Here is a 57,671-nt window from a genome sequence, read left to right on the forward strand (position 1 = left end):
CGTGGTCGGAGCGGAACCCGGAGTCGATCAGCCGGTCGCCGTGCTCCCAGGTGACGACGAGCAGGCCGCCCTCGGTGAGCACCTTGCCGGCGATGCCCTTGTCGAGCCGGGCCTCGCGCAGCGCCGCGGCCGGGACGAAGAAGTCGTCCGCGCCGGGGCGTACGACGTCGAGGCCGGCGTCCGTCAGGGTCAGCTCGGCCCGGCTGCGGGTGCCCAGGCCGTGCGCGACGATGCGGTCGAGCCACTGCCCGGCGGTGGTGGAGCCGTGGTAGCGGCCGCTCATGCTGAGCTTTGCGGGGCCCGGGTCGTCCGGGGTGACGGGCAGCTCGGGCAGGTCGCCCTGGAGGGTGCCGCGCCACTTCCAGCCCTCGCGCATCAGCCAGTAGACGAGGGCGACGAACAGGGCGAGGCCGACGACCCAGCCGATGCGGGCGGCCCAGTCGGTCACTTGCGCCGATTCCTTCTCGGCGGCCAGCAGGAGTACAGGTGTCACGTGAGCTTCCCGTCGACGAGCGTGGCCTTGCCCCGCAGCCACGTGTGCGTGACACGGCCCGGCAGCTCACGCCCCTCATACGGGGTGTTGCGGCTGCGCGAGGCGAAGCCCGCGGGTTCCACGAGCCCACGGTATGCCGTGTCGACCAGGGTGAGGTTGGCGGGCTCACCTGCCGAGACGGGACGTCCGTGGCCCGTGGCCTGTCCGATCTGCGCGGGCTTGACGGACATCCGGTCGGCGACGCCCGCCCAGTCCAGCAGACCCGTGTCGACCATGGTCTCCTGCACCACCGACAGCGCGGTCTCCAGCCCGACCATGCCCATGGCGGCCGCGGCCCACTCGCAGTCCTTGTCCTCGTGCGGGTGCGGGGCGTGGTCGGTGGCGACGATGTCGATCGTGCCGTCGGCGAGCGCCTCGCGCAGGGCCATGACGTCGCGCTCGGTGCGCAGCGGCGGGTTGACCTTGTAGACGGGGTTGTAGGTGCGCACCAGCTCATCCGTGAGGAGGAGGTGGTGCGGGGTGACCTCGGCGGTGACCTGGATGCCGCGGGACTTGGCCCAGCGGACGATCTCGACGGAGCCGGCGGTCGACAGGTGGCAGATGTGGACGCGGGAGCCGACGTGGTCGGCGAGCAGGACATCCCGGGCGATGATCGATTCTTCGGCCACCGCGGGCCAGCCCCCGAGGCCGAGCTCGGCGGAGACGACGCCCTCGTTCATCTCGGCGCCCTCGGTCAGCCGCGGCTCCTGCGCGTGCTGGGCGACGACACCGCCGAAGGCCTTCACGTACTCCAGGGCCCGGCGCATGATCACGGCGTCGTGGACGCACTTGCCGTCGTCGGAGAAGACGGTGACGCCGGCGGCGGACTCGTGCATGGCACCCAGCTCGGCGAGCTTCTTGCCCTCCAGGCCGACGGTGACCGCGCCGATGGGCTGGACGTCGCAGTAGCCGTGCTCCTTGCCGAGCCGCCAGACCTGCTCGACGACACCGGCGGTGTCGGCGACCGGGAAGGTGTTGGCCATGGCGAAGACGGTGGTGAAGCCGCCGGAGGCGGCGGCGCGGGTGCCGGTGAGGACGGTCTCGGAGTCCTCGCGGCCCGGCTCACGCAGGTGGGTGTGCAGGTCGACCAGGCCCGGCAGCAGCACCTTGCCCTCGGCCTCGACGACCTCGGCGCCCTCGGCGCTCAGACCGGCACCCACCTCGGCGATGGTCCCGCCGTCGATCAGGACGTCCTGCGGCTCGCCGCCGAGCACCTTCGCACCACGGATCAGGATCTTGCTCATCTGTCTTACTTCTCCTCGGTGCGGGGGTGGGTGACGGCGGGTTCGTTCCCACCGAGCAGCAGGTACAGGACGGCCATCCGGATGGACACTCCGTTTGCGACCTGCTCGACGACGGTGCAGCGGTCGGAGTCGGCGACCTCGGCGGTGATCTCCATGCCGCGGACCATCGGGCCGGGGTGCATCACGATGGCGTGCTCGGGCATCCGCGCCATGCGGTCGCCGTCGAGGCCGTAGCGCCGGGAGTACTCGCGCTCGGTCGGGAAGAACGCGGCGTTCATGCGCTCGCGCTGGACACGCAGCATCATCACCGCGTCGGACTTCGGCAGCGTGCTGTCGAGGTCGTAGGAGACCTCGCAGGGCCAGGTCTCGATGCCGACCGGCAGGAGCGTCGGCGGGGCGACGAGGGTGACCTCGGCGCCGAGGGTGTGCAGCAGGTCGACGTTGGAGCGGGCGACCCGGCTGTGCAGGACGTCGCCGACGAGCGTGATGCGCTTGCCTTCGAGGTCGCGGCCGAGCCCGGCGTCCGGGCCGATCAGGCGGCGGCGCATGGTGAAGGCGTCCAGCAGGGCCTGGGTGGGGTGCTGGTGGGTGCCGTCCCCGGCGTTGACCACGGCCGCGTCGATCCAGCCGGAGTTGGCGAGGCGGTACGGGGCTCCGGAGGCGCCGTGCCGGATGACGACGGCGTCGACGCCCATCGCCTCCAGGGTCTGGGCGGTGTCTTTCAGGGACTCGCCCTTGGAGACGCTGGAGCCCTTGGCGGTGAAGTTGATGACGTCCGCGGACAGCCGCTTCTCGGCGGCCTCGAAGGAGATCCGGGTCCGGGTGGAGTCCTCGAAGAAGAGGTTGACGATCGTGCGGCCGCGCAGGGTCGGCAGCTTCTTGATCGGCCGGTCGGCGACCCGTGCCATCTCCTCGGCGGTGTCGAGGATCAGGACGGCGTCGTCGCGGGTGAGGTCGGCGGCCGAGATGAGATGACGCTGCATCTGTCAGGCTCCGTAAGGCAGTTCATTCGGGAGATTCGGGGCAGACGGGCGCGCGAGGGCGCACTGAGCGGGCGTACGACGGCGGCGTACGCCTGGAGCGCTACTGAGAGGTCGGCTTGGCACCGAGCAGCACGGTGTCGCGACCGTCCTCCTCGGCGAGCTGGACCTTGACCGTCTCCCGCAACGACGTGGGGAGGTTCTTGCCGACGTAGTCGGCGCGGATGGGCAGTTCGCGGTGTCCGCGGTCGACGAGGACGGCGAGCTGGACCGCGCGCGGGCGCCCGAGGTCGTTCAGGGCGTCGAGGGCGGCGCGGATGGTGCGGCCGGAGAAGAGCACGTCGTCGACGAGGACGACGAGCTTGCCGTCGAGGCCGTCACCGGGGATCTCGGTGCGGGCCAGCGCCCGCGGCGGGTGCATGCGCAGATCGTCGCGGTACATGGTGATGTCGAGCGAGCCGCACGGGACCTTGCGCTCGGTGATCTGCTCGAGCTTGTCGGCGATGCGCCGGGCGAGGAAGACGCCACGGGTCGGAATGCCGAGGAGCACCACGTCGTCGGCGCCCTTGGCGCGTTCGACGATCTCGTGGGCGATGCGGGTCAGCACCCGCGCGATGTCGGGCCCTTCGAGAACGGGCCGGGCATCGGACTGCGTGTCGCGCGTGTCGTGCGTGTCCATACGAAACGGACCTCCTTCTCCGCCTCACGGGACGGACCTTAAAGGACGTCGAGATTGCGCCATACACGGTAGCAGGTCCCGGTGATCGCCCGAACGGCCCCCTTGGATCACCCACTCGGCGCAACGGAACGCCGATACCACGGAAGAGTCGGTGCGGACCATTCGGCTTGACGCGGCAGAGTAACGCTGCGTAACCTCACAGTGAGTTACCAGCCGCGCGGCCTGGCACCCACGCCAGACGCGTCGACACAGTGCCGGGGAGCTATATGTCCAGCGAATACGCCAAACAGCTCGGGGCCAAGCTCCGGGCGATCCGCACCCAGCAGGGCCTTTCCCTCCACGGTGTCGAGGAGAAGTCCCAGGGACGCTGGAAGGCGGTCGTGGTCGGTTCGTACGAGCGCGGCGACCGTGCCGTGACCGTGCAGCGCCTTGCCGAGCTGGCGGATTTCTACGGCGTTCCGGTGCAGGAACTGCTTCCGGGCACGACCCCGGGCGGGGCCGCCGAGCCGCCGCCGAAGCTGGTCCTGGACCTGGAGCGGCTGGCCACGGTGCCGGCCGAGAAGGCGGGCCCCCTCCAGCGCTACGCGGCCACGATCCAGTCGCAGCGCGGTGACTACAACGGCAAGGTGCTGTCGATCCGCCAGGACGACCTGCGCACACTGGCCGTCATCTACGACCAGTCGCCGTCGGTCCTGACCGAGCAGCTGATCAGCTGGGGCGTCCTGGACGCGGACGCGCGCCGCGCGGTGGCGTCCCACGAGGACGCCTGACCGCTTGGCGGGTCCGGAGGACGGTCCAGCAGAAACGTGCCGCCGGGGTGGCCGAAACCGTATGGTTCTCGGCCGCCCCGGCGGCGTTGTGCGTCCCTGCCGGAGCCTCGGCTGCACCGGGACGCACGGAGACGTACGGAAACGCCGGAGGGCCCGCAGCGGTGACGCTGCGGGCCCTCCGGCATGTGGTCCGTGTCAGACCTCGTCGCGGCGGAGCGAGGGCTTGAGTTCCTTCAGCCGGCCCAGCAGGCCGTTCACGAACGAGGGCGACTCGTCCGTGGAGAACTCCTTCGCCAGCTGCACCATCTCGTCGAGGACGACGGCGTCCGGCGTCGCGTCGACCCAGATCAGCTCGTAGGCGCCGAGCCGCAGGATGTTGCGGTCGACGACGGGCATCCGGTCGAGGGTCCAGCCGACGGAGTACTGGGCGATCAGCTCGTCGATGCGCTTCGCGTGCTTCGCGTAGCCTTCGACCAGTTCCATCGTGTACTCGCTGACCGGCGGCTGCCGGGTGTCCGCCCGGGACAGCCGGACCCAGTCCGCGAGGACGGTCAGCACCTCGGCACCGCGCTGGTCCCCCTCGAAGAGGATCTGGAAGGCGCGCTTACGGGCCGTGTTGCGGGCAGCCACGGTTAGCTGTTCACCCGGCCGAGGTAGTCACTGGTGCGGGTGTCGACCTTGATCTTCTCACCGGTGGTGATGAAGAGCGGCACGTTGATCTGGTGGCCGGTCTCCAGGGTGGCGGGCTTGGTGCCGCCCGTGGAGCGGTCGCCCTGGACGCCCGGCTCGGTCTCCTGGATGACGAGCTCGACGGCGGCGGGCAGCTCCACGAAGAGCACCTCGCCCTCGTGCTGCGCGACGGTGGCGGTGAAGCCCTCGATCAGGAAGTTCGCGGCGTCGCCGACGGCCTTCTTGTCGACGTGCAGCTGGTCGTAGGTCTCCATGTCCATGAAGACGAAGTACTCGCCGTCCATGTAGGAGAACTGCATGTCGCGCTTGTCGACGGTGGCCGTTTCGACCTTGACGCCGGCGTTGAAGGTCTTGTCGACGACCTTGCCGGAGAGCACGTTCTTGAGCTTGGTGCGCACGAAGGCCGGGCCCTTGCCGGGCTTGACGTGCTGGAACTCGACGACGGACCAGAGCTGGCCGCCTTCGAGCTTGAGCACCATGCCGTTCTTGAGGTCGTTCGTGGAAGCCACGGTTGCGGAATCTCCTGGACTGACGTACGACCCCGGGGCACGCACCTGCCTGGCTACAGGGCGAGCAGCTCCTTGGTCGTGATGGTGAGTAGCTCGGGTCCGCCGTCCGCCTCGGGGCGGACGACGAGCGTGTCATCGATCCGGACACCGCCCCGGCCCGGGAGGTGGACCCCCGGTTCGACGGTGACTGGCACGCAAGCGTCCAGTTTACCCATGGCCGCGGGACTCAATTGAGGGTCCTCGTCGATTTCGAGCCCTACACCGTGTCCGGTCAGGATCGTGAGGCCCTCGGTGTACCCCGCGGAGTCCAGGACCTGGCGGGCGGCGCGGTCGACGTCCCGGCAGGCGGCGCCGGGTACCAGGCTCTCACGCCCGGCCCGCTGGGCGGCGAACACCAGGTCGTACAGCTCGATCTGCCAGTCCGCGGGAGCCGTGCCGATGACGAAGGTGCGGCCGATCTCGCAGCGGTAGCCGCGGTACGTCGCGCCGAGGCAGACGGAGAGGAAGTCGCCCTCTTCGACGCGGCGGTCGGTGGGCCGGTGCCCGGGCCGGCCGGAGTTCGGGCCGGTGGCGACGGAGGTCGGGAAGGCCGGCCCGTCCGCCCCGTGGTCCACGAGTCGCCGCTCGAGTTCGAGGGCGAGGTGGCGCTCGGTGCGGCCGACGAGGATCGACTCCAGCAACTCGCCCAGGGCCTGGTCGGCGATCTCGGCGCCGATGCGCAGGCAGGAGATCTCCTCCTCGTCCTTGACGACCCTGAGCTGCTCGACCGCGCTGCCGAGGCCCGCCAGGCGCAGCCCGGGGGCGACCGAGCCGAGGGCGCGGTGCCGGGCCACGGTGAGGTGGTGCTCCTCCACGGCGAGGGAGTCGGCGTCCTGGTCCTGGGCGAGGCGGGCCGCCGCGACGGCTGGGTCACCTCCGCCGACTCCGGGCAGGGTGTGGACGCGCAGAGCCTCGTCGGGGCGCTCCTGTGCGGGGCGGTCGGCCGTCGGCCCGGCACAGACGAGGAGGTCCTGCTCCTCGGTCCTGCCCAGCAGCAGAACGGCGTCGTGCGGGGCGGCGCCCGCGAGATAGCGCACGTTGGCGGGGCGGGAGACCAGCGCCGCCGCGCTGCCGCCCGCGTTGCAGTATTCCCTCAGACGCGTCCGGCGGGCCGCGTACACCTCTGACATGACCCGAGCGTATGAGCTTCGCCGGTTTTGCGCTGGTTGAGGGCGGCTGAGTGGGCGGTGCCTGGTGTGTCCGGGGGGGGTGGGGTGCTGTTTCGGGAGGGAGCCGTGCCGCGTGAGGCCGTGTGCCGTCCGCGGCTGTGTGGGGGCTGGTCGCGCAGTTCCCCGCGCCCCTATGGGGCGCTTACCACTGGGGTGGGCTGGCGATCGATCTGGCGAGGACGTCGTCCAGGACGCGTGCCGTCTCCGGGACGTCCAGCTGGGAGTTGTCGATGATCGGCAGGCCGGATCCGTACCAGCCCGCCATACGGCCGTGGATGCGGGCGACCTCCTCGTCCGACAGGCGTCGGTTGCCCGAGCGCTCCGCGTTGCGTTCGAGGACGATGTCCAGCCCGGGCAGGAGGACGACCGGCAGCAGGCCCGGTCCGACGTGGCGCTTCCAGCCGCCGAGGCCGACGACCGGGCGGTCGGGGAAGACCGCGTCGTCGAGGATGCACGAGATGCCGTTCGCCAGGAAGTTGCGCGCAGCGAAGCCGCAGGTGCGGCGGGCCAGGCGGTACTGCGCCTCGGAGTTGTCGTTCCACCCGGACTGGGGGTCGGCGAAGCCGGAGCGGACCCACTCGCGTACGTCGTCGAGGCTGATGTGGGCCGTGGGGACCCGGCGGTGGTCCGCCCAGTACTTGGCGACGCTGGTCTTGCCCGCGCCCGCGGGGCCGATGAGCAGCACCGCGAGTGTCGTACCGGCGGGGTCGGGAGCCGCCGCGGCGGGCGGGGTCATGGGCACGGCCACGGGACCGCCGGGCGGCAGCGGCACATGGCCGGTGGCCTCCGGCGCCGACGGGGCACAGGAGGAGGCCGGCCCGGGCGGGGGCGCCTGATATCCCGGCGCCGGGGGCGGCGGGGGCACGGGCACCGGGGGCGGCGGAGGCACGGGCACCTGGCCCTGGTGGGCGCCCGCGTTCTGCGGGCCGGGGTGATGTGCGGCCGGCGACCAGCCCGTGGCCGGTCCGTGCCCCGGCTGATGGGGCGGCGGCAGCGGAGAACCCACTGCGTGCTGCATCCGGTGCCACTCCGTCTCGTACAGGCGATGGGCGCTGACAGGGAGGTGTATCCCCCGTCCACCGAACGGTACCGCCCCTGGTCGTCGATGTGTGAACGGCCGGGGGCGGCCCGAAGTGCCCGGCTCCGTAGGTGAATTCGGGCGGAAGGCGCGCCGGAGGACTTACTGCCCGACTTCGCCGTACGCGGCGAGCAGCACGGCCGGGTCGGGTCCCTCCAGGACGGTGGGCTTGGCCAGACCGTCGAGGACGATGAAGCGCAGCAGGTTGCCGCGGGACTTCTTGTCGACCTTCATGGTCTCCAGCAGCTTGGGCCACTGGTCGTGCCGGTAGTGCAGGGGCAGTCCGACCGCTTCGAGGATCGTGCGGTGGCGGTCGGCCGTCGCGTCGTCCAGCCGGCCCGCCAGGCGCCCCAGTTCCGCCGCGAAGTGCATGCCGACGGAGACCGCCGCGCCGTGGCGCCACTTGTAGCGCTCGTTCTTCTCGATGGCGTGGCCGAGCGTGTGCCCGTAGTTGAGGATCTCGCGCAGGCCCGACTCCTTCAGGTCCGACGACACGACGTCGGCCTTGACCCGGATGGAGCGCTCGATGAGCTCGGCGGTGTGCGGGCCGGCCGGGGTGCGGGCCGCCTCGGTGTCGGACTCGATGAGGTCCAGGATCACCGGGTCGGCGATGAACCCGGCCTTGATGACCTCGGCGAGGCCGGAGACGTAGTCGTTGACCGGCAGGGAGTCCAGCGCGGACAGGTCGCAGAGGACACCGGCGGGCGGATGGAAGGCGCCGACGAGGTTCTTGCCCTCGGCGGTGTTGATGCCGGTCTTGCCGCCGACGGCCGCGTCCACCATGGCGAGCACGGTGGTGGGGATCGCGATCCAGCGCACGCCGCGCAGCCAGGTGGCCGCGACGAACCCGGCCAGATCGGTGGTCGCACCACCGCCGACGCCGACGATGACGTCGGTGCGCGTGAACCCGGACTGGCCGAGCGCCTTCCAGCAGTAGGCGGCGACCTCGGCGGTCTTGGCCTCCTCCGCGTTGGGCACCTGGATGGCGATGGCCTCGTAGCCCTGCTCGGCCAGGTCGGCGCGCAGCGCGTCACCGGTCTCGGCCAGTGCCTCGGGGTGGAGGATCGCGACCCGCTGGGCCTTCTCGCCGACCAGCCCGCCGAGTTCACCCAGCAGCTGCCGGCCCACCAGGACCTCGTACGGGTCGGTGCCCGCCGTGCCGCCGACCTGGATCCGGGTGACTGCCTCGCTCATGCTTCCTTCAACTCCAGTGCGTCCAGGGCGGCTTCGGTGACCTCTTCGGGCGTCCGGCCGTCGGTGGCGACCACGGCCGTGGCGACCTCTTCGTACAGGTGGCGGCGGGCCTCCATCAGCTCGCGCCACTGCTTGCGCGGGTTGACCGCGAGCAGCGGACGGGCCGCGTTGAGGCCGGTGCGCTTGACCGCCTCCTCGACGTCCATCGACAGGTACGCCACCCGCTGCGCGGCGAGCAGCGCGCGCGTGTCGGCATCGAGGATCGCTCCGCCGCCCAGGGCCAGGACGCCGTCGTGCTCGGCGAGCGCCCGGTGCACGGCCGCCTTCTCGATGGTGCGGAAGGCGGGCTCGCCCTCGTCGACGAAGATCTCGGCGACGGTCCGGCCCTGCTCGGCGGCGATGTCGTCGTCGGTGTCCCGGTAGGAGACGTCGAGGCGTGCGGCGAGCAGCTGCCCGACGGTGGACTTGCCCACACCCATCGGGCCGACCAGGACGACCAGCGGGCCGCTCATCGGATGGCGAGGTTGTCGAGGTACGACGTGACGTTGCGCCGGGTCTCGGCCACCGAGTCGCCGCCGAACTTCTCCGCGACCGCGTCCGCGAGCACCAGGGCCACCATGGCCTCGGCGACGATGCCCGCGGCCGGGACCGCGGACACGTCGGAACGCTGGTGGTGGGCCTGCGCCGCCTCACCCGTCGTGACGTCCACGGTCTGCAGGGCACGCGGCACGGTCGCGATCGGCTTCATCGCGGCGCGCACCCGCAGCAGCTCACCGGTGGTCAGACCGCCCTCGGTGCCGCCGGAGCGGCCGGTGGTGCGCCGGATGCCCTCGTCGGTCTTCACGATCTCGTCGTGTGCCTTGGAACCGGGGATCCGGGCCAGGTCGAAGCCGTCGCCGATCTCGACGCCCTTGATCGCCTGGATGCCCATCAGGGCACCGGCGAGCCGGGCGTCCAGCTTGCGGTCCCAGTGCACATGCGAACCAAGACCCACGGGCACGCCGTACGCCAGGATCTCGACCACACCGCCGAGGGTGTCGCCGTCCTTGTGGGCCTGGTCGATCTCCGCGACCATCGCCTTCGACGCGTCGGCGTCCAGGCAGCGCACGGGGTCCGCGTCCAGCTTCTCGACATCGGCCGGGGTCGGGTAGACGCCCTTCGGCGCCTTGGCCGCCGCCAGCTCCACGACGTGGCTGACGATCTCGACGCCGGTCGTCTCCTTCAGGTACGAGCGGGCCACCGCGCCCAGCGCCACGCGTGCGGCCGTCTCACGCGCGGACGCGCGCTCCAGGATCGGCCGGGCCTCGTCGAAGCCGTACTTCTGCATGCCCGCGAGGTCGGCGTGGCCGGGGCGCGGGCGGGTCAGCGGGGCGTTGCGGGCGAGCCCGTCGAGGATCTCCGGGTCGACCGGGTCGGCGGCCATGACCTGTTCCCACTTGGGCCACTCGGTGTTGCCCACCATGATCGCGACCGGGGAGCCGAGGGTGAGGCCGTGCCGGACGCCGCCGAGGAAGGTGACCTCGTCGCGCTCGAACTTCATCCGGGCACCGCGCCCATAGCCCAGGCGCCGCCTCGCGAGATGGTCCGCCACCATGTCCGTGGTGATCGGCACACCGGCGGGAAGACCCTCCAGCGTCGCCACGAGTGCGGGACCGTGGGACTCCCCCGCGGTCAGCCAGCGCAACCTGCTCAACGGTGCTCCTCAGTGCTCGCGCTCTGGTACTGCCCTGCGTACGCGCCTCGTCGCGTACGGCGACGGCGTGACCGGGTGCGCGGCCCGGTCCACCATCTCCGATCCTCCCACGCCGGGGCCCCCTTCCCGGCGGCCGGTCCATCAAGCGGACGCGTTCGCGGACGGACCCTCGCCCTGACGCTGCTGCGGCGCGTACGCGCCGAGGAAGTCGGCACCGCTCGGCTGCTGCGCGGGCTGCGCCTGTTGCGGGGCGTAGGCCCCCAGGTGGTCTGCGCCGCTGCCCTGCTGCTGGGCCGGCCCTGCCTGCTGCGGCGCGTACTGCCCCAGGTAGTCCGCACCGCGCCCCTGCCCGTACTGGGCCGCCGCATGGATCGGCTGCCCGTTGCGGAGAGCGCGCCGGTAGGCGATCTTGCGCTTGATCTTGACGACCCAGGACGCCACGACGGCGAGCACGATCAGGGCGAGCACCGTGATCTGCACCCAGTCGGGCAGGAATCCCAGCAGGGACTCGAATATCTGGGACTTGACGGACGCCTGAGGCAGGCCTGCGGACATGACGGACGTTCCCCTCCCCTGTTCCGCCCCCTGCGGAACCGAGAGCGGATCTTATCGGTCGGCGAGAGCCTGCTCGCCCGCTTTTCGCATGGCGTCCAGGGGCGCCGGGGCCAGCCCCGTCATCTGCTCGACCTGGAGCACGGCCTGGTGCACCAGCAGGTCGAGACCGCTGACGACGGCACCGCCGTACGCCGACCAGCGGGCGGCGAGGTCGGTCGGCCAGGGGTCGTAGAGGACGTCGAAGAGGGCCGCCGGGCGTTCCGGTACGGACCGGGCGAGGGCGTCGGTGGCTCCGGTCGGCGTGGTGCTGATCACCAGCGGGGCGCGCAGGGCCTGCTCGGCGTCCGCCCAGTCGGCGATGTGGACGGCGACGTCGAGCCGCTCGGCCCACTGCCGCATCTCGGCGGCCCGGGCCTCGCTGCGCACGTACACGGCGATCTCGCCCGGGCAGATCCGGGACAGCGCGGCCAGCGCGGAGGAGGCGGTGGCGCCGGCGCCGAGGACGGCGGCGGAGTCGACCTGCTCGATGCCGTGTTCGCGCAGCGCCGCGACGATTCCGGGGATGTCTGTGTTGTCGCCGATACGGCGGCCGTCCTCGGTGAACACGACGGTGTTGACCGCCTCCACCGACGCGGCGGTCTCGCTGACCTCGTCCAGCAGCGGAATGACGGCCCGCTTCAGCGGCATGGTCAGCGACAGCCCGGCCCACTCGGGGCCGAGTGTCTCGAGGAAGCCGGGCAGCTTCGCCTCGTCGATCTCGAACCGGTCGTAGGACCAGCCGGTCAGCCCCAGTTCCGCATACGCCGCGCGGTGCAGCACCGGGGAGAGGGAGTGGGCGATGGGGCTGCCGAGCACTCCCGCACGGCGGGCGTCAGTTGCCTGTGCTGGCATCGAACTTCCTCTTGAGCTTCTTGAACTGCGCGTAGTCCTTGGCGAACTCGGTTTTGTGCACACCGTCGGTCGCCACGAAGTAGATCCAGCCGTCCTTCGTCGGATTCAGGGCCGCCCGCAACGCGACGTCCCCTGGGTTGTCGATCGGACCCGGCGGCAGGCCCTTGTTGGTGTACGTGTTGTACGGGTCCTTGTTGCTGTTGATCTCGGACTCGCTGATGTGAATATTGCTCTCGTTCTTCAGGTAGTTGAAGGTCGAGTCGAACTGGAGGAGCTGGTTGGTCTCCGTGTTGGTGGGCTTGAGGCGGTTGTAGACCACCTCGGCCATCTTCCGGAAGTCGTCGTGCGTCTTGCCTTCGGCCTGGACGAGGCTCGCGACGGTGATCAGCTGCCACGGGTTCTCGAGTCCGAGGCTCTCGGCCTTCTTCTCGACGCCGGCCTTCTCGTACGTGGCGGTGGCACGAGCCACCATCTGCTTGAGCACGGCCTCCGGCTTCTGCCCCTTGCTGACGCCGTAGCTGGACGGATAGAGGAATCCTTCCAGCGGATCCTTGACGTTCGGGTGATTCAGCGCCCAGGCGGGCAGGCCCAGCTTTTTGTAGTCCTTCTCGGCGACCGCGGCGGTGGTGCCTTCCTTGACCTTGAGACGCTTGTCGATGAGCCGGTAGATGTCGGCGTTGCGCTTGCCTTCCGCGATGATCAGGTTGTCGCGGCTCTTGGGGCTGAGCATCAGATCGACCGCATCCGCGGCCGACATTTGCTTCTGCAGCGTGTACACGCCGTCCTGGATGCTCTTGCCCTCGGGGTTGCTCTGCTGGGCCGCGACGAACGCGTCGACGCTCTTGACGACCCCCGCGTCCTTCAGCACCTGGCCGATCTTGTATCCGAGGGCGCCCTCGGGGATCTCGACCGTCACCTGCTGCCCGTTGCCCCCACCCGCGTAGTCCGGGGCGTCACCGAAACGATCCTGGTAGAACCGGTAGCCGAAGTACCCGGCGCCCGCCAGGCCGCCGCCGAGGATCACGGCGACCAGCAGGCAGGCCATGCCGTTGCGGCTCTTCTTCTTCGGTTTCCCGCCGCCGCGTCCGCGCTTGTCGTCGCGACTGCGACGACCCTCCGGCTCCTCGCCGTCGTCATCGTCGTCGCCGCCCGCGAAGAAGGCGTGTTCGCCCTGGTCGGGCCCGGGGTCCCAGTCGGTGGCCGGTTCCTGAGCGGGCTGCCGGGCGGGCTCTGCCTCACGCCGGCCGGGCGGCTCCGGGGGTGGATACGCCTCAGGCGTGCCGTAGTAGTCCTGCTGGCCCCCGCCGTACGCACCGGCCTGGTGCCCGTACGGATCCTGGGGGTCGCCGGAGTACGAGACCTGCTGGTGGGGATCGTCGGCCCAGCCGCCGGTGTCGTACTGCTGCTGGTGGTAGCCCTGAGCCTGCTGATGTCCGTGGTCCTGCTGGCCGGGGTACTGCTGGCCGGGGTACTGCTCGTGCCCGTGGGCCTGCGCCACGTACTGCTGGTCGTACGGGGACTGCTGCTGCGCCTGACCGTATCCGGCCTGCTCACCGGTGCCCCAGTCGCCGTACTGCGACTGCTGCGGCTGCTCTGGATAGTGCTGCGGCTGGCCGCCGTAGGGGGACTGCTGACCCTGATGGGCCTGCTGTCCCTCCCATCCGCCGTCCCCGTACAACGGGTCCTCCGGATGCCACGGTTCGGAGCCTTGGCCCCGGCCATACTCAGTCATCGATCCCCTAGAGCCGCGAGGCGGCGGTCGCGCGATGCCCGGCTCGGCTCCCGTCCCGCCTCTTGCTGTGCGGCGGCTGTTCGAATGCCGTCGCATCGCGCGGAACGTTACCGTATCGCGATCAGATGACCACTTCGACGCCTTCGCCGGGTGCTTTACCTGACATCCGTTCGGATTCGAGGGCCTGTTGCAGGATGATCACGGCCGCGGCCTGGTCGATGACGGACCGGCCCTTCTTGGATTTCACGCCGGAGGCGCGCAGTCCCTGACTGGCCGTCACTGTCGTCATGCGTTCGTCGACGAGTCTCACCGGAACCGGTGAGATCATTTGGGCCAGTTCCTGGGTGAAGCCCCGGACCTTGACCGCGGCCGGGCCCTCGCCCCCCTTGAGGGAGCGGGGGAGCCCGACCACGACCTCCAAGGGCTCGTACTCCTCGACGAGTTGCTGCAACCGCCGCTGAGCTGCGGGGATGTCACGCCCCGGGACCGTCTCCACCGGGGTGGCGAGGATCCCGTCGGGGTCGCACGAGGCGACCCCGATGCGGGCGTCCCCGACGTCGATCGCGAGTCGACGTCCTCTGCGCATACTTCCGACCCGTCTCTTACTTGGCCGTCTCGGCGACCAGGCGCTCGACGGCGTCCACGGCGTCACCGATGGCGGCCGGGTTCTGGCCGCCGCCCTGGGCGACGTCCGGCTTGCCGCCACCGCCGCCACCGAGGGTCTTGGCGGCCGTACGGACCAGTTCCCCGGCCTTCAGACCGCGCTCACGGGCGGCCTCGTTGGTGGCGATGACCGTGAGCGGCTTGCCGTTCGCCACCGTGAACAGGGCCACCACGGCGGCCCGTCCGCCCTGGATGCGTCCGCGCACGTCGAGAACCAGCTTGCGGAGATCGTCGGCGGTCGTGCCGTCCGGAACCTGACCGGTCACGACAGCAACGCCACGGACGTCCTTGGCGGACTCGGCGAGACCGGCGGCGGCCTGGAGGACCTTCTCGGCGCGGAACTTCTCGATCTCCTTCTCGGCGTCCTTCAGCTTGCCGAGCATGGCGGAGACCTTCTCCGGGAGCTCCTCCGGACGGCCCTTGATCAGCTCCTGGAGCTGGGCGACGACCGTGTGCTCCCGGGCGAGGAAGTTGTAGGCGTCCACGCCGACCAGGGCCTCGATCCGGCGGACACCCGAGCCGATGGAGGACTCGCCGAGCAGCTTCACCAGGCCCAGCTGGGCGGTGTTGTGGACGTGGGTACCGCCGCACAGCTCCTTGGAGAAGTCGCCGATGGTCACCACGCGCACGCGCTCGCCGTACTTCTCACCGAACTCGGCGATGGCGCCCTGCTTCTTGGCCTCGTCGATGCCCATGACGTCGGCACGGACGTCGAGGTCGCGGGCGAGCACCTCGTTGATCTTCTGCTCGACGTCGGTCATCACGGCCGTCGGAACGGCGGACGGGGAGCCGAAGTCGAAGCGGAAGCGGCCGGGCTGGTTCTCGGAACCGGCCTGGGCGGCCGTCGGGCCGAGGGCGTCACGCAGGGCCTGGTGCGTCAGGTGCGTGGCCGAGTGGGCGCGGGCGATGGCCTTGCGGCGGCGGTCGTCGATCGAGGCGTGGGCCTTGGCGCCGACGGTCACCTCGCCGACCTGGACGACGCCCTTGTGGACGTAGACCCCCGGGACCGGCTTCTGGCAGTCGCGGACCTCGATGACGGCACCGGTGTCGACCTTGATCTTGCCGGTGTCGCCGATCTGACCGCCACCCTCGGCGTAGAACGGGGTGCGGTCGAGGACGATCTCGACCTCGTCGCCCTCGGTGGCGGCCGGGGAGGAGGCACCGTCGACGAGGATGCCGACGATCGTGGACTCGCTCTCGGTGTCGGTGTAGCCGATGAAGTCGGTGGCACCCGCCTGGTCGGCGATCTCGCGGTAGGCGCCGGCACCGGCGTGCCCGGTCTTCTTGGCCTGGGCGTCGGCCTTGGCGCGCTCCCGCTGCTCCTTCATCAGACGGCGGAAGCCGTCCTCGTCCACGGAGAGGCCCTGCTCGGCGGCCATCTCCAGGGTGAGGTCGATCGGGAAGCCCCAGGTGTCGTGGAGCAGGAAGGCCTTGTCGCCGGGCAGGACGGTGGAGCCGGCGGCCTTGGTGTCGGTGACGGCCGTGTCGAGGATGTTGGTGCCGGCCTTCAGCGTCTTGAGGAAGGCGTTCTCCTCGGCGAGGGCGACCTTCTCGATGCGCTCGCGGTCGGTGATGAGCTCGGGGTACTGCTGGCCCATCATGCCGATCACGGTGTCGATGAGGTCCTTGACGACCGGGCCGGTGGCGCCGAGGAGGCGCATGTTGCGGATGGCGCGGCGCATGATGCGGCGCAGCACGTAGCCGCGGCCCTCGTTGCCGGGGGTGACGCCGTCGCCGATGAGCATCACGGAGGTGCGCATGTGGTCGGTGACCACGCGCAGGGACACGTCCGAGTCGTGGGCGTCGCCGTAGCGGACGCCGGTCAGCTCGGTGGCCTTGTCGATGACGGCCATCGAGGTGTCGATCTCGTACATGTTCTGCACGCCCTGCAGAATCATGGCGAGGCGCTCGAGGCCGAGGCCGGTGTCGATGTTCTTGCTGGGCAGGTCGCCGAGGATCTCGAAGTTGTCCTTGCCGATGCCCTCACCCCGCTCGTACTGCATGAAGACGAGGTTCCAGATCTCCACGTACCGCTCGTCGTTGACGGCGGGGCCGCCCTCGGCGCCGAACTCGGGGCCGCGGTCGTAGTTGATCTCGGAGCAGGGGCCGCAGGGGCCGGGGACGCCCATGGACCAGTAGTTGTCCTTCATGCCGAGGCGCTGGATGCGCTCCTTCGGCACGCCGACGACCTCGTGCCAGATGCGCTCGGCCTCGTCGTCGTCCTTGTAGACGGTGATCCACAGGCGCTCGGGGTCGAGGCCGTAACCGCCCTTGTCCTGGGGGCTGGTGAGCAGCTCCCAGGCGTGCTTGATGGCGCCTTCCTTGAAGTAGTCGCCGAAGGAGAAGTTGCCGCACATCTGGAAGAACGTGCCGTGCCGGGTGGTCTTGCCGACCTCTTCGATGTCCGGCGTGCGCACGCACTTCTGGACGCTGGTGGCGCGGGCGAAGGGCGGCTTGACCTCACCCAGGAAGTAGGGCTTGAAGGGCACCATGCCGGCCGGGACGAGGAGCAGAGTCGGGTCGTCCGCGATGAGCGACGCCGAAGGGACGACGGTGTGACCGCGCTCCTCGAAGAAGCTCAACCAGCGGCGGCGAATCTCAGCCGACTCCATCAGTGGTCCTCATTCCGGTTGTACGGGTACGTCTGGTACGTCTGGTGCTTCGAACCATCGACGTACTTGGGGTTGTTGCGGTTCTCGATGGCGATGTGCCGCCGGGGTGCCGGGAGTTCGGGATTCTCGTTGATCCCGAGGGCGTCACCCAACTCGGCCTCTCGCACGGCCATGTTGTCCCGGACGTCGAGCGCGAAGCCCACCGCGCGGTCCTTGATGCGGTGACCGGCCTCGAGCGCCTTGTTCCCGGCGGTTCTGGCAAGGCTCTCGGGGGTCAGCTGCTTCAGCTTGCGATTGACCTTGGTGGTGGCCCACACACCGGCGGCGACGCCCGTGGTGAACCAGAAGGTACGGCGGAACATCGCTGGCTCTCAGTCCCTCTTGTCTCGGGCGCTGCGCCGGGTGACCGTGCGGCCCACGATCACGGTACGCCTGGACGCCTTGGCGGGCACGTCCTCCTTGCCGCCGCCGAGGGCCCGGCGCACGCCGTAGCCGAAGGCCGCGACCTTGACCAGGGGGCCCCCGAAGGTGGAGGCGACGGTCGTCGACAGCGCGGAGGCGTTCGACGTGACCTCCTGGACGTCGGAGGCGATCGAGTCGACCCGGTCGATCTGGGTCTGCGCGGAGCGCACCGCCGCGGAGGCGTCGGCCAGCAGCGGGACGGCCTGGTCGGTCACGTCCGCCACGAGCTTGGTGGTCGCCTTGAGCGTCTGGGCCACCCTCGCCAGCGCGACGGCGAGGAAGGAGACCAGGATCGCCCAGAAGACGGCCACCAGGATTCCGGCAACCTCTCCACCGGACACTGTGTGCACCCGCTCCCTGAAACGTGCCTGAACATCGAAAAAGTCGTGCGACGAGCCTATCGCGCCGGGGGTGGCGCTCCGTACCGGATTACCCCCCGGCGCCACGTCGATCGCGAAAGCTCGCACAGGATCGGCCTCCGGCACAGGAGTGATCGCGAAAGCCCGCCGCCTCGCCCGCCCGGAGGGGCGGGGAGACGGCGGGCTGAGGTACCGCGTGCCTGCTGTGGATCAGCGGGCGTAGTACTCGACGACGAGCTGCTCGTCGCAGATCACCGGGATCTCCTTGCGGTTCGGCTCGCGGTCCAGGCGGAACGCCAGGCCCTTGAGGTTCACCTGGAGGTAGCGCGGGGTCTCACCGTCGGGGGCGAAGCCACCCTCACGAGCGATCGTGAAGAGGGTCTTCTCCTTGGAGCGCTCGCGAACCTGCACGACGTCGTCCGGACGGACACGGAAGGAGGGCTTGTCGACCTTCTTGCCGTTGACCGCGATGTGGCCGTGGACGACCATCTGGCGGGCCTGGTAGATCGTGCGGGCGATGCCCGAACGCAGGACCAGGGCGTCGAGACGGCGCTCGAGCTCGATGATCAGGGCCTCACCGGTCTTGCCCTGGACCTTGGAGGCACGCTCGTAGGCGCGGACGAGCTGGCGCTCGGACACGTCGTACTGCGCGCGCAGACGCTGCTTCTCGAGCAGACGGACCTTGTAGTCCGAGTTCTGCTTGCGGCCGCGGCCGTGCTCACCCGGCGGGTAGGGGCGGGCCTCGAAGTACTTGACGGCCTTCGGGGTCAGCGCGATGCCGAGGGCACGCGACTTCTTGACCTTGGGGCGGGACTGGTTCGCCACTGTTTTCGCTTTCGTCGTATCGGCTTGTCAGGGTTGTGGGAGGTCGCATCCGCAGCCGGGGAAACCCGCCTGGAACCCTGTCGGGCCCGGGTGGGCAGCCGCTCCCCTGGTCTGGGCACATACGTGCAGCACGCGAGTGGCCCACCGGCCGCTCCCGTCCTGCGACGGGTGGTGGTGGGCTGCCCGCGACACCGTTCGACGGTGCGCGACGCTCCTGGAGCCGATCCCGGAGGATCGGGGCTCCGGCCGACTGTCCTGTTCTGACTGCACGGGACGCGGCACTCCGGACGAGTTTACAGGGTGCTCAGGACCGCTTTCGACCGAGGTTCTTCCGGGTCCACTCCACCGCGTCCGCGTAGCGGGCCTCCGCGCCGTGCCGGGTCGGCTCGTAGTACTCGCGGTTCTTCAGCTCGTCCGGGGCGTACTGCTGGGCGGCGATGCCCTCGGGCAGGTCGTGCGGGTAGACGTAGCCCTGGCCGTGGCCGAGCTTGGTCGCGCCCTTGTAGTGGCTGTCGCGCAGGTGGGCGGGCACGGGGCCGGCGTGGCCCTTGCGGACGTCCTCCAGGGCGGCGCCGATCGCGGTGGTCGCGGCGTTGGACTTGGGCGCCAGCGCGAGGGCGATGGTGGCGTGGCTGAGGGTGAGGGCGGCCTCGGGGAAGCCGATCATGGCGACGGCCTGGGCGGCGGCGACCGCTGTCTGCAGGGCGGTCGGGTCGGCCAGGCCGATGTCCTCGCTGGCGGAGATCATCAGGCGCCGGGCGATGAAGCGGGGGTCCTCGCCGGCCTCGATCATGCGGGCCAGGTAGTGCAGGGCCGCGTCGACGTCGGAGCCGCGGATGGACTTGATCAGGGCGCTGGCCACGTCGTAGTGCTGGTCACCGTCGCGGTCGTACTTCACGGCGGCCCGGTCGACCGTCTCCTCCAGCGTGGTCAGGCCGATCTCCGCCTCGCCTTTGTCGAGGGCGGCTCCGGCGGCGGCCTCCAGGGCGGTCAGGGCGCGGCGGGCGTCACCGCCGGCGATGCGCAGGAGGTGGCTCTCGGTCTCCTCGGGGAGGGTGACGGCGCCCCCCAGGCCCCGCTCGTCGGTGAGGGCGCGGCGGATGAGGCTCCTGATGTCGTCGTCCGTGAGCGGTTCGAGGGTGAGCAGCAGGGAGCGGGACAGCAGGGGCGAGATGACCGAGAAGTACGGGTTCTCCGTGGTCGCCGCGATGAGCGTCACCCACCGGTTCTCGACGGCCGGGAGCAGGGAGTCCTGCTGGGCCTTGCTGAAGCGGTGGATCTCGTCGAGGAAGAGGACCGTCTCCTTGCCGTAGCCGCCGGAGGCGCGGCGGGCGCCGTCGATGACCGCGCGGACCTCCTTGACGCCGGCGGTGATCGCGGACAGCTCCACGAAGCGGGCGTCGGTCGCCTTGGAGACGACGTAGGCCAGGGTGGTCTTGCCGGTGCCGGGCGGGCCCCAGAGGAGCACCGAGGAGGGCCCGGCGGGGCCCGAGGCCTCCCCCACCAGCCTGCGCAGGGGTGAGCCCGGCTTCAGCAGGTGCTGCTGGCCCACGACTTCGTCGAGGGTGCGCGGGCGCATCCGCACTGCCAGGGGGCTGCTGGACGGCTCCTTCTCCTGGCGTTCTTCGGCTGCGGCGGTGAACAGGTCGGGCTCCACGTCAGAAACCCTAAATCACGGCACTGACAGTCCGGCCGGGCCCCGGAACCGCGGGCTCAGCTGAGCCAGAAGTCCCACCAGCGGGTCAGGACCAGCATGCCGATGATGCCGATGTGCAGCACCGGCATGACCCACGTGAACTCGCCGAAGAAGCTCTTGAGCCAGCTCGGGGCAGGCAGGAAGCCCTTGCGGATGTTGAACGACGTGACGTACCAGAACATCAGGATCGTGGCGACCCAGGCCAGGCTGCACCACAGGCACAGCGCGTTGATCCGGTACAGGGACTGGAACATCAGCCAGGCGCAGAAGCTCACGCCGAAGAGGCACCCGGCGTTGAAGGTGAGCCAGTACCAGCGCGGGAAGCGGGCGCGGGCGAGCAGCGCCATGCCGACGCCGATGACGATCCCGTAGCAGACGAGACCGAGCATCGGGTTCGGGAAGCCGAAGACCGCAGCCTGCTTGCTCTCCATGACGCTGCCGCAGGAGACCACGGGGTTGAGGCTGCAGCCGGGCGTGTACGACTTGCCCGCGACCTTGGCCTCGAGGATCTTGAACTTGTCGATCGTGATGACCCAGGCGGCGAGCAGTCCGGCGGCGCCGGTGATGATCAGTAGCAGGGCGAGGGCCCGGCTGCCGCCCTCCGCGCGGGGCGCGATCTCGGCGCGCTGCGGCTCTGGCTCCACGGAGACGTCCTCAACTGTCGTCTTGCTCATCACGCCGATCCGTCACTTGAGACCTGAACATCTTCGGGCAGGGCCCATTGTGCCGCACAGGTGCCCGTGTCCACCGTTCAGTGGACATAAGGATGCCCGCCCGGTCGCCCCCGAGGGCAGTGTTCCGGCCGACGCCCGTCGCATGACAGCACAGGGGTACGAACCTCCGGCAGGACTAATCGGCACCCACGGAGTTGACGGAGCAGTGAGGGAACGCCGGGAGACCCCGGCGCCCCCTCTGCGGCACTCAGCCGAGCCGCGCTTCCAGTTCCGCCACGATCTCGTTCACGCCCACCGCCGTCTGCTCGCCGGACTCCATGTCCTTGAGCTGGACGACGCCCTCGGCGAGGTCGCGTTCGCCGGCGACGACCGTGTAGCGGGCGCCGCTGCGGTTGGCGTTCTTCATCGCGCCCTTGAGGCCCTTGCCGCCGTAGGAGAAGTCCGCCGCGATGCCGTTCTTGCGCAGTTCCGTGACCTTCGCGAAGAGGACCCGGCGGGCCTCCTCGCCGAGCGGGACGGCGAACACGCTGGTGGTGGCGGGGAGTTCGAGCTCGACTCCTTCCGCCTCCAGGGCGAGGACCGTGCGGTCGACGCCGAGGGCCCAGCCGACGGACGGCAGCGCGGGGCCGCCGATCATCTCGGAGAGGCCGTCGTAGCGGCCGCCGCCGCCCACCGCGGACTGTGAGCCGAGGCCGTCGTGGACGAACTCGAAGGTGGTGCGGGTGTAGTAGTCCAGGCCGCGGACCAGCTTCGGGTCGTCCTCGAAGGAGACGCCCGCCGCCGTGATCAGCTCACGGACCTCCTCGTGGTACGTCTTGCACGCATCACACAGGTAGTCGCGCAGCAGCGGCGCGTCGCCCAGCTGCTTCTGGACCGACTCGCGCTTGTCGTCCAGGACGCGCAGCGGGTTGATCTCCGCGCGGCGCAGGGTGTCCTCGTCGAGGTCCAGCCCCCGCAGGAACTCCTGCAGCGCCGACCGGTACACCGGGCGGCACTCCTGGTCGCCCAGGCTGTTGAGCAGGATCCGGAAGTTGCTCAGGCCCAGCGAGCGGTACGCCTGGTCGGCCAGGATGATCAGCTCGGCGTCCAGCGCCGGGTCCTCCGCGCCGATCGCCTCGGCACCGACCTGGGAGAAGTGGCGGTAGCGGCCCTTCTGGGGGCGCTCGTAGCGGTAGTACGAGCCCGAGTACCAGAGCTTGACGGGGAGGTTGCCCGCCTTGTGCAGGTTGGCCTCCAGCGCGGCGCGCAGGACGGAGGCGGTGCCCTCGGGGCGCAGGGCGAGCTTGTCGCCGCCCTTGGTCTCGAAGGCGTACATCTCCTTGGTCACGATGTCGGTGGACTCACCGACCCCGCGCGCGAACAGCTCGACGTTCTCGAAGCCCGGCGTCTCGATGTAGCCGTATCCGGAGTTGCGCAGCGGCGCGGCGATCGCCTCGCGCACCGCCAGGTACTTCGCGGAGTCCGGCGGGATCAGGTCGTACGTGCCCTTGGGGGCCTTGAAGGTGCTCACAGGACGTCTCTCGTCACATTCCTCGTCGGGGAGCGGGCTGAGCTCCCTGGCCGGCCGCCACCTGCCGCAGATACGGGTTGGTGGAGCGCTCCTGGCCGATGGTCGTCTGGGGGCCGTGGCCGGACAGCACCACGGTCGAGTCGTCGAGCGGCAGGCACACGCGGGCCAGCGAGTCGAGCATCTCGGCCATGTCACCGCCGGGCAGGTCGGTGCGTCCGATGGAGCCGGCGAACAGCAGGTCGCCCGAGAAGAGGATCGGCGGGATGTCCGCCGCCTCGGGCATGCCGAAGGTCACCGACCCCTTGGTATGGCCGGGGGCGTGCGCGACGGACAGCTCCAGGCCCGCCAGCTCCAGCTTCGCCCCGTCGGTCAGCTCTTTGACGTCGTCCGGCTCTCCCACGGTCAGCTCGCCCAGCAGTGGCATCCCGATGGAACGGCCGATCCCCTTCTCGGGGTCGCTCATCATGTACCGGTCGTCGGGATGGATCCAGGCCGGCACGTCGTGCGCGCCGCACACCGGGACGACCGAGGCGACGTGGTCGATGTGGCCGTGGGTGAGGACGACGGCCACGGGCTTGAGGCGATGCTTCCTGATCGCTTCCTCGACGCCGTCGGCGGCCTGATGGCCGGGGTCGATGATCACGCACTCCTCACCGGCGGCGGGGGCGACGAGGTAGCAGTTCGTCCCCCAGGCCCCGGCGGGGAACCCGGCAATGAGCACGATCGTCCTTCGTTGTGTCGATACGGGCGGCTACGGCTGCTCACAGAGCCTACCGGCGCTGCCGATTCCTCAGCGAACCCATATACGGTACGGGGCACACGCACGCGCTCGGCACACAGGACGCAGGCGTACCGGTCGACGTTCGAGACCCATGAGGAGAGAACCCGGTGGTCAGCCAGGAACAGCGGCGGCGTCAGCTCGCCCGGGAGAAGTTCTTGCGGCAGCAGCAGCGACGCACGGACGCGCGACGCAAGGCCCGTATCCGCAACTCCGTGATCGCCTCGGTTCTCGGCGTGATCGTGGTCCTCTCGGTGACGGTCTTCCTGACCAAGCCGTTCGAGGACGACGGCAAGAAGGAGAACGCGGGCGCGGAAGTCACCCCCAGCGCCACCCCCAGCAAGGCCCCGGACCCGTGCGAGAAGCCGGCCCCGGGCAAGGTCAAGTCGGAGACCTGGAAGAAGGAACCGGCGATGACCATCGACAAGTCGGCGAAGTACACGATGAAGCTGGACACCACCTGCGGTGAAATAGACGTCGCGCTGAAGGCGTCGGCGGCGCCGCACACCGTGAACTCGTTCAACTTCCTGCTCGGCAAGGGCTACCTGGACCACAGCAAGTGCCACCGGCTCACGGACCAGGGCATCTACGTCCTGCAGTGCGGTGACCCGCAGGGCACCGGCATGGGCGGACCGGGCTACACCATCCCGGACGAGAACCTCAAGGACAAGAGCCTCAAGGGCGGGATGTACCCGGCGGGCACGGTCGCGATGGCGAACCAGTACAACGCGCAGACGAAGCAGGGCCGCAACAGCGGCGGCAGCCAGTTCTTCCTGGTCTACCAGGACAGTCAGCTGCCGCCCGACTACACACCGTTCGGCACGGTGTCCGAGGCGGGCATGAAGGTCCTGAAGAAAATCGCGGACGCCGGGGCGCAGGCTCCCGACCCTCAGACGGGCAATACGGCGCCCAACGCGACGGTCGTGATCAACAAGGCCACGATCACGGAATCCTGACCCCCAACTGCGAAATTTCGGTCGCGCGGGATGCGGACAGGCCCCCCGCCGGTCGCCTATGTTGGCCGTGACGAAACTGTGGACGATGCCCGGGGGAGCTGAGGCCCCCCGCAGGCATCATGTGGAGGAGGCGCTGTGAGCAGCGACCCGTGGGGCCGCGTCGACGAGACGGGGACCGTGTACGTGCGTACGGCCGACGGCGAGCAGGTCGTCGGTTCCTGGCAGGCGGGCTCCCCCGAGGAGGCGCTGGCCTATTTCGAGCGCAAGTACGAGGGCCTGGTTGTCGAGATCGGCCTCCTCGAGAAGCGAGTGAAGACCACCGACCTGTCGGCGAAGGACGCCCAGGCCGCCATCGACCACATCCGGGAGCAGGTCGACGCGCACCACGTGGTGGGCGACCTGGACGCCCTGCGGGTCCGGCTGGACAAGCTCGTGGAGCTGGTGGAGGCGCGCCGCGAGGAGCGCAAGGCGCAGCGGGCCAAGCAGTCCGACGAGGCCCGCCACGCCAAGGAGGCGCTGGTCGCCGAGGCGGAGGAGCTGTCGCAGTCCGATCAGTGGCGGTCGGCCGGTGAGCGGCTGCGGGCCCTGGTGGACACCTGGAAGGGTCTGCCGCGCCTGGACCGCAAGTCCGACGACGAGCTGTGGCACCGGTTCTCGCACGCGCGGTCGGCGTTCTCCAAGCGGCGCAAGCAGCACTTCGCGCAGCTGGACGCGCAGCGCGAGGAGGCCCGCAAGACCAAGGAGCGGCTGGTCTCCGAGGCCGAGGCGCTGTCGAACTCGACCGACTGGGGCGTGACGGCGGCGCGCTACCGCGAGTTGATGTCCGAGTGGAAGGCCGCGGGCCGCGCTCAGCGCGAGCACGAGGACGACCTGTGGAACCGCTTCCGCGGCGCCCAGGACGTCTTCTTCGCGGCTCGCAGTTCGGTCTTCGCGGAGCGTGACGCCGAGCAGGCGGAGAACCTGAAGCTGAAGGAGGAGCTGGCCGAGGAGGCCGAGAAGCTCCTGCCCGTCTCGGACCTGAAGGCGGCCCGGGCCGCTTTCCGGAACGTGAACGAGCGCTGGGAGGCCATCGGCCACGTGCCGCGCGACGCCCGGCCCAAGGTCGAGGGCCGTATGCACGCCGTCGAGCGGGCCATCCAGGAGGCCGAGGAGGCCGAGTGGCGCCGGACGAACCCGGAGGCACGCGCGCGTGCCGCGGGTCTGACCGGCCAGCTGCAGGCCGCCGTGGACAAGCTGCGGGGCCAGATCGAGCAGGCCCGCGCGCAGGGCAACAACGCCAAGGCCGACAAGCTCCAGCGTGAGCTCGACGGCCGGCAGGCGCTGCTGGACCAGGCGCAGAAGGGCCTGCAGGAGTTCGGAGGCTGAGCAGCCGACGCGAAGGGGGCTCCCGTACATGTCGTACGGGAGCCCCCTTTCGTGTGGCTGCTGCGCGCCGTTACGACCCCCTGCCCGCCCGACGCGAAGGGGGCTTGCGTACACGCGTACGGAAGCCCCCTTCGGTGTGGCCGCTGCGGCCGTTACGACCTGCTGCGCGCCGAGGTCACCCGGTACACGTCGTAGACGCCCTCCACGCCCCTGACCGCCTTCAGCACGTGGCCGAGGTGCTTCGGGTCGCCCATCTCGAAGGTGAAGCGGGAGGTGGCGACGCGGTCGCGGGAGGTCTGGACGGCCGCGGAGAGGATGTTGACGTGCTGGTCGGACAGCACGCGCGTGACGTCCGAGAGCAGCCGGGAGCGGTCCAGGGCCTCGACCTGGATGGCGACCAGGAAGACCGAGGACTGGGTGGGCGCCCACTCGACGTCGAGGATGCGCTCGGGCTCGCGGGACAGCGAGTCGACGTTCACGCAGTCGCTGCGGTGCACCGATACGCCGCTGCCGCGGGTGACGAAGCCGATGATGGGATCGCCCGGGACGGGAGTGCAGCACCGGGCCAGCTTGACCCACACGTCCTCGACGCCCTTGACGACGACGCCCGGGTCGGCGCTGGAGCGGCGCTTGCGGCTGCGGCCGCGGGCCGGCGGGACCGACTCGTCGATCTCCTCGGTGGCGGCCTCCTCGCCGCCGAGGGCCTGGACCAGCTTCTGCACGATGTTCTGCGCGGAGACATGGCCCTCGCCGATCGCCGCGTACAGCGCGGAGATGTCGGCGTAGCGCATCTCGTGCGCGAGAGTCACCAGGGAGTCGCCGGTCAGGATGCGCTGGATCGGCAGGTTCTGCTTGCGCATCGCGCGGACGATGGCGTCCTTGCCCTGCTCGATCGCCTCGTCGCGGCGTTCCTTGGAGAACCAGGCCCGGATCTTGTTGCGGGCGCGCGGTGATTTGACGAAGCCGAGCCAGTCCCTGGAGGGGCCGGCGCCGGCCGCCTTGGAGGTGAAGACCTCCACCAGGTCGCCGTTGTCGAGGGTGGACTCCAGCGGTACCAGGCGGCCGTTGACGCGGGCGCCTATCGTGCGGTGCCCGACCTCGGTGTGCACCGCGTAGGCGAAGTCGACGGGGGTGGCGCCGGCGGGGAGCGCTATGACGTCGCCCTTGGGGGTGAAGACGAAGACCTCGTTGCGGGAGAGGTCGAAGCGCAGCGACTCCAGGAACTCGCCCGGGTCCTCCGTCTCCTTCTGCCAGTCCAGCAGCTGCCGCAGCCAGGCCATGTCGTTGAGGTGGTCGTCCTTGCCCTTGCCGGACGACTTGGGGGCGTCGGAGCGCACCTTGGACGCGCCGGCGACGGCCTCCTGCTTGTACTTCCAGTGCGCGGCGATGCCGTACTCGGCGCGGCGGTGCATGTCGAAGGTGCGGATCTGCAGCTCGACGGGCTTGCCGCCGGGGCCGATGACCGTCGTGTGCAGCGACTGGTACATGTTGAACTTGGGCATCGCGATGTAGTCCTTGAACCGGCCGGGGACCGGGTTCCATCGCGCGTGCACCGTGCCGAGTGCCGCGTAGCAGTCGCGGACGGTCTCCACGAGGACGCGGATGCCCACCAGGTCGTAGATCTCCGCGAAGTCCCGGCCGCGGACGATCATCTTCTGGTAGACGCTGTAGTAGTGCTTCGGGCGGCCGGTGACGGTCGCCTTGATGCGGGCCGCCCGCAGGTCCTGCTGGACCTCGTCGGTGACGATGGCGAGGTACTCGTCGCGCTTGGGGGCGCGCTCGGCGACCAGGCGGACGATCTCGTCGTACATCTTGGGGTAGAGGATCGCGAACGCGAGGTCCTCCAGCTCCCACTTGATGGTGTTCATGCCCAGGCGATGGGCGAGCGGCGCGTAGATCTCGAGGGTCTCGCGCGCCTTCTTCTCCTGCTTCTCACGCTTGAGGTAGCGCATGGTGCGCATGTTGTGCAGGCGGTCGGCGAGCTTGATGACCAGGACGCGCGGGTCCTTGGCCATGGCGACGACCATCTTGCGCACGGTCTCGGCCTGCGCGGCCTCGCCGAACTTGACCTTGTCCAGCTTGGTGACGCCGTCGACGAGCAGCGTGACGACGTCGCCGAAGTCACGGCGCAGGTCGTCCAGGCCGTACTCGGTGTCCTCGACCGTGTCGTGCAGCAGGCCGGCCATCAGCGTGGCCGGATCCATGCCCAGCTCGGCGAGGATGGTGGTGACGGCGAGCGGGTGCGTGATGTACGGGTCGCCGCTCTTGCGCTTCTGACCGCGGTGCCAGCGCTCGGCGACCTGGTAGGCGCGCTCGATCTGGCGGAGCGTGGCCGTCTCGATCTTGGGGTCGTTGCCGCGCACTATCCGCAGCAGCGGCTCCAGCACGGGGTTGTACGGGTTCGCGCGCTGCACACCGAGCCGGGCCAGACGGGCGCGGACGCGGTTGGAGGAGCCGGAACGGGCCTGCTGGCCGGCCGCCTGACGGACCGCGGGCGGGGTGGGCTTGGGCCGTGACTGCTCGGCGGGCTTGTCGACCGGCGCCGCCTGGGCGTGCTCGACCGGCCCGCGGGTGTCGTTCTTCGCGTGGGGCGCGTTCGGCGCGGGCTTCGCCGCGGCTGCCGAGGCGGACTCGGGCTTGGCGGCGGTCAGGTGCTGGGCCTCGTCTGGCAAGAGGACTCCTCGTGCGCGATCCGGGTCCCCCGGTCAGGCTCCGGACCCCCATGGTAGCGATCCCGGGGCCCGGGATCGCCTTCAGGCCATTGTGAGGACCGTCTACCCGGGAAACGCAGGCAACGCACGAGGCGGGCTCCGGATTCCTCCGGGCCCGCCTCTGCGGTGTCGTGCCGATGTCCACCGGGAGGGGTGGGCGGCCGCTAGACCGTGAGCAGCGCCTCCAGCGGGGCACCGTTCAGCGCGGGCTCCAGGCGGGCGCGGCCGCTCAGGAAGCCGAGCTCCATGAGGACGGCGAGACCCGCGACCTCGGCGCCGGCCCGGCGGATGAGCTCGACCGAGGCCTCGGCGGTGCCGCCGGTGGCGAGGACGTCGTCGACGATGAGCACCCGGTCCCCGGCGGTGAGGTCCTCGGCGTGCACCTCGATCTCCGCCGAGCCGTACTCCAGGTCGTAGGCCTGGGCGAGGGTGGCTCCGGGGAGCTTGCCCGCCTTGCGTACGGGGATGAAGCCGAGGCCGGCGCGGACGGCGACCGGGGCACCGAGGATGAAGCCACGGGCCTCCAGGCCGACGACCTTGGTGGCGCCGGCGCGCCCGGCGATCTCGGCGAGGGCGTCGGTCAGGGCGGTGAACGCCCCCGGGTCCGCCAGGAGCGGGGTGATGTCCTTGAACATCACACCCGGTTCCGGGTAGTCCGCCACGTCCCTGATGCGGCTGAGGAGCAGCTCCCTGATCTCGGTCATCGGCGCTTCCCCGAGGGGCGGCCGCGGCCACGGCTGCGGGAGGCGGGCTGGTTGCGCGGCCCGACCACCGCGGGTGCGGCGTCCTCGGGCTCGTCGGCGAGCACCTCCTGCTCGCCCTGGACCTCGGTCTCGCCCTTGGCCCGCTTGGCCAGGACGCGCTTCTTCAGAGCCTTCATCTGCGGCTCGCGCTCCTTGAGGTCGGCGACGAGCGGCGTGGCGATGAAGATCGAGGAGTACGCACCGGCGGCGAGGCCGACGAACAGCGACAGCGAGATGTCGTTCAGCATGCCGGCGCCGAGGACACCGCCACCGATGAACAGCAGGCCCGCGACCGGCAGCAGCGCGACCACCGTGGTGTTGATGGAGCGGACCAGGGTGCTGTTGATCGAGCGGTTGGCGACGTCGCTGTAGGTCCAGCGGGTCTGCTTGGTGAGGTCCTTCGTCTGCTCCTTGAGGCTGTCGAAGACCACGACCGTGTCGTAGAGCGAGTAACCGAGAATGGTCAGCAGACCGATCACGGTGCCCGGTGTGACCTCGAAGCCGACCAGCGCGTAGATGCCGACAGTGATGGTGATGTCGTGGATCAGCGCGACGAACGCCGCCAGCGCCATGCGCCACTCGAACGCGATCGCGAGGTAGATCACCACGAGGAACAGGAAGATGCCGAGGCCCTGCCAGGCCTTGTTGGCGATCTGCTCACCCCAGCTGGGGCCGACCAGTTCGGCGTTGATCTGCTCCGAGTCGACCTTGAGGTCGTCCGAGAGCTGGTTCTTGATCTGGTTGGCCTTGTCCGTCTCGATGCCCGCGACCTGGATCCGCAGGCTGCCGTCACCGAGCTTCTGGACGATCGCGTCGTGACCGGAGGCCGTCTCCGCGTACTCCTCTGCCTGGGACACCGAGGCGCTGATGTTCTTCGGGGTGGTGAAGACGGCACCGCCCTGGAACTCGATGCCCATGTTCAGGCCGCGCACCGCCAGGCCGACGATGGCCGTGATGGTGATCAGGATCGACAGGCCGTACCAGATCTTGCGGTTCTTGACGAAGTCGTAGCCGATCTCGCCACGGTGCAGCCGGGCGCCGAGGGTGCCGAGTTTCGACATCTCACGCCTCCTTCGTGTCGACGGGGGCGGAGGGACGGCGGGTGCGGCGCAGCGGCGGCTGGGCACCCAGGCTCTTCGGGTCGAGGCCGGACCACTTGTGGCCGCTCGCGAAGAAGGTGCGACGGGCCAGCAGCGTCAGCAGCGGCTTGGTGAAGAGGAACACGACGACCACGTCGAGCAGCGTGGTCAGGCCGAGCGTGAAGGCGAAGCCGCGCACCTTGCCGACGGTGACGATGAAGAGCACCGCGGCGGCGAGGAACGACACGAAGTCGGAGACCAGGATGGTGCGCCGTGCGCGAGGCCAGGCCCGCTCGACGGCGGGGCGCAGCGTACGGCCCTCGCGGATCTCGTCGCGGACGCGTTCGAAGTAGACGATGAACGAGTCCGCCGTGATGCCGATCGCGACGATGGCACCGCACACCGCGGGCAGGTTCAGCGCGAAGCCGATGGCCGGGCCGAGCAGGGCCATGAGCGTGTAGGTGAGGGCGGCGGAGACCAGCAGCGAGAGGATCGCGACGAACGACAGACCGCGGTAGTAGGCCAGCAGGTAGATGACGACCAGCGCGAGACCGATCGCGCCGGCGATGAGACCGGCCTGCAGCTGGTCACCGCCGAGCGCGGCGGTCACGGTCGTCATGCTGTCCACCTTGAAGGTGAGCGGCAGCGCACCGTAGCTCAGCATGTTGGACAGGTCCTGGGCGGACTGCTGGTTGAAGTTGCCGGAGATCTCGGCGTTGCCGCCGGTCAGGGCCTGCCGGACGTACGGGTCGGAGACGACGTCGCCGTCCAGCACGATCGCGAACTGGTTCTGCGGGGACTGGTTCTGCGCGAGCTTGCCGGTGATGTCCGCGAACTTCTTGGCGCCGGCGTCCGTGAAGTCCATGGTGACGGTCCAGCCGGCACCGGTCTGGGTGTTCAGGACGGCCTGGGCCTTGTCGACGTCCGTGCCGTCGACCTCGGCGGGGCCGAGGATGTACTTCTGCCACTGGCCCCCCGAGTTCTTGCCGCAGGCCAGGGTGGGCTGGGAGGCCTTGACGCCGTCGCCCACGGTGGAGCGGATCTTGGCGTCCGTGCAGTCGAGCTTGGCGTACTTCGCCTGCAGTGCGTTCGCGTCGGCCTCGGCGGTGCCGCCGCTCGCCGACGGGGAGGGGCTGCTCCCGGGCTTGTCCGAGGCACTCGCGGACGGCGTGGCGTCGGCCTTCAGCGCGTCGGTGACCGCGCGGCCCTGGGTGGTGGGCGTGGCGGAAGGGGAGGCGGAGTTCTTGTCGGTGGCCTCGGGCTTGTCGGACGCCTTGCCGGACGGCTGGTCCGAGGGGTTGCCGGTGGGGCTCGGGGAGGGGCTGGCCGCGCCCTTGCCGCCGGAGACCTCGGTGGCGATGACCGGGCGGAAGTAGAGCTTGGCGGTGGTGCCGACCTGCTTGCGGGCCTGCTCGGAGTTGGTCCCCTTGGGGATGTTCACGACGATGTTGTCGCGGCCCTGCGTCTGGACCTCGGCCTCGGAGACGCCCAGACCATTGACGCGCCGCTCCATGATGGAGACGGCCGTGTCCATGTTGGTCTTGTTGATCGCCGACTCGTTGCCGGCCTCGGGGACCGCGCGGAGCGTGATGCTCGTGCCACCGGCCAGGTCGATGCCCAGGCGGGGTTTCGTGTGTCCCGAGGCGAACATTCCACCGGTGAGCGCCGCGATGGCGATCAGGATCAGGGCCAGCGAGCGCCCCGGCTTGCTCTGGGCGCTCGCGTTCCTGCCCTTTTTAGGTGTGGCCACCTTCTCGTACTCCCTCTCGGGCCACCTCGCTCCGGATCGGCGGGACGGGCGGCCATGACATGGTGTCGGGATTCCGTGCGAGCTGGGCGTGTCCCGGGGTGCGCGGGCGGACCCGCGCACCCCGGGACACGACTACTTCGCCTCGGAGTCGCCGTCGGTCTTCTTCGACTCTGCGTCCGTCTTCGCCGGGGTCGCCTCGTCGGCCGGCTCATCGGCCGTGTCCTTCTTGCCGAGGTCGACGGCCTTGTCGTCAGCGGGGGCGTCGGCGGCGGAGTCGCCGGTCTCGGTGAGGGAGGAGGCGTCGTCCGGGACGATGTCGGCGTCGGACTTCAGGTCGTGCTCGATGCCGTGGACGATGCGGTTGTACTCGTCGTCCGTGAGGACGGCGCCGATGGCGTTCTTGGCGAAGAGGAGTTCGACGCCGGGACCGGCGTCGACGAGGACGGTGTCCTCGTTGACCTCCTTGACCGTGGCGTACATGCCCCCGATGGTGCGGATGCCGCTGCCGGGCTGCATTTGGTTCCGCATGTCCACGGCCTGCTGCTGCTTCTTCTTTGCCGACCGGGTCATCAGGAACATGGCCCCGATGAGCACGATGAACGGGAGGAGGGTCAGGAGACTCACGGGTCGGTACTTCCTTCACACGACCGCGCTGTGAGCGGCCAGATGGTTGGGGGTGTGTACGCCGCCGTCTAAGGCGGCATCGGCGGAGTCTAAGCGAGTCCGCGCGCATGGAACAACGCTCAGCATGGCACCGGGGTTCCTGGTCCGGCCAGTGACCTCGCCGCGAGCGCGCCGCCCCGGAGCGGTGACGGTGCCGTCACGCCCCGAACAGGTCCTGTTGTCCGTTTCCGGTGGTCTGGGAGCGGGGCGGGGTGAGGCCGAGATGCGCCCATGCGGCGGGCGTGGCGACCCGGCCGCGGGGGGTGCGGGCCAGCAGCCCCTCCCGTACGAGGAAGGGTTCGGCGACCTCCTCCACGGTCTCACGTTCCTCCCCCACCGCGACGGCGAGCGTGGAGAGGCCGACCGGGCCGCCGCCGAAGAGCTTGAGCAGGGCCTCCAGCACACCTCGGTCGAGGCGGTCGAGGCCGCGCGCGTCCACCTCGTACACCGCGAGGGCGGCCGCCGCGATGTCCCTGGTGATCAGCCCGTCGGCCTTGACCTGCGCGTAGTCTCGGACGCGGCGCAGCAGGCGGTTGGCGATACGGGGCGTGCCCCGGGAGCGTCCGGCGATCTCGGCGGCGCCCTCGGGCTGGACCTCGACGTCCAGGAGGCCGGCCGAGCGGTGGATGACCCGCTCCAGTTCGGCCGGTTCGTAGAACTCCATGTGCGCGGTGAAGCCGAAGCGGTCGCGCAGCGGGGGCGGCAGCAGGCCGGCCCGGGTGGTGGCGCCGACCAGGGTGAAGGGGGGCAGCTCCAGGGGAATGGCCGTGGCACCGGGACCCTTGCCGACGATGACGTCGACGCGGAAGTCCTCCATGGCCATGTACAGCATCTCCTCGGCGGGCCGGGACATGCGGTGGATCTCGTCGAGGAAGAGGACCTCGCCCTCCTGGAGGGAGGAGAGGATCGCGGCGAGGTCGCCGGCGTGCTGGATGGCGGGGCCCGAGGTGATGCGGATCGGGGCGCCCATCTCGGCCGCGATGATCATGGACAGGGTGGTCTTGCCGAGGCCGGGGGCGCCGGAGAGCAGCACGTGGTCGGCCGTGGCCCCGCGCGCGCGTGCGGCCCGCAGCACGAGGTCGAGCTGCTCTCGGACCTTCTCCTGGCCGATGAACTCGTCCAGGTCCTTGGGGCGCAGGGCTGCCTCGACGGCCTGGTCCTCACCGTCGGCGACGGAGTCCACGAGCCGCTCGCCGGCAGTGGTGTCGGTCGTGTCGTCCCAGTTCATAGATGTGCCTCAGTAGGTCGTGGATCAGCGAGCTCGGTTCAGCGTCTGCAGGGCCGCCTTCAGCAGCTGCCCCACCTGGGGCGTGCCCTCGACGGCCTCGGCCTGCGGGGTCACGGCGGCGACGGCCTCGTCGGCCTCCCGGGTCGCGTAGCCGAGGCCGATCAACGCCGCGTGCAGCTGGTCGCGCCAGCCGGCGCTGACCGGTGCGCCGACGGCGGGTGCGCCGACCGGCGCCCCGAGCCGGTCCTTCAGCTCCAGGAGCAGCTTCTGGGCGCCCTTCTTGCCGATGCCGGGGACGGCGGTGAGGGCCTTCTCGTCGCCGGTGGCGACGGCCCGGCGCAGCGCGTCCGGGGTGTGCACGGCCAGCATCGCCTGGGCGAGTCTCGGTCCCACGCCGCTCGCGGTCTGGAGCAGCTCGAAGACCTGGCGCTCGTCGTCGTCGGCGAAGCCGTACAGGGTGAGGGAGTCCTCACGGACGACCAGGGAGGTGTGCAGCTTGGCAGGCCGGCCCATGCGGAGCGTGGACAGCGTGTTCGGTGTGCACTGGACGGCCATGCCGACGCCGCCGACCTCGACGACCGCGGTGTCCGGAGCGAGTGCGGCCACTGTGCCGCTGACGAAGGCGATCATGCCGTCCGGCCTTTCGGTGCTTGTGCGGTGTGCAGGGCGACGGCCTGCTGGAGTCGGTTCTGGGCGGGGGCGCGCCAGATGTGGCAGATGGCGAGGGCGAGGGCGTCGGCCGCGTCGGCGGGTCTGGGCGGGGCGCTGAGCCGGAGCAGGCGGGTCACCATGGCTCCCACCTGTGCCTTGTCGGCCCGGCCGCTGCCGGTGACGGCCGCCTTGACCTCGCTCGGGGTGTGCAGCGCCACGGGGATCCCGCGGCGGGCGGCACAGAGCATGGCGACGGCGCTGGCCTGGGCGGTGCCCATCACCGTACGCACGTTGTGCTGGCTGAAGACGCGTTCCACGGCGACGAACTCCGGCCGGTGCTCGTCGAGCCACCGCTCGATGCCCTGCTCGACCGCGACGAGGCGGTGGCCGAGGTCGGCGTCGGTGGGCGTGCGGACGACGCCGACTCCGATCATGGTGAGCGGCCGCCCGGCGACGCCCTCGACGACGCCGACACCGCACCGGGTCAGCCCCGGGTCCACCCCCAGTACGCGCACGCGCCCTCCCCTTTTTGCGGCTGAACCGCCGCCGCTCTCGCGGACCTGGCTGAGCACCGTCGTGGTTCCTCAACTGAGGGTCGCGGTCCGTGGACGGTGATCATTGGCTAGGCCAGGCTATCGGCTGCCACTGACAACGACAGCGGGCCGGAAGACGTGTGTCCCCCGGCCCGCCGAGATCGCGGCACTCGCGGCAGCGTTACGCGTCGACCTTCTCCATGACCTCGTCGCTCACGTCGAAGTTGGCGAAGACGTTCTGCACGTCGTCGCTGTCCTCGAGCGCGTCGATCAGCTTGAAGATCTTCTTGGCGCCCTCCTCGTCCAGTTCGACCTGGACGGACGGCACGAAGCTGGAGTCGGCGGAGTCGTAGTCGATGCCGGCGTCCTGGAGGGCGGTGCGGACCGCGACCAGGTCGGTGGCCTCGCTGATGACCTCGAAGGACTCACCGAGGTCGTTGACCTCCTCGGCGCCCGCGTCCAGGACGGCCGTGAGGACGTCGTCCTCGGTCAGCTCGCCCTTGGGGACGATGACGACGCCCTTGCGGCTGAACATGTACGACACCGAGCCGGGGTCGGCCATCGAGCCGCCGTTGCGGGTCATGGCGACGCGGACGTCGGAGGCCGCGCGGTTGCGGTTGTCGGTGAGGCACTCGATGAGCACGGCCACGCCGTTAGGGCCGTAGCCCTCGTACATGATCGTCTCGTAGTCGGCGCCGCCGGCCTCGAGACCGCCACCGCGCTTGATCGCGGAGTCGATGTTCTTGTTCGGAACCGACTGCTTCTTGGCCTTCTGGACGGCGTCGTAGAGCGTCGGGTTGCCCTCGAGGTCGACGCCACCCATCCGCGCCGCGACCTCGATGTTCTTGATCAGCTTCGCGAAGAGCTTGCCGCGCTTGGCATCGATGACGGCCTTCTTGTGCTTCGTCGTGGCCCATTTAGAGTGGCCGGACATCTGCCTGTCTCCTTCGCGTAACCCATCTCAGCAACGAACGCAGGAATCCTACAAGGACTCGGCTGCCCGGTTCCCCCGCACCATGTCGACGAACAGGGCGTGCACCCGGTGGTCGCCGGTCAGTTCCGGGTGGAACGACGTGGCCAGCGCGGTGCCCTGGCGGACCGCGACGATGTGACCGTCGTGCTCGGCGAGCACCTCGGTCCGGGCGCCGACGGACTCCACCCAGGGGGCGCGGATGAAGACGCCCTCCACAGGATCGCCCTCGATGCCCCGGATGTCGACGGCCGCTTCGAAGGACTCGTTCTGCCGTCCGAAGGCATTGCGGCGCACGATCATGTCGATCCCGCCGACTGTCTCCTGCCCGGAGCGCGGGTCGAGGATCTTGTCGGCGAGCATGATCATGCCGGCGCAGGTGCCGTAGACGGGCATGCCGTCCCGCACGCGCGCGCGGAGGGGCTCCATCAGGCCGAACAGGACGGCCAGCTTGGAGATGGTGGTGGACTCGCCGCCGGGGAGGACGAGGCCGTCCACCTCGGCGAGCTCTTCGGGGCGCCGCACCGGCCTGGCCACGGCATCGGCCGCGGCCAGGGCGACGAGGTGCTCCCGTACGTCGCCCTGGAGGGCCAGGACGCCTATGACGGGGGTGTCACTCATGGATTCCTGTGCCTTACCAGCCGCGGTTGGCGTAGCGCTCGGCCTCGGGGAGGGTGTCGCAGTTGATGCCGACCATGGCCTCGCCGAGGTTGCGGGAGGCGTCGGCGACGATCTTCGGGTCGTCGTAGAAGGTGGTGGCCTTCACGATGGCGGCGGCGCGCTTGGCCGGGTCGCCGGACTTGAAGATGCCGGAGCCCACGAAGACGCCCTCGGCGCCGAGCTGACGCATCAGAGCCGCGTCGGCCGGGGTGGCGACACCGCCGGCGGAGAACAGCACCACGGGAAGCTTGCCCAGCTCGGAGACTTCCTTGACCAGCTCGTACGGCGCGCGCAGCTCCTTGGCGGCGGCGTACAGCTCGTTGTTGTCGTAGCCGCGCAGGCGGGCGATCTCGTTCTTGATCTGGCGCAGGTGGCGCACGGCCTCGACGACGTTGCCGGTGCCGGCCTCGCCCTTGGAGCGGATCATCGCCGCGCCCTCGGCGATGCGGCGCAGGGCCTCGCCCAGGTTGGTGGCGCCACAGACGAACGGCGTGGTGAAGGCCCACTTGTCGGAGTGGTTGACCTCGTCGGCCGGGGTGAGGACCTCGGACTCGTCGATGTAGTCGACACCGAGGGACTGCAGGACCTGGGCCTCGACGAAGTGGCCGATGCGGGACTTGGCCATGACCGGGATGGAGACGGCGTCGATGATGCCCTCGATCATGTCCGGGTCGGACATGCGGGCCACTCCGCCGTCCTTGCGGATGTCGGCCGGGACCCGCTCCAGGGCCATGACGGCGACGGCGCCCGCGTCCTCGGCGATCTTCGCCTGCTCCGGCGTGACGACGTCCATGATGACGCCGCCCTTGAGCTGCTCGGCCATGCCGCGCTTCACACGGGCGGTACCGGTCTCGGGAGCCTGGTTTTCGGAGATGGACACGGGTGACCTCGCTGAGGGAAAGGGGGTTTTCTGCAGCACTGAGGAAACGTGAGAGAACCAGGCCACAGCAAGGGCCAATGCGAAGGGCGTGGATCCTTTTGGGGCGGACGGCCCGGGAAACGCCGCGCGAACGGGGCTCAGGCGGCCCGGTCCACCAGAGCCGCCGGAGGCTCGTCGTCCATTTCGAAGGCCATCGGGAAGGGCGCGTGACCGGCCAGGCGGAACCAGCGCACCTTGCGATGGCGGCGCAGGGCCCGGGCGGCGCGTACGGCGTCGTTGTGGAAGCGCCGGGCCATCGGGACCCTGCGGACGGCCTCGGTGAGTTCCCGGGCCGCTTCCTCTCCCCCGGGTGCCTCCCGCACCGCCTCCACCTGAGGGGCCTCCCCGAAGACGGCCCGCAGCGCCTGGCTCAGTTCGCTCTCGGCGACCTCCCGCTGGTCCTCCTCGGCCTGCCGGGCGGCGTGCGCGGCCTCGTACAGCACGATCGAGGCGGCCGGGTCCAGGACCCCCGAGGTCGCCAGTTCCTGCGCCACCGAGGCCCGGCGCAGCAGCTGCGCGTCCAGGGCGGCCCGGGCGGCGTCGATCCGGGCGTGGAGACGGTCGAGCCGGCCGGCGGTCCAGCTCAGGTAGAGCCCGATCGCGACCAGGGCGACGGCGATCCAGATGAGAGTGGTGGTCACGGGCGGCAAGGCTAGCGGCACGCGCGGCCTCGCCGTTCACCCCGGCCTGCGCGAGGCCGACCGAGTACGGCCATCGGCCCGAGGAAGACCGAGGGCCACCGTTTCTTCTCTACGGTGTCTCGACGCCGGCCCGCGGGGCCGGGGGGCACGTCCCGGGCGAACCCGAGCCGCCCCGTCGGCCCGCGGGTGAATCGCCGGCCGCCCCGGGCGTCAGTCGCGGGCGAACCCGAGCCGCCCCCACAGGCCGGTCGTCCGCTCGTCCTCGGCCACCGCCGCCGCTCCCGCCGTGACCGTCTCGTAGACGGACATGATGTCCGCGCCGACGGTCGACCAGTCGAAGCGCCGTACGTGGGCACTCCCCCGCGCACGCAGCTCCGCCCGCCGCTCCGGGTCCGCCAGGAGCCGTACCGCCGCGTCGGCCAGGGCGTCGGCGTCCTCGTTGGGGAACAGTTCGCCGGCCGCTCCGCGGTCCAGGACCTGGGCGAAGGCGTCCAGGTCGGAGGCGAGGACGGGGGCTGACGCGGACATGGCCTCGACGAGGATGATGCCGAAGCTCTCGCCGCCGGTGTTGGGGGCGACGTACAGGTCGACGCTGCGCAGGAAGCGGGCCTTGTCCTCGTCGCTGACCATGCCGAGGAACTCGACGCGGGAACGCAGCTCGGCCGGCAGGGACTCGACGGCCTCCTCCTCGTCGCCGCGCCCGGCGACCAGCAGCCGGGTCTGCGGACGCGCGGCGAGGATCTTCGGCAGCGCCTTCATCAGCACCGGCAGTCCTTTGCGGGGCTCGTCGATACGCCCTATGAAGCCGATCGTGTCGCCCTGCCACTCGGCCTTGGGCTCGGCCTCGGCGAAGAAGTCGACGTCGACGCCGTTGGGGATCACGACCGCGTCGCCGCCGAGGTGCTCCACCAGCGTGCGGCGGGCGTACTCGCTCACCGCGATGCGGGCGCTGATCTTCTCCAGGGCGGCCTGGAGGATCGAGTACGCGGCGATCATCGCGCGGGAGCGCGGGTTGGACGTGTGGAACGTGGCGACGATCGGCCCCTGGGCGGCCCAGCAGGTGAGCAGGCCCAGCGACGGCGAGGTCGGCTCGTGGATGTGGATCACGTCGAACGCGCCGTCGTGCAGCCAGCGGCGCACCCGGGCGGCGCTCAGGAAGCCGAAGTTCAGCCGGGCCACCGACCCGTTGTACGGCACCGGCACGGCGCGTCCGGCCGAGACCACGTACGGCGGCAGCGGGGTGTCGTCGTCGGCCGGGGCCAGGACGGACACCTCGTGGCCGAGGCGGATGAAGTATTCGGCGAGGTCACGGATGTGGAACTGCACGCCGCCCGGGACGTCCCAGGAGTACGGGCAGACGATACCGATTCTCACGGGCGTCCCTTCGCGGGGTCGAGGTCCGCGAGCCACAGGCGCTGCAGCATGTGCCAGTCCGCCGGATGGTCGGCGATCCCCGTGGCGAAGGCCTCGGCCAGCGCCTGTGTCATGACGGACGTCTTCTCGGCGCGCGTACCCGATTCGGGGACCTCGACAGGCGGGTGGACGCGGCCCTGCATCACGGGCGAGTCGTCGTACCAGAGGGTGACGGGCAGCAGCCGGGCGCCGGTCTGCTGGGCGAGCAGGGCGGGTCCGGCCGGCATGCGGGCCGTGTCGCCGAAGAAGTCCACCTCGACGCCGGAGGCCGACAGGTCGCGGTCGGCGACCAGGCAGACCAGACCACCGTCGCGCAGCCGTCGGGCCAGGGTGCCGAAGGCGGTACCGCCGCTGTGCGGCAGGACCTCCATGCCGAGGCCCTCGCGATAGGCGACGAACCGGTCGTAGAGCGTCTCGGGCTTCAGGCGCTCGGCGACCGTGGTGAAGGGGATGCCGAGCTTCGTGGTGACCCAGGCTCCGGCGAGGTCCCAGTTGGCGAGGTGCGGCAGGGCGAGTATGACGCCCTTGCCGGCGGCCATGCCCTCGGTGAGGTGGTGCAGGTCCTTGGCCTCGAAGCCGTCCCTGATCCGCTCCTTGCTCCAGGCCGGGAGGCGGAAGGATTCCATCCAGTAGCGCAGATAGGAGCGCATGCCCGCACGGGACAGCTCGGCGAGGCGCTCGGGGCTCGCGCCGGGCACCACGCGCGCGTAGTTGCTCTCCAGGCGCTGGACGCCCTTGCCGCGCTGCTTCCAGGCCAGGTCCGCGATGCTCCGGCCGAGCCGTGCGGCGACGGGCTCGGGGAGCTTCTTGACCGTGCCCCAGCCGAGGCCGTACAGCGCGTCCGTCAGCCGGTCCTGAGCGCTCACGTGGCCGCCTCGCTCCCGTGAGAGGCGTTCTGCTGCTCGTCCTCATTGTCCTGGCCGTCCGGCGCGCCCGCAGCGGCCTCGGCCTCCGCGGACTCCCGGCGGACGGTGACGACCCGCTGGACGAGCGTGACGAGGCTGCCCACGGCGACGATCCACAGGGCGACGGGCAACAGGTACTGGATGCCGGGCACACCGAACGCGTGCAGGCCCGCCAACCCGGCCGCGACCAGGGAGATCACCAGCCGCTCCGCCCGCTCGACGAGCCCGTTGACCGCCACCGGCAGGCCGATCGACTCGCCCCGGGCCTTGGTGTACGACACCACCTGCCCGCTGGCCAGACAGAAGATCGAGACGGCGCACAGGACGAGGTCGTCGCCCCCACCGGCGTACCAGAGGATGAAGCCGCCGAAGATCGCGCCGTCGGCGACCCGGTCGAGCGTGGAGTCCAGGAAGGCGCCCCAGCGGCTGGAGCGGCCGAGCTGACGGGCCATGTTGCCGTCGACCAGGTCGGAGAACACGAAGAGCGTGATCACGACCGTGCCCCAGAAGAACTCGCCCATGGGGTAGAAGACCAGCGCGCCCGCGACCACCCCGGCGGTGCCGATGAGCGTGACGGTGTCGGGGCTCACGCCCCGACGGATCAGAAACGCGGCGAACGGTGTGAGGACACGCGTGAAGAATGCACGCGCGTACTTGTTCAGCATGGCCTTCCCGAGGGTCGGTGTCGCCGTCTGGCCCCTGCTGGCCACCGGCTGGCCCATCGTAGTCACGCGCGCGCGTGGGCGAGGGGCGGGCACCCGGACCCCTTTCGGGGGAACTCGCGAGCCCCTGGTGGGCGGCGCGCTCACGTCGTTCGTATGGACGCGCCGTGACGGGAGTGGGAAGGTCGAATGACCGCGGGCGTCGCCGGAGCCGCACCGCACGCGGGTTCCGCGTGTCCGCGCCCACAGTGACCTCACCGTGCACGGGAGGCAGGATCATGGGCGACAAGGCACAGACACACCCTGGGGCCGCCGGCAGGGCACAAGCGGCCGACCACCCTCAGTCCGTACGGAATGTGGTGCTGGTCGGCCACTCCGGATCGGGCAAGACCACGTTGGTGGAGGCCCTCGCACTGACGGCGGGGGCGGTGAACCGGGCGGGCCGCGTGGAGGACGGCGGCACCGTCTCCGACTACGACGACATCGAGCACCGGCAGCAGCGCTCGGTGCAGCTCTCCCTGGTGCCCGTCGAGTGGGACGGCATCAAGGTCAACCTTCTCGACACCCCCGGATACGCCGACTTCGTCGGTGAGCTCAGGGCCGGTCTGCGCGCGGCGGACGCGGCCCTCTTCGTCGTCTCGGCCTCGGACGGCGTGGACGGCTCGACCCGCGCGGTGTGGGAGGAGTGCGCGGCCGTGGGCATGCCCCGGGCCATCGTCGTCACGCACCTGGAGTCGGCGCGGTCCGACTTCGAGCAGATGACCCGGACCTGCGCGGAGGCCTTCGGCGCGGACGACCCCGACGCGGTCCTGCCGCTCTACCTGCCGCTGCACGGCCCCCAGGCCCCCGACGGGCACGCGCCCGTGACCGGGCTGATCGGGCTGCTGTCGCAGAAGCTGTTCGACTACTCGACGGGCGAGCGCAAGGAGTCCGAGCCCGGCGAGGACCAGCTCCCACTGATCGAGGAGGCCCGCAACCGGCTCATCGAGGGGATCATCTCCGAGAGCGAGGACGAGACCCTCATGGACCGCTACCTCGGCGGGGAGCCGATCGAGGTGGGAACGCTCGTCCAGGACCTGGAGCGGGCCGTCGCACGGGGCGTCTTCTTCCCCGTCCTGGCCGCCGCCCCCGCGGGTGAGGGCGCCCGGCAGGGCCTCGGCACCCTGGAACTGCTGGAGCTGATCACGCGGGGCTTCCCGACGCCACTGGAGCACGAGACGGTGCGGGTGACGACGATCGACGGGAAGCCGCGCGAGCTCAAGCCGTGCGACCCGGGCGCTCCGCTGGTCGCGGAGGTCGTGAAGACCTCCTCCGACCCGTACGTGGGCCGGTTGTCGCTGATCCGGCTGTTCTCCGGCACCCTGCGCGCCGACCAGACGGTCCACGTCTCCGGGCACGGGCTGGCCGACCGGGGGCACGAGGACCACGACGTGGACGAGCGGATCGGCGCCCTGTCCACGCCGTTCGGCAAGCAGCAGCGGCCCGTGTCGCACGTCATCGCGGGTGACCTGGCCTGTGTGGCGAAGCTGGGCCGCGCCGAGACCGGCGACACCCTGTCCGCCAAGGACGACCCGTTGCTGATGGAGCCGTGGCAGATGCCCGACCCGCTGCTGCCGCTGGCCATCCAGGCGCACAGCAAACCGGACGAGGACAAGCTGTCCCAGGGCCTGGCCCGGCTGGTGGCCGAGGATCCGACGATGCGGCTGGAGCAGAACCAGGACACCCACCAGGTGGTCCTGTGGTGCCTGGGCGAGGCGCACGCGGACGTCGCCCTGGAGCGGCTGCGCAGCCGCTATGGCGTCCAGGTCGACGTCGTGCCCCACAAGGTGTCCCTGCGCGAGACGTTCGCGACCAAGTCGGCGGGCCGGGGCAGGCACGTCAAGCAGTCGGGCGGGCATGGGCAGTTCGCGATCTGCGAGATCGAGGTCGAGCCGCTGCCCGGCGGGTCCGGCATCGAGTTCGTCGACAAGGTCGTGGGCGGCGCCGTGCCCCGGCAGTTCATCCCGTCGGTGGAGAAGGGCGTCCGGGCGCAGGCGGCCAAGGGGGTCGCGGCCGGGTACCCGCTCATCGACGTACGGGTGACCCTGCTCGACGGCAAGGCGCACTCGGTCGACTCCTCCGACGCCGCCTTCCAGACCGCGGGCGCGCTCGCGCTGCGGGAGGCCGCGGCCGACGCGAGGATCCATCTGCTGGAACCGGTGGCGGAGGTGTCGGTGCTGGTCGGCGACGACTTCGTGGGCGCCGTGATGAGCGACCTGTCGGGGCGGCGCGGCCGGGTGCTCGGCACCGAGCAGACCCCCGGCGGGCGCACCCTGATCCGGGCCGAGGTGCCCGAGATCGAGATCGGCCGGTACGCGATCGACCTGAGGTCGATGGCGCACGGCACGGCGGGGTTCAGCCGCCGGTACGCGCGGCACGAACCGATGCCGCAGCAGGTCGCGGACCGGGTGCGAGAAGGGGAGCGCGTGGCCTCGTAGTTGGCGCCGGGCGCCACCAAGTTCCCTCCTGGGGGCTCCCCTCCGCGGGGGCGGACGGCTTGACGGGCCGCCCGCCCCCGCTCGCCGGTGCGGACGGATACGCTGATGACCTGATCAACAGGTGTGCGCAGCGCGGAAGTCGGGAAGGCCGCAGATGCGGATGCGGCAGCGATGGGGGCGGCAGTGACGGACGGATTCGACTTCAGCCCGGGAGCGCAGGTTCCTCTCGCGGGTGCGAGCGGCCAGACGGCGGCGACCTATGCGCTGGCCGCGGCCGCGTACCGGGACGACGAGGTCACCAAGATCCTGGCCGCCGACAACGAGTGGCACCAGTCGAAGGTGACCCCGCCGCGCTCCTGGGCGAAGATCTTCCGCCCCAGGCTCGGCGAGGCCTTCTCGCGCGCGGTGATCGACCGGATGCTGGGTGCCGGACGCAACCCGGTCATCCAGTCCTTCGGCATCGAGCCCCAGGTCGTCGTGGAGCACTGCCTGGCGGCCCACCGCATCCGCCGCGACCGCGACAACTGGCTGTCGGCGATCACGGTGATCTGCGGGCTCCTGTTCCTGCCGGGCTTCCTCGTGTGGCTGCTGGTTTTCACCCTGCGCACCACCATGGCCCGGCGCGAGGACAAGCGTGCGGGCGCCCTGGCCACGACGCTGCTGCTCGCCGTGAGCGCACTGGCCGTGCTGTTCCTGGTGCGCATGCCGTTCACGGGGTTCTGGGCCCTCTACGGGCGCGCGGCGGTGATCATGCCGGTCGTCGGCTGGTTCTGGGCCAAGCACATCTGTGAGCGGACCGCCCGGGACCTGCGGGAGCGCTGGTCGAGCCTGCTCTCGGGCGGTGGTGTCGGCGCCAAGATCCCCGAGGCCGTCCCCGGCAACCCCGGCGACGCGGCCGAGCAGGTCCGCAAGGAACTGGCCCGCCTCGCCGCCGAGCAGCGTTCCAACTCGGTCTTCTACGCCGGTCCCAAGGGCATACTCGGCATGGGCACGCGGTGGGGCAGCTGGCAGCTGGCCGAGGAACTGGTCTCCGCCGAGCCGGGCAAGGAGTTCCACCCGTTCCGCAGCTGGGACGTCATCGTGGCGATCCAGGGCGGTCTCGGCATGCTGGAGCGTACGTCCATCAACACCGGCGGTTTCCCCAAGCCGTCCATCACGCACTGGATCGTCACGCCGATCGGCGAGAAGGCGACGGAGGTGTCCCGGCCGAGCGGCACGGACGTCGACGCCTACACGGTCCGCACGCACGCCATACAGGACATCTGCAACAAGCAGCAGTTCGGCAGCGGCGACCGGCACTACCTGGGCGTGCAGTGGACCCTGTGGGACGGCCACCTGGTGATCACGATGCTGATCACAGTGACCGTGCTGCACGACACGCTGCGCATCGAGGTCACCGGGCACGCCCTGGGGCCGGTGAACTCCCTGTTCAACGAGAAGCCCGCCGCCAAGGAGAAGACGGTCCAGAAGTCGCTTCGGTTCTGGGAGACCCGCACGGTAAAGCTCCCGCTGATCGACGCCGACGAGGTGGTACGGCTGGCCGCGCGCGCGCCGCTGACCTGGTATCCGCCGGTGCTGAACTGGCTCGGCGGCAGCCTGACGCTGCCGGAGCCGTTCGGCCTGCGGCACGCGTGGGCCGACCAGCCGTGGCGGCACCGGTTCATGGCCGACGACGCGCTGCGGGCGGCCACGCCGGTGCTGCGGGTGGTGCACACGGCGGCGCTGAAGGTGCTGCGGGAGAACGGGGTGGACGTGGAGAAGTTCGGCTCCAGGTCGGCGGCGCTCAGCGGGGCGGTGCAGGAGGCTTCGCCGAAGAAGGCGGATGTGTACGACGCGTAGTCGGTCGTCTGCGGGCCGGTGTACCCGAGGGCTGCGCCCCGGACCCCCATCGGACTGAACGGCCTCGTCCTCAAGCGCCGGACGGGCTGGGAGGCTCCAGCCCTGCCGGGATCACACGGTAGGCCAGGCGTCCGCCAGCATCTTCCTCGTGTCGGCCAGGAGCTGGGGCAGGATCCGGGTGTGTCCCACCACCGGCATGAAGTTCGTGTCCCCGCCCCAGCGCGGCACGATGTGTTGGTGCAGGTGTGCCGCGATGCCCGCGCCGGCGACCGTGCCCTGGTTCATGCCGATGTTGAAGCCGTGGGCGCCGGAGGCCGTGCGCAGGGCCGTCATCGCCTGCTTGGTGAGTTCGCCGAGCTCGGCGGTCTCCCCAGCGGTGAGGTCGGTGTAGTCGGCGACGTGCCGGTAGGGCACGGTCATCAGGTGGCCGCCGTTGTACGGGTAGAGGTTGAGCACCGCGTAGACCTGCTCGCCGCGCCGGACGACGAGTCCGTCCTCGTCGGACTTGGCCGGGATCGAGCAGAAGGGGCAGCCATCGCCGGCACCCGGGCCGGTGGGCTTGTTCTCGCCCTGGATGTAGGCCATCCGATGCGGCGTCCACAGACGCTGGAACGCGTCCTGCGTCCCCACTCCCAGCTGCTGCTCCGGCTCACTCGTCATGCAGTGCAGCATATGGCGTCGAGCTGGGGGGACGGCAAAGGCCCCCGGATCTCCCCGGGGGCCCGTGCGCGGCGTGATCAGACCTGGGTGCGCTCCTCGACGACCTTCAGGATCTTCGCGATGGCCTCGTCGAAGGGGATGCCGTTCTCCTGCGAGCCGTCGCGGTAGCGGAAGGACACGGACTCGTGGGACATGTCCTCGTCGCCCGCGATGACCATGAAGGGCACCTTCTGCTTCTGGGCGTTGCGGATCTTCTTCTGCATGCGGTCGGAGGAGGAGTCGACCTCGACGCGCAGGCCCTTCTTCCTGGCCGCGGCGGCGAACTTCTCCAGGTACTCCACGTGCGCGTCGCCGATCGGGATGCCGACGGCCTGGACCGGGGCCAGCCACGCCGGGAAGGCGCCCGCGTAGTGCTCCAGGAGCACCGCGAAGAAGCGCTCGATGGAGCCGAACAGCGCACGGTGGATCATGACCGGGCGGGTCTTGGTGCCGTCCGCGGCGGTGTACTCCAGGTCGAAGCGCTCGGGCAGGTTGAAGTCGAGCTGGATGGTCGACATCTGCCAGGTCCGGCCGATGGCGTCCTTGGCCTGGACGGAGATCTTGGGGCCGTAGAAGGCGGCGCCGCCCGGGTCGGGGACGAGGGGCAGGCCCTGCTTCTCGGCGACCTGGCGCAGCGTCTCCGTGGCCTCTTCCCAGGCCTCGTCGGAGCCGACGAACTTCTCCGGGTCCTTGGTGGACAGCTCCAGGTAGAAGTCGGTCAGGCCGTAGTCGCGCAGCAGGTTCAGCACGAAGGTGAGCGTGGAGTCCAGTTCCTCGGACATCTGCTCACGCGTGCAGTAGATGTGCGCGTCGTCCTGGGTGAAGCCGCGGGCCCGGGTCAGGCCGTGCACGACGCCCGACTTCTCGTACCGGTACACCGTCCCGAACTCGAAGAGGCGCAGCGGCAGTTCACGGTAGGAACGCCCGCGCGCGTCGAAGATCAGGTTGTGCATCGGGCAGTTCATGGGCTTGAGGTAGTAGTCCACGCCCTCGTCGAGCTGCATGGGCGGGTACATGCCGTCGGCGTACCAGTCCAGGTGGCCCGAGGTCTCGAAGAGCTTCCCCTTCGTCGCGTGCGGGGTGTAGACGAACTCGTAGCCCTCCTCCTCGTGGCGGCGGCGCGAGTAGTCCTCCATGACCCGGCGGATGATGCCGCCCTTGGGGTGGAAGACGGCGAGGCCGGAGCCGATCTGCTCGGGGATCGAGAACAGGTCGAGCTCGTTGCCCAGCTTGCGGTGGTCGCGCTTCTCCGCCTCGGCGAGGAACTCCAGGTGCGCCTTCAGCTCGTCCTTGGTGGGCCAGGCGGTGCCGTAGATGCGCTGGAGCATGGGGTTCTTCTCGCTGCCGCGCCAGTAGGCGGCCGCGTTGCGCATGAGCTTGAACGCCGGGATGGCGCGGGTCGACGGCAGGTGGGGGCCTCGGCAGAGGTCCTTCCAGCACAGGTCGCCGGTCTTGGCGTCCAGGTTGTCGTAGATCGTCAGCTCACCGGCGCCGACCTCGACGTCCGCGCCGTCGTCGGACGAGGCGGAGCCCTTGAGGCCGATCAGCTCCAGCTTGTAGGGCTCGTCGGCCAGCTCCTCGCGGGCGGCCTCGTCGGTCACCACGCGGCGGGAGAACCGCTGCCCCCGCTTCTGGATCTCCTGCATCTTCTTCTCGATGGCCTTGAGATCCTCGGGGGTGAACGGCTTCTCGACGTCGAAGTCGTAGTAGAAGCCGTCCTTGACGGGCGGGCCGATGCCGAGCTTGGCCTCGGGGTGGAGCTCCTGCACGGCCTGTGCCATGACGTGCGCGGTGGAGTGGCGCAGGATGTTGAGGCCGTCCTCGGAGGAGATCTCGACGCCCTCGACCTCGTCGCCCTCGGACAGGGTGTACGACAGGTCCTTGAGCTCGCCGGCCACGCGCGCGGCGATGATCGAGCGCTCGCCGGCGAAGAGCTCGGCGGCCGTTGTGCCCGTCGTCACCACGCGTTCTTCCCGCTCGGAATCGCGCTGGATGATCACACGGACGTCTGACACCGGTCTCTCCTGACTGAAGGGGGCTGCGGCGCCATACCCGAGCGCGCGCACGAGTAAGGATCGTACCGACCCGGGACCGCCCGACGCGAAATCAGCCCCGGCAGCCCGCTCCGCAGGCCTCGGCGGTCTCCTCCCCAGGGCCTCGTCAGTCCCCTTCGCAGGCCCCCTCGAAGAAGTCGAGGTTTTCGTGGAGCTCCTTCATCAGGCGGTCCCGTTCGGCGTCGTCGACCTGGACGGGCACGACGCCGTGGGCACCGGTGAGGCGGCGGAATCCGCCCCGGCTCTCCAGCCGCCCCTGCACCCGGACCGGAAGCCCCACGAGATGGGCGTGCCCGGCGATCCGGTACGCGTCCTCGTCGAGGGTGATGCGGACGTTCGGGACGTCGGCCCCGGCCAGCACGCGCAGCCGTACGGTGCCCTCGCCGTGCGGCCCGGACCGGCGCAGCCGTACCACCGCTCCGGTGATCCGCACCGGCACGGCGGGTTCCTCGCGCAGATAGCGGGCGGCCGCCTCGCGCAGCGCCGGCAGGTCGCCGGGCGAGAACTCGACGGGCTCGGCCGAGGGCGCGCACCCCTCGGGCACGCCCGCCGCCGGGGCCCACTCGACGGCGATCCGGGCCCCCTCCGTGCCCCGGACGAGGGCCACCAGGGCCTCGGTGAGCTCATGGCTCACCCCTGCCTCGACGGCGGTGTCGAAGCCGTCCATGCCGCCGGTGGCCCGCTGGTAGTCGATCGCCTCCCGGGCGGCGAACAGCGCCTGGTGGAGGCGTACGGCCAGGGGGCGGCCGCCGGCGACCGGCACGAACGCGGTGAGCCGGCCGTCGGTGGCGGAGCCGACGAGGACGTCCTCCAGCGCCGCGGCGGCGGAGCGACGGTGACGGGCGCCGTGGTAGCCGGCCCGGGCGCGGGTGGCGAGGGCCGCGGCGAGCAGCATCCGGCGGGCGGCGCCGCGCAGCCGGTCCTCGACGCTCCAGGACGCCGCGCCGGCGGGCCCGGCGGGGACGTCGTGCCACCAGCGGATCTCGTCGCTGGGCACGGCGAGGGAGACGAGGACCTCGCGGGCGGAGGAGGAGCCGCTGCGGGACAGGGCGAGCAGGGCCTCGCCGAGCAGCTCGTCGCTGTCGGGGAAGGCGCGGCTCTCCGGCACCAGGAGGCTGGTGCCGCTGCCGCCGGGGCCGGGCGGGGTCCAGCGGCCGTAGCGTCCGGGGGCGCCGCCGCGCCGCTGCCAGCCGTGCCGGCGCAGCAGGGCGCCCAGCACGGCCGGGTCGACGCCGGCGGGCTCGGGCGGCCCGGGCGGTGAACCGCTCCAGGCGGTGTCCACGGGGTGCGGCCGGACCTGCCGCAGTGGCTCCTCGGTCGGGCGGTGCGTCACGGTTTCCCTCCCGTCCCGACCCGCGTCATGATCTCGCACAGGGCCCGGTCGTCGAAGATGCGTGAGGTCGGTATCCGCACGGTGGTGCGGCGGCGGCCGGTGATCGGCTGTCCGGCGAGGTTGGTCCAGTAGCAGCAGTGCCTCAGGTCCAGCCCGTCGTGGCCGGCGCGCAGCCAGTCGTCCTGGGAGCGCGGCACCAGCATCACCACGAGGATCTTGTGCACCGACACGGGTGTGCGGGCGAGCTTCGCCAGGTGGTCGTTGTCGAGGGTGAAGGAGAAGGTGCGGCCGGGTGGGTTGGGCGGCACCTGGTAGGTGGCCTTGAGCTGCACCTTGATGGTGACCTCGTCGTCGACCGTGTGCCCCGGGGCGCTGTGGCTGACGTGCCAGTCGATGCCGTTGTCGGGAAAGGGCTGGGACAGCGAGCAGCCGGCGGCCGCCGCGACGGCGTGCAGATAGCCGACCTGCAGTGTCTCCATGCAGGCGGTGGTGGCGAGAGTGCCGCGGGAGGGAGCCGTGCGCTCGGGCAGCAGCCCGCCCCGTTCGGGCTGCGCAATGGCCATGGCCAACAGCCTTCCAGAACAAGTGTTTCCCCGTGGCGGGCCGCTGAACTGCAACGACCCGTACTCCTGTTGTCTCCTTCCGGCGTACGGCGCAAACAGCCCGGGTATCACCGGATCGGGCAGCGGACGGTGCGTCAACTGCCGAAGGTGAACGAGGGGTTGTGTGGCTATGACGACGTGCTGGTACGAGGGGCCGCTGGCCGCCTTCGACACGGAGACGACGGGCGTGGACGTCGAGACCGACCGGATCGTGTCGGCCGCCGTCGTGGTCCAGGACGCGCCGGGCATCCGGCCGCGGGTGAGCCGCTGGCTCGTGAACCCGGGGGTGCCGGTGCCCGCCGAGGCGACGGCGGTGCACGGACTGACGGAGGAACACCTGCAGCGCAACGGCCGCTGGCCGGCGCCGGTGATGTACGAGATAGCGCAGGCACTGGCCGAGCAGGCGCACGCCGGGCGCCCGGTCGTGGTGATGAACGCGCCGTTCGATCTGACCCTGCTCGACCGGGAGTTGCGCCGCCACCGGGCCTCGGCGCTCGGCCGCTGGTTCGAGTCGGCGCCGCTGTCCGTGCTGGACCCGCGGGTCCTGGACAAGCACCTGGACCGCTACCGCAAGGGCCGCCGCACTCTGACCGACCTGTGCGCGCACTACGGCGTCGCCCTGGACGGCGCGCACGACGCGGCGGCCGACGCCGTGGCGGCGCTGGAGGTCACCCGGGCGGTGGGCCGCCGGTTCGCGTCCCGGCTGGAGCGTCTCGCCCCGGGTGAGCTGCACACCCTGCAGGCGGTGTGGCACGCGGCGCAGGCGCGGGGCCTGCAGGCGTGGTTCGCGCGCAGCGGTGTGGACGAGGCGGTCGACCCGGCGTGGCCGCTGCGTCCGGACCTGCCGGCGGCGGCCTGAGCACACGCCTGGCGCGGCGCCCGCGCGGGCATGAAAAAACCGGTCCGTCTGCGACGGACCGGCTGTTTCCGGTGGGCGATACTGGGTTCGAACCAGTGACCTCTTCGGTGTGAACGAAGCGCTCTCCCACTGAGCTAATCGCCCGGGAACGCACTGAACCATACAGGCCCGAGCGCGCTTCCTTCAAACCGCTCGCAGGTGCCGGAGGAGTCCGCGCCGCCCGGAGCGCATCATCAGCGCGTGATTGGCGCGGAAGAGCGGCCGGCCCGGCACGGCGAGACGCCGCAGCAGCGGCTTGCGCACGCTGACGGCCTGGTCGTAGCGCGCCAGACTGCCCGTGCCGTGCGGTGTGACGGTCCAGCGTGCCCAGCCCTCCATGTCCCCGGACAGCGCGGTCTCCAGCACACCGGCCGTGGGGTCGCGCCGCACCTCCCGCACCGTGAAGGTCATGTCGTACGGCAGGAGCGAGCGGACGCGGATCACCCCGGTGCTGTCGTCGAACCGGGTCACCTCCTGGACCTGGCGCCACCAGCGCGGGTAGTCCTCGGGGCGTTGCAGCACCTCGTACACCGTGGCGGGCGGTGCAGGCAGGGGCCACAGAGTGCGGAAGCGGTAGTGGTTGCAGTCCATGCCGGAAGTGTGCCCACTCGGGGCGGGGTCCGGCTGAGTACGCGGCTGAGTATCCGCACTCATGTCCGGCGCGGTGACGCGGACCACACTGCGTGCCATGACGCACCTTCCGCCTCCTGCCGAGGAACTGCGGCTCCTCGACGCCGAACTCGGGCAACTGGACGCCCGCCGGGCCCAGTTGCTGACTCGCCGCGCCTGGCTGGTCGCGGCCCTGCAGCAGACGGGGCAGCCGTCGCGGCCCTGGGCGCACCCGCGGACGCCGTCCGCCGCACCGCCCCGCCCCGAGACCGCCGCGCCCAGCGTGCAGAACGTGCTGCTCGTCCTCGGCGGTGTCCTGCTCACGCTCGCGGCGGCGGTTTTCACGCTGGTGAGCTGGGGGCACATGGGGATCGCCGGGCGGGCCCTGGTGCTGGGCGCGGTCACGGTGGCGACGCTCGCCGCGCCCGTGGCCCTGCTGAAGCGGGGGCTGCGGTCGACGGCCGAGGCCGTGGCGGGCCTGGCGCTCGCCCTGACCGTCCTGGACGCCTATGCGCTGCACGCCGCGGCCCTGGCCGGGACGGACGGGACCGGTTACGCGGCCGCGGCGACGGCGGTGCTGGCGGCGGCCTGGACGGCGTACGGCCTGCTGCCGGCCACGTCCGCGCTGCGCCTGCCCCTGCCCTGCGCGCTGGCCGCGGCCCAGTTCCCGCTGCTGCTGGGGGCCCTGGCCGCCGACGCGGGTCCCCGTGCGGTCACGGCCGCGCTGCTGGTGACGGCCGGGCTGGACGCGGTCGCGGTGGTGCGGCTGCCGGCCGGCGCGGTGCGGGTCAGCGCCGTCGTAGCCGCGTACGGCGCGGGCGGCTGGGGCGCTGTGGGTGCCGGATGGCTGTCCCTGACGGCCGACGGCCCGGTCGACGCCGCCCGCGCCGGGGCGCTGCTCCTGCTCGCTGCGGCGATCGCCGTGGGTTCGGCCCGGCGGGGGCCGGGCGTCGGGCACGCCCTGGGCCTCGCGATCACGGCCGGGCTGCTCGTCGTCGGGGCGCTCGGCGGGGTGGCGCGTTCCGGCCTGCCCTCGCAGTGGGCGGTTCCGGCTCATCTGGGCGTCGGCATCGCCCTGTTGGCGGCGGTGCGGGCCGAGCGGCTGCCGGAGGCGATGCGGAGGGGTCTCGGCTGGGCCTCCGGTGCCGTACAGGGGCTGGCCGTGCTGTGGACGCTGCCCGTCGTGGCCGTGGTGCTGCTGGGGCCGGCCGGATGGCTGGGCCGGGTGTGGAGCGGGGCACCGTCGGACGCTCGTGCGGCGGTGGTCGTCGACGTGCCCTGGCCGCCGCACGCGGCCGTGGCCCCGGTGGTTCTGGTGGCCGTGGCGGCCGTGCTCGCCCTGGTGGTCCGCGCCGAGCCGTGGCGTTCACGGACCCGGCTCGGTGCTCTCGGCCTCCTCTGGGCCACGGCGCTGATTCTTCCGGCGATCCTGGAGATCCCGTACGTCGCCGGCTTGCCGGTCCTGGGCGTGCTGGCCGCTGCCGCCCTGTACGCGTGCCGGATCACGGCGTCGGCCGCGCAGGTCACCGCACTGGTCCTCGCCCTGGTCACGGCCGCCGGTCTCACCCTGGCCTCCCTCGCGTCGCAGTCCGCGACCCTCGTCGTGCTGGCCGTGCTGACAACGCTGTTCGCCGCGGCCTCCTGGCGGTCGGACGTCTCCCCGTTCACGGCTCCGGCGGCTCTCGTGACCGCCGCCGCGTTGGCTTCGGCGTCGGGTGCCGCGGCGGACTGGTCCGCCTCCCGGACCGCCCTGCTCGTCCTGGCGGTCACGGCTGCCGCCGCGCTGCTGGCGACGCGTCTCGGTGCGTCACGGGCGACGCTGCCGGTCGAGTCCGTGGGAGCCGCCGTCGGTCTGTTCGCCGTGGGACTGGCCGTCGCCGACCCGCCGATGCTCGCGCTGGTGCTGGCCCTGTGCGGGGTGATCGCCGCGGGCACGGCCCTGCGCGCCGGGCGCCGTCCCGTCGGCTACGCGGCCACGGCCCTGTTCGTGCTGGCCGCCTGGGTCCGGCTGGCCGCCTGGGACGTGGGCACGCCCGAGGCCTACACCCTCCCGGTGACCGTCCCGGCGCTGCTGGTCGGAGCGCTGCGGCGGCGCCGCGACCCGCTGGCCTCCTCCTGGACGGCGTACGGCCCCGGGCTCGCCGCGACCCTCCTGCCGAGTCTGGTCGCCGCCTGGACCGACCCGCAGTGGACGCGGCCGCTGCTGCTCGGCGGCGCGGCGCTGCTGGTCACCCTGCTGGGCGCCCGGCACCACCTCCGGGCCCCGCTGGTGCTCGGCGGCGCGGTGCTGACCCTGGTCACCCTGCACGAACTCGCCCCGTACGTCGTGCAGGTGACGGGAGCCCTCCCCCGCTGGGCACCCCCCGCCCTCGCCGGTCTCCTGCTGCTCGCCCTCGGCGCGACGTACGAGCAGCGGATCCGGGACGTGCGGCGGGTGCGAGAGGTCCTGGGGAGGATGAACTAGTGCCGCTTCCAACGGCGTTGCGTCACCCGGTGCACTGAGGACGTCTCGACCGCGGACAAGTCCCGTGATGTCATACGTTCTCCGATCGTCCGCCGCGACAGCGGCGCGCTCGGGCCGGGACAGGGGGGCAGCATGACGGATGCGGGGGAATCTCCGGGCCGGGGCACGGACGCCGCTGACCAAGGGACGCTGGAACGTCTGCTCTCGGTGGTGGGGGTGGGAGCCGTGGAGTTGCACGCGGCCCCGCGGGGGCTGCGGACGCAGGTCACCGGCGTCCATGTGCTGGACGCCCTGGAACCGGTCATCAGACCGCGGGAGTTGCTGCTCGCGGTCGGCGTCGACCCGAGCTCGGCCCATGCGGTCGACGTGGTGCGCCGGGCCGGTGAGGCCGGTGCGGCGGGCGTGGTGTTCGGCCCGGGCCGGTCCGAGCCCACCGTACGGGCGTTGCAGGCGGCCGCGGAGGAAGGCGGCACGGCGGTGCTCTTCCGCACCGCCTGGTGCACCTGGGCCCAGCTCGTCGGGGTGCTGAGGGCCGGACTGGCCGCGGCGGGTGCTCCTCCGATGCCCGCCACCAGCGGCGTGCCCCTGGGCGATCTGCACTCACTGGCCGACGCGGTTGCCGCCCTGGTCGGAGGCTCGGTGACGATCGAGGACACGGAGTCGCGGGTGCTGGCGTACTCGTCCACCGAGGAGAACGTCGACGAGATGCGCCGGCTGACCATCCTCGGCCGTCGCGTGCCGCCCTGGCGGGTGGCGGCCATGCGGGAGGCGGGGTTCTTCCAGGCGCTGTGGGGTGCGGGCGACGTGCTGCACCGGCCCGCCCACGGGCAGGATCCGGAGCGTCTGGTGTGCGCCGTGCGGGCGGGCGGGGAGGCGCTCGGGTCCATCTGGGTGGCGGCGGTGGCCGGCCGCCCGCTGTCGCCGAACGCCGCACAGACGCTGCGCGCGGCGGCCCGCACCGCCGCCGCACACCTGCTCCATCACCGCACCCACAGTTCGGACGGCCGACTGGTGGAGGACGCGGCCCGGGCGCTGCTGGAGGACCGTGGGTCCGTCGAGGTGCTCGCGGAGCGGGCCTCGCTGCCGCCCCGGGAGCCCTGCGCCGTCCTGGCTGTGGGTGTCGGGCCGGGACGCCCCGCGGACGACGGCCCGTCCGGGCTGTACGGCCTGCTGACCCTGCACTGCGCGGCCCTGGGCCACCGGGTCGTGGTGGTCCCGGCGGGCGGCGGGACCCTGGTGTTGCTGAGCGGGCTGGAACGCGACCCCGAGCGGGCCGACGGCCAGGCGAGACGGCTCGGGAGGGCGCTGGCCGATCAGCTGTCGGCGACGATCGGCTCGGCGGTGAGGGTGGGGCTCGGCGACGTGGTCCCCGGTCTGGCAGGGGCGCCCGCGTCACGCCGGTCGGCCGAGTTGGCCCTGCGGGCGCTCATCGCCGCAGCAGGGCCGCACACCGTCGCGCGGAGCGAGGACGTTGCGGACACCGTGGGCATCCTCCAGGTCGTCGAGGCCCTGAGCGGGTTGACGCTGCACCCGCGGACCTCGGTGGCCCGGCTGAGGGAGTTCGACGCCGACCACGGCGGCAGTTGCCTGGTGGAGACCCTGCGCGCCTACCTCGACCACTTCGGCGACGTGTCCGCCGCCTCGCGCACGCTGGGCGTGCACGCCAACAGTCTGCGCTACCGGTTGCGCAGGATCAGGCAGGTGTCGGGACTGGACCTGGAGAGTCCCGACGCCCGGCTGCTGGCCCAAGTGCAGTTGCGTCTGGGCGGGGAGGCCTGAGGCACCCCCTGAGCGACCAGGGGCGAGACGCGACCGAGCCCGCGCCGTGCGCCGTTCGGCCTGGACCACCATCGAAGGGCTTCTCTTTTGTCCTGTCGCACAACGCCTGTCTCTGGCAGCGGAGTTGTTGCGTTCGCCCACCGTCGGTGAGGCCGGCGTCTTTGACGACTCGACGAAGACTCCGTACCGGTGCGGGCCCCAGCCTGGTGTTCCGCCCGGGGCGGTCCCGGGCGCCGTACGACACCGGAAGGCTCACCATGACCGGACTGACCCCCGCCGCCGAGCGGCGTACACGGATCCTCCAGGAAGCGGTGCGGCGGGGACTGCTGGACGCCGGACGGTCCCCGCTGGCCGCGTTCGTCGACCTCGACGGCGTCGCCGCGACCGTCGCGTCCCTGCACCGCGCCTTCCCCTGCGCGCGGCGTGTGCTGCACGCGTTCGCCGCCAAGGCGAACTGCCTGGTGCCGGTGCTGGCGGAGCTGCGGCGGCTCGGCATGGGCTGCGAGGTGGCCACCGCGGGTGAGCTGGCCCGCGCGCTGGCCGCCGGATTCGCGCCGGAGCAGATCGTCTTCGACTCGCCCGCCAAGACGGAGGCCGAACTGCGGCACGCCCTGGACCTGGGTGTGACCGTCAACGCGGACAACTACCAGGAACTGGCCAGGATCGACCGGGCGCTGGGAGGCCGCGTCCCGGTCTCGCGGATCGGGGTGCGCGTCAACTCCCAGCTCGGTGGTGGCAGTATCGCCGCGATGAGCACGGCGACGAGCACCTCGAAGTTCGGCGTGCCCCTGGCGGACCCGGGGAGCCGGCAGCGATTGCTGCGCGCCTACCACGACCACCCGTGGCTGACCTGGGTGCACACGCACGCCGGTTCGCAGGGCTGCCCGCTCGACCTCATGGCCGGCGGGGTCGGTCAGGCCGTGGCGTTCGCCGAGGAGGTCAACGCCTCGCTCGGACGGCGCCAGGTCGTCGGTGTCGACATCGGCGGCGGACTTCCCGTCAACTTCGCCGACGACGAGATCACGCCCACCTTCGACACGTACGTCCGGCAGCTGCGCGCCCAGGCTCCCGCCCTGTTCTCCGGCGGGTACGAGATCGTCACCGAGTTCGGGCGGTCCGTCCTCGCCAAGAACGGGTTCACCGCCGCGTACGTCGAGTACACCAAGAGCATGGGCGGCCGGCCGATCGCGGTCACCCACGCCGGTGTGCAGGTGGCCACCCGGACGGTGTTCAACCCCGATGCCTGGCCGCTGCGGATCGAGGCGCACGACGCGAGCGGCGGGGCCAAGCGGGGCGGACCGGTCCGCCAGGACATCGCGGGACCGGCCTGCTTCGCCGGGGACCTGCTGGCGCGCGACCGCGCCCTGCCCCTCCTGGAACCCGGTGACATCGTCACCGTCCCGGACACCGGCGCCTACTACTTCTCGACGCCGTTCCACTACAACAGCCTGCCCGAACCCGCCGTGTACGGGGTCCGGACGAGCGGTGCCGGCGGCGGTGTCGGCTTCGAACTCCTGCGTCCGGCGCAGGACCCCTGGGACGTGCCGGGTCCGGGCGGCCACGCCGCGTCCCCGCGGCAACGGGCGCACGCGCCCGTTCACGGCGTGGGGTAGGGGGCACCGAGGTGGCACAGGCCGACCGTCGAGGGCCTGGCCGGGACGGACCACTGCTCAGCCAGCGCGCCGCGATCGTCTTCCTGCTGGCGGCCCTGACCGGCATCGGTGCCACCGTTCT

The 57,671-nt window shown here is 71.1% G+C and carries 53 protein-coding genes and 1 tRNA gene (2 of these 54 cut by a window edge); 10 read left to right on the plus strand and 44 right to left on the minus strand.

Annotated features, from left to right (window positions below; translation table 11 throughout):
- The 4 genes from AB0B29_RS17590 to pyrR form a co-directional block, all read right to left on the minus strand.
- Positions 1-493, minus strand: the 5' portion of a protein-coding gene (locus tag AB0B29_RS17590) for a PH-like domain-containing protein (protein WP_362240212.1). Its footprint begins 77 nt before the window's first position; only the first 493 of its 570 coding nucleotides appear in the window; its start codon is at positions 491-493; its stop codon lies beyond the left edge, outside the window.
- Complete coding sequence (locus tag AB0B29_RS17595; RefSeq protein ID WP_362240214.1) at positions 490-1,776, minus strand: dihydroorotase; 1,287 nt, start codon at positions 1,774-1,776, stop codon at positions 490-492. The genes AB0B29_RS17590 and AB0B29_RS17595 overlap by 4 nt, the downstream gene beginning before the upstream one ends.
- Positions 1,777-1,781: 5 nt before the next feature.
- Entirely contained in the window at positions 1,782-2,759 is a 978-nt protein-coding gene (locus AB0B29_RS17600; protein ID WP_358958224.1) for an aspartate carbamoyltransferase catalytic subunit, read from the minus strand.
- Between the two features lie 100 nt (positions 2,760-2,859).
- Entirely contained in the window at positions 2,860-3,435 is a 576-nt protein-coding gene (pyrR, locus tag AB0B29_RS17605) for a bifunctional pyr operon transcriptional regulator/uracil phosphoribosyltransferase PyrR (protein WP_362240217.1), read from the minus strand.
- Between the two features lie 266 nt (positions 3,436-3,701).
- Here pyrR and bldD point away from each other — a divergent pair, with 266 nt between their 5' ends.
- Positions 3,702-4,205 carry a transcriptional regulator BldD gene (gene bldD, locus AB0B29_RS17610; RefSeq protein WP_006131213.1) on the plus strand — a complete coding sequence of 168 codons (504 nt, stop codon included), beginning with the start codon at positions 3,702-3,704 and terminating at the stop codon, positions 4,203-4,205.
- A gap of 195 nt (positions 4,206-4,400) precedes the next feature.
- On the opposite strand, the gene nusB is transcribed toward bldD, so the two are convergent.
- From nusB to AB0B29_RS17705, 19 genes are all read right to left on the minus strand, one after another.
- A complete protein-coding gene (gene nusB / locus AB0B29_RS17615) occupies positions 4,401-4,835 on the minus strand; it encodes a transcription antitermination factor NusB (RefSeq protein ID WP_344454648.1) in 435 nt (144 codons plus the stop codon).
- Positions 4,836-4,837: 2 nt separating this feature from the next.
- Positions 4,838-5,404: an elongation factor P gene (gene efp / locus AB0B29_RS17620; protein ID WP_185009096.1), complete on the minus strand. Its 567-nt coding sequence runs from the start codon at positions 5,402-5,404 to the stop codon at positions 4,838-4,840.
- 53 nt (positions 5,405-5,457) lie between these two features.
- Positions 5,458-6,573 carry an aminopeptidase P family protein gene (locus AB0B29_RS17625; protein ID WP_362240220.1) on the minus strand — a complete coding sequence of 372 codons (1,116 nt, stop codon included), beginning with the start codon at positions 6,571-6,573 and terminating at the stop codon, positions 5,458-5,460.
- Between the two features lie 181 nt (positions 6,574-6,754).
- A complete protein-coding gene (locus AB0B29_RS17630) occupies positions 6,755-7,630 on the minus strand; it encodes a Pro-rich N-terminal domain-containing protein (RefSeq protein ID WP_362240223.1) in 876 nt (291 codons plus the stop codon).
- A gap of 162 nt (positions 7,631-7,792) precedes the next feature.
- A complete protein-coding gene (gene aroB, locus AB0B29_RS17635; RefSeq protein ID WP_362240225.1) occupies positions 7,793-8,884 on the minus strand; it encodes a 3-dehydroquinate synthase in 1,092 nt (363 codons plus the stop codon).
- Positions 8,881-9,396 carry a shikimate kinase gene (locus tag AB0B29_RS17640; RefSeq protein WP_362240227.1) on the minus strand — a complete coding sequence of 172 codons (516 nt, stop codon included), beginning with the start codon at positions 9,394-9,396 and terminating at the stop codon, positions 8,881-8,883. Before AB0B29_RS17640 ends, aroB begins: the two co-directional genes overlap by 4 nt.
- Positions 9,393-10,577, minus strand: coding sequence for a chorismate synthase (gene aroC, locus AB0B29_RS17645; RefSeq protein WP_362240230.1), 1,185 nt, complete (start codon positions 10,575-10,577; stop codon positions 9,393-9,395). The genes AB0B29_RS17640 and aroC overlap by 4 nt, the downstream gene beginning before the upstream one ends.
- A gap of 141 nt (positions 10,578-10,718) precedes the next feature.
- Entirely contained in the window at positions 10,719-11,132 is a 414-nt protein-coding gene (locus AB0B29_RS17650) for a hypothetical protein (protein WP_362240233.1), read from the minus strand.
- A gap of 51 nt (positions 11,133-11,183) precedes the next feature.
- Complete coding sequence (locus tag AB0B29_RS17655; protein WP_362240236.1) at positions 11,184-12,023, minus strand: shikimate dehydrogenase; 840 nt, start codon at positions 12,021-12,023, stop codon at positions 11,184-11,186.
- The gene (gene mltG, locus AB0B29_RS17660) at positions 12,004-13,755 is read right to left on the minus strand and encodes an endolytic transglycosylase MltG (RefSeq protein ID WP_362240239.1); all 1,752 of its coding nucleotides are present in this window, start codon (positions 13,753-13,755) and stop codon (positions 12,004-12,006) included. The genes AB0B29_RS17655 and mltG overlap by 20 nt, the downstream gene beginning before the upstream one ends.
- A 121-nt stretch (positions 13,756-13,876) precedes the next feature.
- Complete coding sequence (gene ruvX, locus AB0B29_RS17665) at positions 13,877-14,341, minus strand: Holliday junction resolvase RuvX (protein ID WP_362240241.1); 465 nt, start codon at positions 14,339-14,341, stop codon at positions 13,877-13,879.
- Positions 14,342-14,357: 16 nt separating this feature from the next.
- Positions 14,358-17,030 (minus strand): alanine--tRNA ligase, encoded by a 2,673-nt coding sequence (alaS, locus tag AB0B29_RS17670; RefSeq protein ID WP_362240244.1) that lies wholly within the window; start codon positions 17,028-17,030, stop codon positions 14,358-14,360.
- Positions 17,030-17,392, minus strand: coding sequence for a hypothetical protein (locus AB0B29_RS17675; protein ID WP_362240247.1), 363 nt, complete (start codon positions 17,390-17,392; stop codon positions 17,030-17,032). Before AB0B29_RS17675 ends, alaS begins: the two co-directional genes overlap by 1 nt.
- Before the next feature lie 9 nt (positions 17,393-17,401).
- Positions 17,402-17,842 carry a DUF948 domain-containing protein gene (locus tag AB0B29_RS17680; protein ID WP_351636677.1) on the minus strand — a complete coding sequence of 147 codons (441 nt, stop codon included), beginning with the start codon at positions 17,840-17,842 and terminating at the stop codon, positions 17,402-17,404.
- Positions 17,843-18,061: 219 nt separating this feature from the next.
- On the minus strand, positions 18,062-18,676 hold the full coding sequence (gene rpsD, locus AB0B29_RS17685) for a 30S ribosomal protein S4 (RefSeq protein ID WP_031104240.1): 615 nt from the start codon (positions 18,674-18,676) through the stop codon (positions 18,062-18,064).
- A gap of 304 nt (positions 18,677-18,980) precedes the next feature.
- Positions 18,981-20,333 carry a replication-associated recombination protein A gene (locus AB0B29_RS17690; RefSeq protein WP_362240251.1) on the minus strand — a complete coding sequence of 451 codons (1,353 nt, stop codon included), beginning with the start codon at positions 20,331-20,333 and terminating at the stop codon, positions 18,981-18,983.
- A gap of 56 nt (positions 20,334-20,389) precedes the next feature.
- Positions 20,390-21,046 carry a vitamin K epoxide reductase family protein gene (locus AB0B29_RS17695; protein WP_362240254.1) on the minus strand — a complete coding sequence of 219 codons (657 nt, stop codon included), beginning with the start codon at positions 21,044-21,046 and terminating at the stop codon, positions 20,390-20,392.
- 247 nt (positions 21,047-21,293) lie between these two features.
- A complete protein-coding gene (hisS, locus tag AB0B29_RS17700; RefSeq protein WP_362240257.1) occupies positions 21,294-22,556 on the minus strand; it encodes a histidine--tRNA ligase in 1,263 nt (420 codons plus the stop codon).
- 13 nt (positions 22,557-22,569) lie between these two features.
- Entirely contained in the window at positions 22,570-23,277 is a 708-nt protein-coding gene (locus tag AB0B29_RS17705) for an MBL fold metallo-hydrolase (protein WP_362240259.1), read from the minus strand.
- Between the two features lie 167 nt (positions 23,278-23,444).
- Between AB0B29_RS17705 and AB0B29_RS17710 the strand changes: the two genes are divergently transcribed.
- Entirely contained in the window at positions 23,445-24,290 is an 846-nt protein-coding gene (locus tag AB0B29_RS17710) for a peptidylprolyl isomerase (protein ID WP_362240261.1), read from the plus strand.
- A 135-nt stretch (positions 24,291-24,425) separates the two neighbouring features.
- Positions 24,426-25,655 (plus strand): DUF349 domain-containing protein, encoded by a 1,230-nt coding sequence (locus tag AB0B29_RS17715; RefSeq protein ID WP_362240264.1) that lies wholly within the window; start codon positions 24,426-24,428, stop codon positions 25,653-25,655.
- A 152-nt stretch (positions 25,656-25,807) separates the two neighbouring features.
- Here the strand turns inward: AB0B29_RS17715 and relA are convergent, their stop codons facing one another.
- From relA to pgsA, 15 genes are all read right to left on the minus strand, one after another.
- Positions 25,808-28,327, minus strand: a complete 2,520-nt coding sequence (gene relA, locus AB0B29_RS17720) for a GTP pyrophosphokinase (protein ID WP_362240267.1) — start codon at positions 28,325-28,327, stop codon at positions 25,808-25,810.
- Positions 28,328-28,530: 203 nt separating this feature from the next.
- On the minus strand, positions 28,531-29,070 hold the full coding sequence (locus AB0B29_RS17725) for an adenine phosphoribosyltransferase (protein WP_362240269.1): 540 nt from the start codon (positions 29,068-29,070) through the stop codon (positions 28,531-28,533).
- Positions 29,067-30,170 (minus strand): protein translocase subunit SecF, encoded by a 1,104-nt coding sequence (gene secF, locus AB0B29_RS17730; protein WP_362240272.1) that lies wholly within the window; start codon positions 30,168-30,170, stop codon positions 29,067-29,069. The genes AB0B29_RS17725 and secF overlap by 4 nt, the downstream gene beginning before the upstream one ends.
- Position 30,171: 1 nt before the next feature.
- Positions 30,172-31,938, minus strand: coding sequence for a protein translocase subunit SecD (secD, locus tag AB0B29_RS17735; protein ID WP_362240275.1), 1,767 nt, complete (start codon positions 31,936-31,938; stop codon positions 30,172-30,174).
- 132 nt (positions 31,939-32,070) lie between these two features.
- Positions 32,071-32,562 (minus strand): preprotein translocase subunit YajC, encoded by a 492-nt coding sequence (gene yajC, locus AB0B29_RS17740; RefSeq protein WP_362240278.1) that lies wholly within the window; start codon positions 32,560-32,562, stop codon positions 32,071-32,073.
- 196 nt (positions 32,563-32,758) lie between these two features.
- Entirely contained in the window at positions 32,759-33,829 is a 1,071-nt protein-coding gene (ruvB, locus tag AB0B29_RS17745; protein WP_362240281.1) for a Holliday junction branch migration DNA helicase RuvB, read from the minus strand.
- Between the two features lie 24 nt (positions 33,830-33,853).
- Entirely contained in the window at positions 33,854-34,459 is a 606-nt protein-coding gene (ruvA, locus tag AB0B29_RS17750) for a Holliday junction branch migration protein RuvA (RefSeq protein ID WP_344454600.1), read from the minus strand.
- The gene (gene ruvC, locus AB0B29_RS17755; RefSeq protein WP_362240284.1) at positions 34,456-34,995 is read right to left on the minus strand and encodes a crossover junction endodeoxyribonuclease RuvC; all 540 of its coding nucleotides are present in this window, start codon (positions 34,993-34,995) and stop codon (positions 34,456-34,458) included. Before ruvC ends, ruvA begins: the two co-directional genes overlap by 4 nt.
- A 199-nt stretch (positions 34,996-35,194) precedes the next feature.
- Positions 35,195-35,947 (minus strand): YebC/PmpR family DNA-binding transcriptional regulator, encoded by a 753-nt coding sequence (locus AB0B29_RS17760; RefSeq protein ID WP_003988987.1) that lies wholly within the window; start codon positions 35,945-35,947, stop codon positions 35,195-35,197.
- A gap of 48 nt (positions 35,948-35,995) precedes the next feature.
- Positions 35,996-36,604 carry a pyridoxal 5'-phosphate synthase glutaminase subunit PdxT gene (gene pdxT, locus AB0B29_RS17765; protein ID WP_362240287.1) on the minus strand — a complete coding sequence of 203 codons (609 nt, stop codon included), beginning with the start codon at positions 36,602-36,604 and terminating at the stop codon, positions 35,996-35,998.
- 13 nt (positions 36,605-36,617) lie between these two features.
- On the minus strand, positions 36,618-37,523 hold the full coding sequence (pdxS, locus tag AB0B29_RS17770) for a pyridoxal 5'-phosphate synthase lyase subunit PdxS (RefSeq protein ID WP_053668287.1): 906 nt from the start codon (positions 37,521-37,523) through the stop codon (positions 36,618-36,620).
- A 137-nt stretch (positions 37,524-37,660) separates the two neighbouring features.
- Positions 37,661-38,203, minus strand: a complete 543-nt coding sequence (locus AB0B29_RS17775) for a hypothetical protein (protein WP_053668286.1) — start codon at positions 38,201-38,203, stop codon at positions 37,661-37,663.
- Between the two features lie 210 nt (positions 38,204-38,413).
- Entirely contained in the window at positions 38,414-39,577 is a 1,164-nt protein-coding gene (locus AB0B29_RS17780; protein WP_362240291.1) for a glycosyltransferase family 4 protein, read from the minus strand.
- Positions 39,574-40,482, minus strand: coding sequence for a phosphatidylinositol mannoside acyltransferase (locus AB0B29_RS17785; protein WP_362240294.1), 909 nt, complete (start codon positions 40,480-40,482; stop codon positions 39,574-39,576). The genes AB0B29_RS17780 and AB0B29_RS17785 overlap by 4 nt, the downstream gene beginning before the upstream one ends.
- Entirely contained in the window at positions 40,479-41,243 is a 765-nt protein-coding gene (gene pgsA, locus AB0B29_RS17790) for a phosphatidylinositol phosphate synthase (RefSeq protein ID WP_362241000.1), read from the minus strand. The genes AB0B29_RS17785 and pgsA overlap by 4 nt, the downstream gene beginning before the upstream one ends.
- A 218-nt stretch (positions 41,244-41,461) precedes the next feature.
- Between pgsA and AB0B29_RS17795 the strand changes: the two genes are divergently transcribed.
- Both AB0B29_RS17795 and AB0B29_RS17800 read left to right on the plus strand, forming a co-directional pair.
- A complete protein-coding gene (locus AB0B29_RS17795; protein WP_362240296.1) occupies positions 41,462-43,660 on the plus strand; it encodes an elongation factor G-like protein EF-G2 in 2,199 nt (732 codons plus the stop codon).
- 171 nt (positions 43,661-43,831) lie between these two features.
- The gene (locus AB0B29_RS17800; protein ID WP_362240299.1) at positions 43,832-45,499 is read left to right on the plus strand and encodes a hypothetical protein; all 1,668 of its coding nucleotides are present in this window, start codon (positions 43,832-43,834) and stop codon (positions 45,497-45,499) included.
- Between the two features lie 111 nt (positions 45,500-45,610).
- Here AB0B29_RS17800 and AB0B29_RS17805 read toward each other — a convergent pair whose 3' ends face one another.
- From AB0B29_RS17805 to AB0B29_RS17820, 4 genes are all read right to left on the minus strand, one after another.
- Positions 45,611-46,171: an HIT family protein gene (locus AB0B29_RS17805; protein ID WP_362240302.1), complete on the minus strand. Its 561-nt coding sequence runs from the start codon at positions 46,169-46,171 to the stop codon at positions 45,611-45,613.
- 65 nt (positions 46,172-46,236) lie between these two features.
- Positions 46,237-48,213: a threonine--tRNA ligase gene (thrS, locus tag AB0B29_RS17810; protein WP_362240305.1), complete on the minus strand. Its 1,977-nt coding sequence runs from the start codon at positions 48,211-48,213 to the stop codon at positions 46,237-46,239.
- 145 nt (positions 48,214-48,358) lie between these two features.
- Positions 48,359-49,585, minus strand: a complete 1,227-nt coding sequence (locus AB0B29_RS17815) for a hypothetical protein (RefSeq protein WP_362240308.1) — start codon at positions 49,583-49,585, stop codon at positions 48,359-48,361.
- Complete coding sequence (locus AB0B29_RS17820; RefSeq protein WP_362240311.1) at positions 49,582-50,148, minus strand: DUF4365 domain-containing protein; 567 nt, start codon at positions 50,146-50,148, stop codon at positions 49,582-49,584. The genes AB0B29_RS17815 and AB0B29_RS17820 overlap by 4 nt, the downstream gene beginning before the upstream one ends.
- A gap of 169 nt (positions 50,149-50,317) precedes the next feature.
- Between AB0B29_RS17820 and AB0B29_RS17825 the strand changes: the two genes are divergently transcribed.
- On the plus strand, positions 50,318-51,046 hold the full coding sequence (locus AB0B29_RS17825; RefSeq protein ID WP_362241003.1) for a 3'-5' exonuclease: 729 nt from the start codon (positions 50,318-50,320) through the stop codon (positions 51,044-51,046).
- A 72-nt stretch (positions 51,047-51,118) separates the two neighbouring features.
- Here the strand turns inward: AB0B29_RS17825 and AB0B29_RS17830 are convergent.
- Positions 51,119-51,190: transfer RNA gene (locus tag AB0B29_RS17830), tRNA-Val, on the minus strand.
- Positions 51,191-51,229: 39 nt separating this feature from the next.
- Positions 51,230-51,676, minus strand: coding sequence for an SRPBCC family protein (locus AB0B29_RS17835; RefSeq protein WP_362240314.1), 447 nt, complete (start codon positions 51,674-51,676; stop codon positions 51,230-51,232).
- Between the two features lie 97 nt (positions 51,677-51,773).
- Between AB0B29_RS17835 and AB0B29_RS17840 the strand changes: the two genes are divergently transcribed.
- From AB0B29_RS17840 to AB0B29_RS17855, 4 genes are all read left to right on the plus strand, one after another.
- Positions 51,774-54,158: an SCO7613 C-terminal domain-containing membrane protein gene (locus AB0B29_RS17840; RefSeq protein WP_362240317.1), complete on the plus strand. Its 2,385-nt coding sequence runs from the start codon at positions 51,774-51,776 to the stop codon at positions 54,156-54,158.
- A 132-nt stretch (positions 54,159-54,290) separates the two neighbouring features.
- A complete protein-coding gene (locus tag AB0B29_RS17845) occupies positions 54,291-55,937 on the plus strand; it encodes a helix-turn-helix domain-containing protein (RefSeq protein ID WP_362240320.1) in 1,647 nt (548 codons plus the stop codon).
- A gap of 257 nt (positions 55,938-56,194) precedes the next feature.
- Complete coding sequence (locus AB0B29_RS17850) at positions 56,195-57,550, plus strand: diaminopimelate decarboxylase (RefSeq protein ID WP_362240322.1); 1,356 nt, start codon at positions 56,195-56,197, stop codon at positions 57,548-57,550.
- An 11-nt stretch (positions 57,551-57,561) separates the two neighbouring features.
- Positions 57,562-57,671: the 5' portion of a hypothetical protein gene (locus AB0B29_RS17855; RefSeq protein ID WP_362240325.1), read on the plus strand. It continues 97 nt past the right edge of the window; only the first 110 of its 207 coding nucleotides appear in the window; it begins with the start codon at positions 57,562-57,564; its stop codon lies off the right edge, out of view.

This window comes from Streptomyces tibetensis (assembly GCF_040647715.1).
In the GTDB taxonomy this organism is placed as follows: Bacteria; Actinomycetota; Actinomycetes; order Streptomycetales; family Streptomycetaceae; genus Streptomyces; species Streptomyces tibetensis_A.

Coding starts and splice junctions, on each gene's coding strand:
- AB0B29_RS17595 (WP_362240214.1), bottom strand. CDS start 1,776: ATGAGCAAGATCCTGATCCGTGGTGCGAAGGTGCTCGGCGGCGAGCCG.
- AB0B29_RS17600 (WP_358958224.1), bottom strand. CDS start 2,759: ATGCAGCGTCATCTCATCTCGGCCGCCGACCTCACCCGCGACGACGCC.
- pyrR (WP_362240217.1), bottom strand. CDS start 3,435: ATGGACACGCACGACACGCGCGACACGCAGTCCGATGCCCGGCCCGTT.
- bldD (WP_006131213.1), top strand. CDS start 3,702: ATGTCCAGCGAATACGCCAAACAGCTCGGGGCCAAGCTCCGGGCGATC.
- AB0B29_RS17625 (WP_362240220.1), bottom strand. CDS start 6,573: ATGTCAGAGGTGTACGCGGCCCGCCGGACGCGTCTGAGGGAATACTGC.
- AB0B29_RS17630 (WP_362240223.1), bottom strand. CDS start 7,630: ATGCAGCACGCAGTGGGTTCTCCGCTGCCGCCGCCCCATCAGCCGGGG.
- aroB (WP_362240225.1), bottom strand. CDS start 8,884: ATGAGCGAGGCAGTCACCCGGATCCAGGTCGGCGGCACGGCGGGCACC.
- AB0B29_RS17640 (WP_362240227.1), bottom strand. CDS start 9,396: ATGAGCGGCCCGCTGGTCGTCCTGGTCGGCCCGATGGGTGTGGGCAAG.
- AB0B29_RS17650 (WP_362240233.1), bottom strand. CDS start 11,132: ATGTCCGCAGGCCTGCCTCAGGCGTCCGTCAAGTCCCAGATATTCGAG.
- AB0B29_RS17655 (WP_362240236.1), bottom strand. CDS start 12,023: ATGCCAGCACAGGCAACTGACGCCCGCCGTGCGGGAGTGCTCGGCAGC.
- mltG (WP_362240239.1), bottom strand. CDS start 13,755: ATGACTGAGTATGGCCGGGGCCAAGGCTCCGAACCGTGGCATCCGGAG.
- ruvX (WP_362240241.1), bottom strand. CDS start 14,341: ATGCGCAGAGGACGTCGACTCGCGATCGACGTCGGGGACGCCCGCATC.
- alaS (WP_362240244.1), bottom strand. CDS start 17,030: ATGGAGTCGGCTGAGATTCGCCGCCGCTGGTTGAGCTTCTTCGAGGAG.
- AB0B29_RS17675 (WP_362240247.1), bottom strand. CDS start 17,392: ATGTTCCGCCGTACCTTCTGGTTCACCACGGGCGTCGCCGCCGGTGTG.
- AB0B29_RS17695 (WP_362240254.1), bottom strand. CDS start 21,046: ATGAGCAAGACGACAGTTGAGGACGTCTCCGTGGAGCCAGAGCCGCAG.
- AB0B29_RS17725 (WP_362240269.1), bottom strand. CDS start 29,070: ATGACCGAGATCAGGGAGCTGCTCCTCAGCCGCATCAGGGACGTGGCG.
- secF (WP_362240272.1), bottom strand. CDS start 30,170: ATGTCGAAACTCGGCACCCTCGGCGCCCGGCTGCACCGTGGCGAGATC.
- ruvB (WP_362240281.1), bottom strand. CDS start 33,829: ATGAACTGGGACGACACGACCGACACCACTGCCGGCGAGCGGCTCGTG.
- ruvA (WP_344454600.1), bottom strand. CDS start 34,459: ATGATCGCCTTCGTCAGCGGCACAGTGGCCGCACTCGCTCCGGACACC.
- AB0B29_RS17760 (WP_003988987.1), bottom strand. CDS start 35,947: ATGTCCGGCCACTCTAAATGGGCCACGACGAAGCACAAGAAGGCCGTC.
- pdxT (WP_362240287.1), bottom strand. CDS start 36,604: ATGAGTGACACCCCCGTCATAGGCGTCCTGGCCCTCCAGGGCGACGTA.
- pgsA (WP_362241000.1), bottom strand. CDS start 41,243: ATGGGCCAGCCGGTGGCCAGCAGGGGCCAGACGGCGACACCGACCCTC.
- AB0B29_RS17795 (WP_362240296.1), top strand. CDS start 41,462: ATGGGCGACAAGGCACAGACACACCCTGGGGCCGCCGGCAGGGCACAA.
- AB0B29_RS17800 (WP_362240299.1), top strand. CDS start 43,832: ATGGGGGCGGCAGTGACGGACGGATTCGACTTCAGCCCGGGAGCGCAG.
- AB0B29_RS17805 (WP_362240302.1), bottom strand. CDS start 46,171: ATGCTGCACTGCATGACGAGTGAGCCGGAGCAGCAGCTGGGAGTGGGG.
- AB0B29_RS17820 (WP_362240311.1), bottom strand. CDS start 50,148: ATGGCCATTGCGCAGCCCGAACGGGGCGGGCTGCTGCCCGAGCGCACG.
- AB0B29_RS17825 (WP_362241003.1), top strand. CDS start 50,318: ATGACGACGTGCTGGTACGAGGGGCCGCTGGCCGCCTTCGACACGGAG.
- AB0B29_RS17835 (WP_362240314.1), bottom strand. CDS start 51,676: ATGGACTGCAACCACTACCGCTTCCGCACTCTGTGGCCCCTGCCTGCA.
- AB0B29_RS17840 (WP_362240317.1), top strand. CDS start 51,774: ATGACGCACCTTCCGCCTCCTGCCGAGGAACTGCGGCTCCTCGACGCC.
- AB0B29_RS17845 (WP_362240320.1), top strand. CDS start 54,291: ATGACGGATGCGGGGGAATCTCCGGGCCGGGGCACGGACGCCGCTGAC.
- AB0B29_RS17850 (WP_362240322.1), top strand. CDS start 56,195: ATGACCGGACTGACCCCCGCCGCCGAGCGGCGTACACGGATCCTCCAG.